Origin of the sequence: Thiofilum sp., from assembly GCF_016711335.1 — a bacterium.
GTDB lineage: Bacteria > Pseudomonadota > Gammaproteobacteria > Thiotrichales > Thiotrichaceae > Thiofilum.
In genome coordinates, this window is sequence record NZ_JADJTF010000001.1 from 1838495 (window position 1) to 1896165 (window position 57671).

Consider the following 57671-nt stretch of genomic DNA (forward strand, 5'->3'; position numbering starts at 1 on the left):
AAATGCTGCGTGATGGAGTTGCTGATATTGCAGTTTGTACTGAGGAATTAGCCACCGCGCCGGGGCTAGATAGTGAAAAGTGTTATGATTGGAATCATGGTTTAGTAGTAGCTGCTGGTCATCCGTTGGAGCAGGGCGCATTGACCCTAGAGCGCATTGCTAAGTATCCGATTCTGACTTATGTATTTGGCTTTACCGGACGCGGTAAGATCCAGCAAACTTTCCGCGATCAAGGCTATGAATTAGATGTGAGCTTTGCAGCCACCGATACCGATGTGATTTTAAGTTATGTGCGTTTAGGCTTTGGTGCGGGCATTATTGCTAAAATGGCGTATTCGTATATTCACGATGATGATTTAACCCTGCGCGATTTAGCGCATCTTTTGCCTGTATCGACTACACGAGTCGCATGGCTGAAAAATAAGTATTTAAAACGCTATGTGTCGGAATTAGTGGAGTTATTAATTGAATACGGCAAAAGCGAAGAAGATTATATTTGAGGATTATTGAGTAATGAAATGGAAATTAAGCCTAGTGCTTGCGGCTTTGGTCGTGGGTTTAGGTGTGTGGTGGGTAGTAAGCTCGAATAGCCCGAATACTTCGAGCATAAAAGTAGAAAACTTACCTTGGCAGGTACAAACACTGCCGGATGGAGGCACTCAAGTATTTGGTGTCACAGTCGGTAAAATCACTTTCCGGCAATTAGCTGAGTATTTACGTAGTATCCCTGAGTTAGCGGTGTTTGAAACCCCAACAGGTCAACGTACCTTAGAAGGCTATTACGGCAAAAAACGCCTAGGGGTGTTTGAAGCTAAAATCGTGGGTGAGCTACACGCGGATAAGGCTACGATTGAGCGTTTTGTCGAGGCTCACACCGAGCGCAAACCCCAACCGACTGGCACATGGCGCTATGAGTTGGCAGAGAAAAATGTCTTAGAGTCCAATGATTTTTTGATCAAGTATTTGATCTATATCCCTGTTGTGGATTATTCCAGTGAGCAAATTCAAACGCATTTTGGTACACCGATGAATACCCTTAAAGTCGATGAGCGTTTAACTTGGTGGCTGTATCCGGCGAAAGGTTTAATTATTATGCAGGATAATGACGGAGCGGAAGTATTTTATTACAGTGCAGCGCCGGATTATCCCGCGCTAGAGCAGCGCCTAACCACTACTAAAATGACTCCCCTCAATCATGAATGAACCTAATCTCCCTTGGTGGGAAGCGCTAGCGCTGACCGATATGAGCCGTGAACAATGGGAAAGCCTATGTGATCACTGCGCTAAGTGTTGCCTTATTAAACTTGAAGATGAGGACGACGGTACGGTTTATTATACCGATGTCGCCTGTGATCTATTAGAGTGTGAGACTTGTAGCTGTAGTGATTACGCTAATCGAGAAGTGCGTGTGCCGGATTGTTTAAGGCTCACACCGGATAATTTAGAGGCTTTATATTGGATGCCGCCAAGTTGTTCCTATCGGTTATTGCATGAGGGAAACCCTTTACCTCCTTGGCATCACTTGATCACGGGTGACCTGAATAGTATTCATGAGGCGGGTGAATCGGTTAAAGGACGTTTTGTCTACGCAGCACGCGTAAAAGAGGATGAATGGGAAGAGCACGTAGTGGAGTGGCCACTCCTTCTGAGCCAGTCAGTGAACAACGCTTAGATAAATGGCTCTGGGCAGCACGCTTTTTTAAAACCCGCGCGCTCGCCACCGAAGCGATTAATGGTGGCAAAGTTCATGTGAATGATGAGCGCGTTAAACCTTCACGCTCGATTCGAGTAGGGGATCAATTAAAAATTACCCGTGACATCGATACGTGGTTAGTGACTATTTTGGGTTTAAATGAGCAGCGCCGTCCTGCAAAGGAGGCAGTGTTACTCTATCAAGAGGACGAACACCAAAAAGCAGCGCGTGAAGAGCAACAAGAAATGCGTCGTTTGCACGGCGTGATTATGCCTAAACATAAACCGGATAAACATGAACGGCGTCAATTGGAAAAATTTAAAGAGCAGTGGGGCGAATAGCTTAGTAGCTTTAGCGCTACTATTAACTAGCTCGCTAAGTGTAGCCGATTATTTACCCGGTGATATTCCCGATGAAAATGTTGCTACCCTTGATTATCCTACTCAGCAGGGTATTAAAGGTGAAAGCTATTCCTTTGCTAAGTCTAAATATGCCTTAGCTAAAGAGGTTTATAGCGACTATTTCATTGATTTCTATGGCGGCTGTAAGTATCAGGTAAAAGAAAAGTTATTAGTGCCGATTTGGAATAGTTGTGGTTTTACTCCGCGCAAAAATCCAGAACGAGCTAAACGTATTGAATGGGAGCATGTGGTTCCCGCTTGGACTTTTGGACATCAATTAAAGTGCTGGCAAAATGGGGGACGTGCTAATTGCCGCAATACCAATGCTAAATTCCGCCAAATGGAAGCCGATATGCATAATCTCGTGCCTGCTATTGGTGAGATTAATGGTGATCGGAGTAATTTTGCCTATGGCATGATTGCAGGCGAGCCGCGCCCTTATGGTAAACCTAATGCGGAAATTGATTTTAATGCCAAATTATTTGAGCCAGACGATAAGCGTTTTGGTGATGTAGCGCGTAGCTATTTATATATGCGTGATCGTTACGGTTTTAAATTAAGCCGTGCCGAAGAAAATTTAATGCTCGCTTGGAATAATCTCGATCCAGTCGACGAATGGGAACAGAAGCGTAATGAGCGCATAGCAAAATTACAAGGCAATGATAATCCTTATATTAGCCATTATAAATCTTTACAGCGCGAAACTAATAGTCCAACTCAATCAGCTCCTAATAGTCAGCCGGATAATAATTTAGGGCAGGGTGATTGGTTTGATAAGCTTTATCAATGGGTTAATGAACACCAGAATACTTTGCCTTTTCCTATAGTGTTGTTAGTAGCGGTACTTTATTGGTGGTTTAGAGGGCGTAATACTACTATGAATAAAAAGGTTAGCAATACAGCTAAAAAGGGCACTAAAAAATAAGCTTAAAATTTACAATTTAGTATTTATGTGGGTTAGAGTAAAATAGCTCTTTAAAAATGGTGAGAGTTTATTATGAGTGGTTCATCTTTCTATAAAAATAGTGCTAGAAAAGAATACAAGCTGACCACTGCACAGCGTGAAGAGTATCGTCGTATTTCTAATCAATCACGTCAGGCTAAATTAGCGGCTGAGCAAGGTTTATTTGAGCCTATTCACGCCATACCTACTCCACGGTTTAATCCAGATTCTTTAATGCCTCTTTTAACTCCTAATCATCTCACTTACTTAAGCTTATTTTCAGGTGGTGGGGGTATGGATTTAGGTTTTGACAGGGCGGGTTTTAGCCATTATGCCAGTTATGAATTAATACCTATTTGTGGTCAAACCTATTTGAATAATCGTCCACATTGGCTTGCTTTTACAGGTCTTGAAGCAGGCGATGTGACTAAAGTGAATTGGGATAGATATGAAAATAAAGTAGATATTATTCAAGGGGGACCACCTTGTCAGCCTTTTTCAATAGCGGGTGAGCAACAAGGTGAGAATGACGAGCGTAATATGTGGGGGGAGTTTAGCCGAGCTATTAATGCTATTAAACCACAAGCTTTTGTTGCAGAAAATGTACTGGGTTTATTAAACCCTAAATTTGAGAGTTTTATTGAGCGTTTTATTTTAGAGCCACTCGCTGATTATTCTATTGTAAAGTTTGAAATAAACTCGGCTGATTTTGGTGTACCACAAATTAGACGACGTGTGTTTTTTGTAGGCTTTCGTAGTCTAGAGGCCTTAAGAAAATTTACTATACCTCAGGCAACTCATGTGTGGGAGCATTTAGGAACCATAGAAAGCTCTTTACAAACAGCATTAAGCTTTGAAGCACCAAAACCAAAAACTATGGGTGTGCGTGAGGCATTAGGTTTAAAGGACATTGGTTTTGATAATTTAGCGCCTACTATTAGGAGTGGTTTTACAGGTAAGCGTAATACGACCTCTATCTTAAATAGTGCTGCGGGACAAAAATCTTGGGCTGATTTATTAGTTTGGCCTAATGGTATTCAAGCTACTCGAGAAAAAGCAGCACAGTTCCCTGCTAAGTTAGATCATTTTAGATTATCAGTTCAGGATGTGGCTTTATTACAAGGTTTTCCAGAGAGTTGGAAGTTTGCAGGAGCGGTATATCAAGTCTTAGGGCAAATCGGTAATTCTGTTGCTCCACCTGTTGCGTATCAAGTAGCTAAAAATGTTGCTTTAGCACTCAAATCAAATATTTAAGTCAGTATTCATTATTTAGCTGTTGTTTGACTAATTTTCTTAGTGTCTCAGCGTGATTCTCTGTAATTTCAAACCAATTATCAAAGTACTTAAAAGGAATATGTGGATTATTTAAAGTACTTCCCCGTGCAATTAAATATTTTAAGCGTTCTTGTAGTAATGTGAGCATGCGTTGAGGCGTATAACCTTGGTCACAATCCTGTAATGCTAAATATTGCTCTTTATTATATTGATTTTTTTGTAAGTTTTTTGCATCGGTGAGAGTATAAAATTTTTTCTTACCTAGAATAGCGTATAGATCGGTTAACGTTAGCTTTTGGGGGGCTAAGTTCTTTAAAGCCATATCTTTGGCGATATAGTCAGATTTATCTCTTATCCACTCTGCCATCATAGCTGGAGACCCGTATTTATACGTTATGGTTGTATTGATAAAAAAGCCTATTAGCCAGTGCTTACCTTGCCATTTAATAATATGATCCAAACCAAAATCTCGAACCGTAGTAACTGAGCCATTAGAGGTGGTTTTAAGCTCAAAGGGAATCCATTGTCCCTCTAGCTCTAAAAAAGCATCAATACCTGAGCGACCTTCTTCTTCATCTTTATATAAACCGAAAAGCTGACGCATTGCTTCTTCGCGCAAATCGTCCTGAAAAATACCAGCCATTATTTAACCCACTAATTAGCCCAATAATATGTAAAATTTTAACTACCGCTGAGTAAAATATCCATTTTATTATAAATTGCAACTATTCCTCACCTTCATAATAATCTACTCCCCCATTCTGTTTGGCGATAATTCTAAAGCTATAATCCTGATGAGTTTGTCCGGGGGCTTTGCCAGCAAAGACCCCAAATTTATTAGAGTCTGGATAAAATCCTATTTCAGGCTGCTCCATCGTACTAACAGCTAGATATTTCAGAGGAATAGTACCGGCATTTACTATTTCATGAGGATGCTCTTGTCCAGTAGGACAACAGATAATATCACCTACTTTCACTGTCCATACTTGCCCTGAGTGTTTTAAAGTGCCTTCACCTTCTAAAATGAAAAACATTTCCTCATTCACAAAATGAGCATGATAGGGATAAGCTTTTTTACCCACAGGCACAATAGTAATATTATAGCCTAGCTTTTTAGCACCAATTAAATTAGCGATAGGTGCGATATGAGCTGCAAACTTTTCTCCATGTTGACGCGGCACATAGCTAAGCTCATTAATATTGAGAAAAGGTTTGTCAGTCATATAACACCTATAGCTGCGAAGTATTTTTTAAAGTACGTGTAATTAGATTAAATTCCTAGTCCTACCCTCGGATTAAATGCCAACTCCTTAGCCATTAATTCATAAATTTCTTTAGCTCTATCAGTATCAGCAGAGGGCAGAGCAATATCTAGCACAATATATAAATCCCCCGTCTCAGATTTCGCCGCTAACCCTTTGCCTTTTAATCTGAGTTTTTTACCAGATTTAGAATTAGCGGGAATTTTCATTTCCACACTGCCACCCTGAGGTAAAGGCACGGGCACTGTTGCACCCAAAGCCGCTTCCCAAGGGGTAATCGGTAATTTTAAAGTTAAATCACGCTCACTCACTTGAAAAAGTGGATGGGGATTAAATTCAATTTCTAAAAATAGATCGCCATTACCTGCACGTCCTGCTGCACCTTGACCAGAGAGACGAATCTTTTGTCCCGCTTTTACGCCCTGCGGGATATTAACGGTTAAAGTGCGTGGTGCTTCATTGCCCGTGCGCAGACTAATCGTTTTCTTAGCACCATTGAGGCTATCCTCAAGATCAATAGCGAGTTTAATCGATTGATCATCACCCTTAGTCGCTTGAGCATTCCCCCCACCAAAGCCACCAAAACCGCCACTATTTCTAAACCCACCGCCGCCAAATAAGGTTTCAAAGAAGTCGCTAAAATCGGCACTGCCCCCACTACTACTGTAATATCCCCCAGAACCTGCGCGTGAGCCAAAATCACCCCAATCGGGTGGTGGGCGGAAGTCTTGGCCATTTTTCCAATTTGCCCCTAGCTGATCATAAGCAGAACGTTTTTCGGAGTCTTTGAGTACCTCATACGCTTCCCCCACCTCTTTAAAGCGTGCCTCTGCATCCGCTTCTTTGCTCACATCGGGATGATATTTACGCGCTAATTTGCGATAGGCTTTTTTGATGTCTTCTTCGCTGGCGGTGCGCTCAACGCCTAGTATTTTATAATAATCTTTGTATTCCACCGAATAATCTCCTTTACCCAACCCCAGTTGAGCGAACTACTGATGTGTATGGGGATAGATACTCCTTTTTCAAGGGTAGTCTAGCAATAAAAAAATGTAAAAAATTTAAAAAAAAGCTCTTGAAGTGAATCAAACAGCCCCTATCTTAGTTTCAAGACAACATAACCGACACAAACGTTGGAGTTTAACTATGTACGGATCATTATTAAATTTTGCAGATGAATTATTTTCAAACTTGGATCAATGGCAACGTCAATTAGAAACTCGTGGAGTGGCTAATATACGTCAAATGGCGCAAGGTGCTTTTCCACGCATTAGTTTAGGTAGTACGCCTACTTCAGTTGAGGTATTAGCGTTTGTACCCGATATTAATACTCAATCCTTAGATATTGAGATTGATAAAAATGTATTAACGCTTCAAGGTGAGCGCGTAATTGCTGCTCCTAATACTGAAGACAAGGCTACAGTCTACGCACAAGAGCGTTTCTCTGGCAAGTTTAAGCGTGTGGTATCTTTGCCCGATGATGTCGATGTGAATAACGTTAATGCTACTTATAAAGATGGAGTATTGCGTATTTCTATTGCACGGCGTGAAGAAACGTTACCTAAACGTATTGCGATTCAATCAGGAGAATAATAATGAGTGCTCAAGTGGTAGCTAAAGAATCTAATAATGGAGTTAAAGCAGTGAGTAAAGTGAATCATCAAGAGCGAGTATTAACGCCATTAGTGAATATTATCGAAACCGAAACAGGATTTACCTTAACGGCTGAAATGGCAGGTGTACCTAAAGAAAATATTCAAGTGAATGTGGAAAACTCTTCACTGGTACTAGAAGGGGTAGTTGCGTTAGATTTGCCTGATAATTTACATCTGACTTATAGTGAAATGCCTAATGTAACTCGTTATCGTCGCGTCTTTACTCTAAGTCGCGATTTGGATGCGAGCAAAATCGAGGCAGTGCAAAAGAATGGTGTACTAACTGTCGCTATTCCTAAGGCAGAGCACGCTCAACCGCGCAAGATTCAAGTGCAAGTAGGCTAAACATAAAAATAGCAGAAGAAGGGGATAGAGGCTTGAACCTTCTTCTAGCATACAACGACACACTGGTTGTGGGCTATGCCCACTTTTTTGTGAAGGATGATCAGGACAGGGATGTCCACCTAGTTTGTCTCTTCATCAAGCCCTCAAATTCCGAATCACTTCACTTTTGCCCTAAATTTTTCCCTCAGTCCATATAACTTCATCCAAAGAGCTGATACAATCTGCCCCCTCTTATCAACCTATAATCTGGAGCTTTGGATAAATGTCTCTGAGTGCAGAAGAAAAAGCGGCAATCGTAGCAGATTACCGTCAGTCAGATACTGATACCGGGTCGCCGGAGGTGCAGGTTGCGCTATTAACAGCGAGCATTAAGCACCTTACCGAGCACTTTAAAATTCATACCCATGACCATCATTCACGTCGTGGTATGTTAAAAATGGTTAACCAACGTCGTAAATTGTTGGATTACCTCAAGCGTAAAGATAACGCTCGTTATCAAACGCTGATTGAGCGTCTCGGTCTGCGTCGCTAAACCGATACCCAAAACACCGCCTTGTGCGGTGTTTTGTTTTATAGTTAAATAATCCCTCGATGACACCCGTAACAGACTATCGTTCATGCAGGAAGGTTGTTGAAAAGCGCTGAGTATTAATAGATAAAAGGCTAGTCGACTAGTCAGAACGCAACCGTAAAACCTGTCACTTTCTTTGTTTTCCTTTGCCGCTCTTACTGCTCACTGGGTCTTCAGTGTTTCTCAACAGCCTGCCCGTGGCGATCTGTACTGGGGTCTTTTTCAACCTTAGGAAATTAAAATACAGATGGCAAAAATTACTAAAACATTTCAATACGGCGCTAACAAAGTCACCTTAGAAACCGGTGAAATTGCTCGCCAAGCCACTAGCACTATTATGGTTAATATGGATGACACCATTGTAATGGTCGCCGTCGTTGCCAAAAAAGACGCTGAACCCGGTCGCGACTTCTTCCCCTTAACCGTTAATTATCAAGAAAAATTCTACGCCACCGGTCGCATTCCGGGCGGATTTTTCAAGCGTGAAGCCCGTCCAACCGAAGAAGAAACCTTAGTCGCACGTTTAATCGACCGCCCACTGCGTCCTCTATTCCCAGAAGGGTTTGTGAATGAAGTGCAAGTGGTAGCAACGGTCATATCTTTAAACCCTGAGGCTAGTGCAGACATTGCAGCTATGATTGGTGCTTCTGCTGCCTTAAAAGTAGCGGGTGTTCCTTTCCAAGGCCCAATTGGTGCAGCACGCGTAGGCTATATCAATGGTCAATACGTACTGAATCCGACCCCCAAACAATTAGAAACCTCTGATTTAGATTTAGTAGTCGCAGGTACTCAAGACGCCGTATTAATGGTGGAGTCTGAGGCTAAATTGCTCTCTGAAGAAGTGATGTTGGGTGCGGTGATTTACGGTCACGACCAAATGCAAACCGTGATTCAAGCCATTAATGAAATGGCGGCAGAAGTGGGTAATCCTGCTTGGGATTGGGTCGCACCCACGCCTAACGAGGAACTGATTCGTCGCCTTGCTGAAACTTGTGAGATCGATTTAGTCGCAGCCTTTCAAGTAGCCGATAAACAAGAGCGCCATAATCGTGTTGAAGAGGCTTATGCTAAAGCAGTAGCCGCTCTCGTAACTCCAGAAGGTAGCACTATCTCTGAAGAAGCCTTACGTGTGGAGTTTAAAAATCTCGAAAAGAAAGTGGTGCGCGGTAGTATTCTTTCTGGTAATCCACGTATCGATGGACGTGATCTAGTCACAGTACGTCCTATTACAGTACGCATTGGGGTATTGCCTCGTGCGCATGGTTCAGCACTCTTTACTCGTGGTGAAACCCAAGCTTTAGTAGTCACTACTTTAGGTACTGAAAAAGATTCACAAATTATTGATGCGATTACCGGTGAATACCGTGATCCTTTCATGTTCCATTATAACTTCCCTCCGTATAGCGTCGGTGAAACCGGACAAATTGGCTCACCTAAGCGCCGTGAAATCGGTCATGGTCGTTTAGCTAAGCGCGGTGTAAAAGCCACTATTCCCGTGATGCAAGATTTCCCTTATGTGATTCGTTGCGTATCTGAAATCACTGAATCCAATGGTTCTAGCTCAATGGCGAGCGTGTGCGGTAGTTCTCTAGCCCTGATGGATGCAGGCGTGCCTGTGTCTCAACCCGTTGCCGGTATTGCAATGGGTTTGATTAAAGAGGGTGATGATTACGCGGTTCTGAGCGACATCTTAGGTGATGAAGATCATTTAGGTGATATGGACTTTAAAGTGGCGGGTTCACGTAATGGTATTACTGCGCTACAAATGGACATTAAAATCCAAGGTATTACCCGCGAAATCATGGCGAAAGCGCTTGAACAAGCTAAAGGTGGGCGTTTATTCATCCTCGGTGAAATGGAAAAAGTGATTTCCGCACCGCGTGATGAATTGTCTGAATACGCACCGCGCTATGTCACCATGAAAATCAATCCAGAAAAAATCCGTGAAGTCATTGGTAAAGGGGGCGAGACTATTCGTTCCATTACTGAAGAAACTGGAACCACGATTGATATTAGTGATGATGGCTTTATTAAGATTGCAGCAGTCGATGCTAAAGCCGCCTATGAAGCCCGTAGCCGTATTGAAGCGATTACGGCTGAGGTAGAGCTGAATAAAGTTTATAACGGTAAAGTAGCGCGGATTATGGATTTTGGTGCGTTTGTTACCATTCTTCCGGGCAAAGACGGTCTATTACATATTTCTCAAATCAGCCAAGAGCGTGTTAATAATGTGACTGACTTTGTGAATGTTGGTGATATTGTAAAAGTAAAAGTGATTGAGATCGACAAACAAGGTCGTATGCGCTTAAGCATGAAAGATACAGCTTAATTAGCTGTTTAGCTCAGCGGATGTGTTAGCAGAAAGGCCCATTAGGGTCTTTTTGTTTTTACCCGAACATAAAACTTCCTCACTGAAACTATGAAATCTAGTACCGCATGGATATTCAATAGCTCTTACCAATTATAACTAAAAGAAGAGCTGACGGTCTTATTCGTATTGCTGCCTTGGTACGTGTTAATGGTGGTATCAAATGACCAGTACGGATCGGCGTCATTACTGACCTTTTGTGTTATCGAGTAGCCAAAACTATAGTACTGGGTATCGTTACTAAATAGAGTGTTTGCATCGAGCTGGTTAGTTTGATTTTGTCTATTCGTGCTCACAGTGGCTCGCAAGCTTTGTCTAATGCTACGCTCCTTTTTAATATGAAAAGGAATGGTTTTTAAAAGTTGCCCTTGAGTATTAAATATTTTAATGTTGCCCGTGACCGGTTTAAGTACATTAAATCTTAAACCTACCTCCTCCCCCGGAGTGTCGAATCTAATCTCCTCATTTTTATTTCTACCAGCCAAAAAAACATCATTTTGATGATCCCAATCGATTCTTATTTTTGAACGCTTACGCGCACTTAAGGGAATGAAAAAGTTACCCGTGATACCATCATAGCGAATGTAATTAGTAATGCTATGAGGGGCTATAATCTCATTTAGTATTTCATAGGGTTGCCCTTCCTGTGATTTAATTTTAATATCTAAATTACTATCCAAAATTTTAATGTCTATAGCATACAAGGATGCTGAGTAGCCACTAACAAGTAATAATAGGATAGGTAATAGTTTTTTAATACGCATGATAAGCCCTATATGGAGTTTTTTACTATTATTTATTGCCACTACAAGACTAAACTGGCTGGTTATTTTTTATTAGGGTTATATTGTGACTAGCCACCTTATTAAAAAAATAGAGTGGCTAGCGTTGCTAACCCAGAAAAAATTTAAGCGGTTTTAGTAGCTTAAACTCCTTTTTTGGATCTTAGCTGTAAATCAAATGAGTGTACATACGAAAAAGCTTCGGCGAGCTTTTGAGGCTCAACGACTAAATACTCTAATCCCAGAGTAAGTGTACCGCTAGAACTATTACCTAGAGCAACAAAACCAGTGCTGCTTAAATCCTTTGTTAGCACCTGACCATTATAATTAGTGACCGATAAGGATTTAAATTTAATAGGACCAATACTGGTGTCAATACGATTGGCTAGGCCTATTTCCATCAAACCATACGCACAAGACGCATCAATTTGTGAGGAAAAATCATATTTAAAAGTGATTTTACGAGTAATAGCATCTCCTGCCACTAAATTGCCGTGATACTCGTTTACTACACCTTGATCCAGTGAGGCTGTAACTGTAATAGTTTGACCATCTTTTGCTAAGGCACAACCATTACCGCTAGCACCTGAGGCAGCGAAGGCTGAGTTCATACTAAAAAGGCTGGCTAATAGTAGAGTAGAGGCGAGAGCTTTAGTTTTCATATTATTATTTTCCAATTATTAATTAAGATGATTGGGTATAGGATTTATTATTAAGCTATTTTATGGTTATAATTGAAGGAGACCTCTCTTTTTTTAAAATGACACTAAGGGCTTGGGTAAAAATAACAGAGGGGAGCTGGCACTAATATTTTTAATAGATCCTTACAGGTTTTGAGGTTTTTTCTTAACTGTCAAGACAGCTCATAAATAACGCAATTATTCTTAGATGTACCTGCTGTGCTTTAAGATAGAATTTATGAATTATCAGTCTAATTTGTAGGGTTTTATTCATAATATCTATTATTAATATTAGTAATTTAAATGAGTCAATAGGTTCAAGCTGGTTGATAAACGGTTTGCATCAGGGCAATCGCTTGAACCTTTACCAGTAAAAGGTGCATAGAAACTTTAACTAAGCATTATCTTTTTTATATTATTTCTTAGTAGTTGAATCTTAACTTGTTGATAAGAGTCTGCGTGATATAAAAGGTTTAGTAAAATAGTATGATTTAGCTCACTTAAAGGTTGGGTTAACAAATAACCATAAAAACATAAAGCGAATAACTAAGGTGACTGGGTGAGCTGTTTTAGAGATTTATAGTACTACTACCTTTTCTATACGAGGTGGGTAGCGATATAAGTTATTGAGGTTCAAATAAAACGATAAACGGCTATGGTTTGTTTAAAAAATCATAGCCGTTTGTACGGAAGGGTTTGCTCAGTAAGCTATTTCAAGCTACAGTTCAGTTTCTTCTAGTTGATGTGAAGCATGATTTTGAACAGTAGCAGGTGGGTTATTAATCGGAGCAGGAGAGGCAGTAGTAGTAATTAAAATAGGCTTAATTGGTTCAATAGCTGATTTAACAGAAAGAATTCTTACGAAATCATCTTTCTTTCCAGTATCAGCCCCTTGACGTGAACCCCAAATACCTACTTTATGTTGAGTCATTAAAGCCCAAACTCGAATAAATTGAGCATAAGTGACTACTAATACAAAAGCAGGTAATACGCTCCAGTCACGTTTATATTTATGTAAATGGGGATACTGACGTATAGCCATAGTTAACATCATGCCTAATAATGCTACGGTTAAAGCTTGCATAATAGGCCTATGAGTTTCACCCCATAACATTTGATAAGGCCAGTAAAGAGCTACGATACCAACAGTAAATAGTGAAACTAGAATATCGGTCCAGTACACAAAAAAGGCAAAAGGATAATGATGTAACCAAGGCGAACGTAAAGTATAACCTTGGCTGGTTCTACCCCAGCGCACCCACATTTTAAAGGTTTGTTTAAAAGTAGCGGGAGCTAAAGTAGTAATAACAGCTTCTGGTACTAATACGGTTTTATAGCCTGCTTCTAGAATAAAGTTAGTAATGACGCGATCATCGCCTGCAATACAACTGCGGCGCATAAAACCAAAATAGCTAAACGAGTCATTGACTAATTCATCCATACGATGTTCGACTAATGAGGTTTTGACGGCATACATTCTGCCGGGTAAGCAGGCTACTTGACCAAATAAACTAGCGGCTGCCATAGAAGAATTAAGACGCGCGTCTTCAAGCCAAAAACTAATACGCTCGCTTAACGTTTTTGGATTGTGCACCAGTTGTGCAGTAGTTGCACCACCAATTCTGGGATCAGAAAAAGGAGCCAGTAAGTTTAATACTACCTGATCATCTTTAGGAATCGTATCAGAATCCAAAAAGATCGTAATATCGTAAAGTACTCCGCGTTTGCGTGCTTCTTTTAATAAAGCACGTAAGTTTTTACGCTTATTACGTGCATCAGTGCCTAGTACAACATCGGCATAACGTTGAGTAATTTTATATTGCTCTGAATCAAAGTCGTCATTTTGCCAGCCATCAATAATGGCAATAATGGCGAATTTTTTACAGCCGATTTCAAGAGCACGGCGTACTTTAGCAATACATTGTTCGAGTATAATGGGGTCTTCTTTATAGATGGTTAGTACAACGGTGGCATCTTTTTTAGTTAGAGGATAGTTTTGAATCAGTTTTCTATTTTTTAGCTGATAAAACACACCTGCTAAAATCATACGTGGCAACATAGCTATCCAGACGAAGATGACATAAAACTGGAATAAGAACCATTGATCAGTATGCCAAGTAATATTAGAGAGATAGATAAATTCAAGCATAGTGGTGATTTTTATAATTATTAACTAATGGGGTTATAAATTCCTATTTATTATAGTTTTGCTGCTCTTTAGCTCATCATGGAGAGTTCATGGGTTTTTTAGGCAAAAAGCTTACCTAGCTGCTGTTAGCAGCACTTTTCAAAGCGCCATGTTGCTAAAGAGTTGGCAATAAAGCAGTAAATAATGGAATTTACGTTTTTTAGGGTAGTAGCTAACCAACCTTGATTTCTAAGGGTTGACACTCATTAAAAATGATGGAGGTTAAGTTATAGATTTACTTTGTTATTATCATATCTACATGCCTTATAGCTTTTTTTATTTAATTGGTTTTTAATTTTTGCAGTTTATTCTGACCAGTTGCCACCGAAGCTGCTTTCAACGCCGATAAATACTTGGTTTTCAGCGCTACGGCCAACTAGCGTATTACGATCATAAATATCAGGTGTTTTACCTAAATATTCCACCCGACCTACTCCGGTAAATACACAGGTTTTACCCCATTGCTCAGCGCTTTCTTGGCAAAAACGCACATCGGCTTTAGCACTCACTTGATTATTCCACCATTGATTATTATTAGATGAAACAACTCCACCGACCGTAAACTGTGGGCCAAAGGTTCTACCATCCCCTAAATCCCAAATGACTCCCTGATTTGCATTGGCACGAATGCGCGAACCTACAAAACCAAAGGCTTCATTAGTGACGGTATTAAGGGCAGGATTTTCGGTTTCCACCATAAAATGTTCAGCACGCATATACACCGACCAAGGTAATGAGGGTTGTCCGCATACTGGCTCGCGCACCACTTTTTTAGCCTTTTTCATTTTTCTAGGGGGAGGGCAGGTACTGGCATTTGTGGTCTTGATGGTTTTAACTCGATTAATAGTTGCAGGGCTATCGCCCTCAACATCAACTACCATTAATTCATCAACGGTTTGATCACCCTCAACAAGTTCAATAGTTTTATTAGTATTGACATTACGTGTTTGCGTAATTTTTTTTGAGCTACTTTGCTCTTGATTAGCTACTACATCAGTATTAATAGTAGAATTTTGGTATTGTTCTGTATTAGTACGGCTTTCATGATTTTTAGCCAAACCATCAGCTCTAAAAGCTTCTATGAGTTGTCTAAATCCGGGTTTTTCTTTCTCATATAATTGCCAATTAATTTGTTTAGTATTAGAGGCTAATCCGGGGGCTATAGATTCAAAAAAGAAGGTCACATGCTCTACGCGTGTAAATTCATTACGAATAGAGTCCAACATGTCTTTATACCACTCGACTCGATCGACGCCGCATTTATCCGTAGTGGCTGTTTCAGCAACGCCAATAGGCTTAGTCGTAATGGTGGTGAGTTTCTCATAAGCAGGTCTAAACTCTTCTGCAAATGATTTAGCTTTAGTATGACTAGGTGAAGTACCACAACGGTTATAACTGGAGATGGTCACTTGATCTACATAATCATCACCTGCATAAAGCTCTGCAAAATCTTCTGTTTTACCATTGGCGCTCTTGCGATTATAGTTTTGGTCAAAACGTACTAAATCTCCGGCTTGTTCACGAATTAAACTAACAATGTGACGAAAAGCAGGTGCATAGTCTTCAGGTTTATTAGGTTTTTTATAGGCATGCCACGCATACCAATCACCATTACCCTCATAAAGCGGACGAATAATAATCGGTCGACCATCTTGTTTAATGAGCTGACCCAATTTAGTTAAGTCATCATCGTACTGTCCGTTTAAAATGGCTTCTAATAAACTACCCTCTACTTTAGGGATTTTGAGAATCAATAAAATATTATAGTCACCATTGAAGCGATTGTAGGGATGAGTGGCAAAAGAACCCAAAGTCCAATAGACAGCAGCATGATCCATGCCTCCTAATTCTGCGGACTGTTTTTCATAATGAGCAACACCTTGTGCAGCGGACAACCCCAGACTGACTTCTCTCGCGTCAACGGTGTAGGTAGCCAATAACAGAGTCAATACCCACGGGATTAAGTTTAATAGTTTCACCTCAGTTAGCTCCATTGGTACAGTATTAGCCTAGGCTAGTGATGATTTTTTATTATGTTCATTAGTTTTAGAGGTTTAGTGGCTATATTATAAGTGTTTTACCTTGATTACATAAGAAAATAAGATAAAAGGGTTTTGTTTTTTAAATAATCCACATGCTTTATATTTCAATCTTTATATCGATTATGAGTAATATTGTATTTTTTTATTTATAATCGATCTTTTTTAATAAATTAAAAAGCTTCTTGCTATATTTGATGATCGATATTAGTTGGTCTTAGATTGAGTTTTTATTTTTCATTTTTAATATTAAATTTTAATAAAATAAATCGGATTAGTGTTTTTTAGATTGACACTCTAATTTTAATCACGTAAGTTCCTACCCTCTTAGGTGCGTTCATATGAAGTTCAGTTCAAATGAGACGATAAACGGGAAGTCGGTGTGTATTTTAAGTCCGACGCTGCCCCCGCAACGGTAGGTGAGGCAACTATTGCACCAAGTCACTGTGAGTTTTCATGGGAAGACGCAATAGGGGAGCTAGTCAATGCTCCACTCACAAGCCCGGATACCGGCCTAAGTATTCATTGAGTCTTTATAGGCTTGCTTATTTTACCTTGTTACTGCGCGGTGGGCGCGGTAGTTGGATTATCTTATGAAAACCCCTTTAATAGCCGCAACCAGCGGTGTTGTTGTTTTATTATCAAGTGCCTTACCTAGTTTTGCCGCCGATCAACCCTTAGAAATCGTGATTACCGCAGGGCGCAAAGCACAAACTCTGAAAGAAACTCTAGCCCCTGTCACCGTGATTACCCGTGAAGATATTAAGCGTTGGCAAGCTACCGATGTGGCGGATGTATTGCGTCGTGTACCGAGCTTAAATGTTATTAATCAAGGGGGAACAGGTAAACTCACTAATATTAGTTTACGCGGGACTAATGCCAATCAAGTCTTAGTATTAGTGGATGGGGCTAAGGTAGGTTCAGCCACAGCGGGTTTGACGGCGTTTGAATTTTTGCCTTTAGATCAGATTGAGCGTATTGAGGTGGTACGTGGAGCGCGTTCTAGCCTGTATGGTTCAGAAGCGATTGGCGGTGTTATTCAGATTTTTACCCGTCGTGATACGGCTAGAGGTTTTAAACCGAGTGCCAGTGTGAGCTTAGGTACGGAAAAGACACAAGCAGCCCAGATTAATTTAGCGGGTGGTAATGGACGTAGTTGGTTTAATGCGAATGTCGGTTATGACAAAACTCAGGGCATTAATGTTCAGGATTCTTATTTAGACTGGAATACTTGGCCTGCGACTACGGTTTACGAATTAGATAAAGATGGTTTTGAGAGTCGTCATTTATCTGTACGCGGCGGGCAGCGGTTTAATAATGGGGCTAATGTTGAGTTGAGCGCTTTGCATGCTCAAGGTGACAATGAGTTTGATGGAGTCGATAGCAATCGCGAAGAGTTTGTACAGCGCATTATCAGTGCTAAAGGTTCCACACCCCTAAGTGGGAATACTCAATTAGCCCTGCAACTGAGTCAAACTCGTGATGAGCGTGATAGCTTTAAAGATGCGGTGTTTAATAATCGCTTTAATACTCAGCGCACGAATGCCACGCTGCAACTGAATACGAAATTATCTGATAAGGATCAACTGACTCTAGGGTTGGATGAGCAGCAGGATAAAGTCGCAAGCTCCACTGCTTTCACGGTGACTAAGCGCAATAATCGCGGCTATTTCGCTAACTATCAAAAAACTATTGGCACGACTCAGCTCGATACAGCGCTGCGCTATGATGATAATGAGCAGTTTGGTGCATCTAGAACAGGTAGTATTAGTTTAGGTAAAGCATTAACGCCTCAAACACGCATGACGGCATCTTATAGCACTGCCTTTAAAGCCCCGACTTTCAATGATCTGTATTTTCCTAGCAGCCCAGGGTATGTTGGGAATCCAGATTTAAATCCTGAAAAAGCACGTAATTGGGAGTTAGGGTTACAAGTTAATCTGGCGCAAGGCACTTGGTATACACAGCTATTCCAAAATAATATTAAGGATTTAATTAGCTATGAGTTTGATACAGGTCTTGGCTTAGGGACGATGAAGAATGTGGATAAAGCTAAGATTACGGGCTTAGAGCTAGGTTTTAATCAATCGGTGGGAGCTTGGCAAACTAATATCAATGCCACTTACCAACAACCTAAAAGCACCTCTGGTAGCACCGATGGTAAATGGTTAGCACGTCGCCCACAAGCACAAGCCAAACTCGATCTAGATCGTCAACTAGGGCGCGGTTCGGTTGGTGCTAGTGTGCAGGCCTTTGGGAAGCGTTATGAGGACGCAGCGAATACTCAACCGTTAGGCGGCTACACCACGGTAGATTTGCGAGCGCAATACCCGCTGGCTAAACATTTAACCTTAGGCGTGAAAGTCGGTAATGTATTGGATAAGCAATATCAAACCGCTAAAGGCTATAACCAATTAGGGCGTAATGGTTTAGTGACCTTAAGCTATTCCCCTGAATAATCATCGAGCTAGGAGAGTGATCATGACCGAAGAAGAACTCAAAAACCAACGCCATAAGGCGCGTATGGCAAAGAAAAAAGCCTTGATCGATGCCAGCATTGCCAGTGCCACTAAGCAAAAAGGCTTATTAATCGTGCTCACTGGCAATGGTAAAGGTAAGTCGAGTTCAGCATTCGGCATGGTCGCTCGTGCCCTAGGTCATGGGATGAAAGTAGGGGTCGCGCAATTTATTAAAGCGCGTACCGATACCGGAGAAGAAGCATTTTTCAGTAAACAACCCAAGGTTGAGTGGCATGTCCTAGGCGATGGTTTTACATGGGATACTCAAGATCGAGCCAAGGATATTGAAACGTCTAAACGCGGTTGGGAAGTCGCCACCCGTATGTTGAATGATCCTAGTTTTAATGTCGTAGTGCTTGATGAGTTGACCTATTTGCTCAGTTATCACTACCTCGATAGTGATCTAGTGCTCGATGCCTTAATAAATCGGCCGCCTATGCAGCATGTGATTGTGACCGGACGTGCGGCGACAGAAGCTTTATGTGCCTTAGCGGATACAGTGTCTGAAATTCAAGATATTAAACATGCCTATCGGGATGGAGTGCAGGCACAATTAGGCATTGATTTATAAGGCATAATTTAAATCAGCAGAGCACTGGCTCTTTTATATAAACAACATTTATTGAAATTTAATAATTCCTATGAGATGATCACTCACGGGCTATTATTGAGTTATATTACAGTATGACTTTAATAATTTCATAAACGTTGATAGGGCGAATTACTCTACTTAATTCACTAGGTTGCCGATAGAACCTGTTTTTTTATTCACATAAAACATCACTATAGCGACTTAGTGGAAAACAGATGCTTGCTCACTGATTGAAAATAAATCTAAAAATTTAGATAAAAGCTAATTATAACAAATACTTACTAGAGAGCTTTTTATGCCTAGAATAAGCTATCTTCTCTATGTGCTTAGAGAAAAAATACATTATCTTTTTCTTCCACTATTTCTCTTCCTATTCCTATTCCTATTAGTCAATCCAGCCTTTGCAGCCACAGTTATCATTAACAATGATGGTGGTGCTTGTCCTTTTTCAGGCACTAACGGCGGAAGCAAGATTTTCCTCGGTGACACTTCGCAGGTGCAATTACAACGCTGTAATGCAGCGGGCACTACGGGCAATGTAGGGCAATATTTTAATTCTAATGCTACTCCTACACACTCAGATGTTTATAATTCAGTCTTCTTAAGGATAGGCTCGACAGTTTATGGGGCTTATAACTTTCCTAATTGGGCTAATGCTATTCCCTTTACCAGTGTGAGTAATACGGGGGGGTCTAGTTTAGGTGATGGTACGGTAACGACGGTTTATCAAGCTGTAGAGGGTGGTTTGACTTATACCATTACTCAAACCGTAACCTATTACTATCCCAATGATTTTTATACCGTTAAATTAGATGTCAATGTACCAGCGGGCAATACTCAATTTGTACGCTTGTACAGTTGGACGGACATTATGCTAGACGGGGATGATCGGGGCACTTGTGCGCGTTACACCACTTTCCCTGAGTATATTATTGCTGATAATACCGCTCAAACTGTATATGCAGGTTATCGTCAGCGTTCTATTGCTAATCATTGGGATCGCTATTTCTGCGGGCCTTTTGCCTATCCGGTTCATGGCAGCAGTACTATGATCACCACTACCGGTACTGGAAATTTAGATAATACTATTGAGCCTACCAATGTGGATGTCGGTGCAGCGGTACAGTGGGATATTGGTACGGTTGCTAATACCACCTTTACAGCAGACTATGATTTTGTCTTTTCCCTAAAAGAACCTACTTTAACCAAGCGCTATGGCCCTAATGATGAGCACCCTGATCATAATATGAGCGTGGGTGATACCGTGCCGATGATCTTTACTATTACTAATCGTCCGGGTACTCCCGCTCAGGGTTCCATGAATTTCACCGAGACATTGCCCCTAGGTGTTACTGTGGTAGGTACACCCAACGCAGCACAATGCGGGGGTACTGTCACCAAAGGTAGTAGCGGTGGTCGAGATACGATTACCCTAACAGGGGGAATGATGGTAGGAGGAGCTACTAGCTGTGATATTACCTTTAATGTCACGGCTAGTGCAGTAGGCGCTTATGATGATCCTGCTATTAATGTGACGGCTATTAATAATCTGAAAAACTTAGCAGACGCTACTTTAACAGTAACGGGCGCTGCCTTAAGTTTAGAAGGTACAGTATTTGAAGATATAAACTACGGCGGGGGAGCTGGACGTAGTTTAGCCGCTGCGAGTGGTGCAGGTATCAACGGTGCAAGCGTTGAACTATACAATAGCATTGGTGCATTAGTCTCCTCTACGACTACCACAAACACGGGGTCTTATAGTTTTAATTCCGTAGCCGCTGGTGACTACTACGTGCGGGTGGTTAATCCTAGCGTGCAATCAACCCGTAGTGGCGGAGGTAGTACAGAGCTTGGGGTGCAAACCTTCCGTACTGATGGGGCAACCGCTATCACTAATGAAGTAGGCGGGCGTAATCCAGCAGTAGCCGATAGTGCCGTCAATAGTGGCTCAGAAACACTCAATACCAGCACGTTTATCCTATCAGGGGGCGGGCAAGCTCAATCGGTACAACCTGTGACTGTCGGTGCAAGTGCAGTTAGTGGTGTGGATTTTGGCTTTAATTTCAGCACGGTTGTGAATACCAATAATGCCGGACAAGGTTCACTACGACAGTTCATTCTCAATAGTAATCTATTAGCCAATACCGGATTAGATCAAGTTGATAATCCTAGTGATGGTGCTCCAGACCCCGCAGCGGGTGTAGAAACCTCTATCTTTATGATTCCTAATGTGGGACCTCATACGATTAATCTGACTAGCGCCTTGCCTACTATAACAGGAGCGGCTACGGCTATCGATGCGAGTACTCAAGCAGGCAGTAGTTGTAGTGCTAGTAATCGTACTTTAATGGTAACACTTAATGGTGGGGGCGCTGGTGTGGCAGTCAATGGTTTAGCTATTGATGCTGCTAATGTCAAAGTACGAGGTATTGCTATTGGGCAATTTAGTGAGTCCGGTATTAATGGCTCAGCGAATGCCGATGGTTTACAGGTGACTTGTAGCCATTTAGGTTTAGCGGCAGATGGTACAACTTTATTAGGCAATACCTTACACGGCTTACATGCTAGAAGTGGTCTAAGCAATTTAATGGTAGGGGGTAATTCAGCCGATCAGCGCAATATTCTTTCGGGCAATAGCCGCAATGGTATTTTCTTAGAGGGCGCATCCTTAGCCACGATTGAGCATAACTATATTGGTACGAGTGCCGATGGTTTGTTACCTCGCTCTAATAATCGTGAAGGTGCAAGCTATGCAGGGATTGCCACTTCAACTGCCGCCACCTCGGATATTACGATTCGTAACAACCTTATTTCGGGGGGAGACATTATTACCGGAGCAGGACCAGTCTTTAATGTCACCAGCGGGATTCGCTTAGAAAACTTAAGTAAAAATATCACTATCACCGGCAATTTAATTGGTACAAACCACCAGTGGTACAGGTGCTTTGGCTAATACGGGTTATGGTATTTATATTCATAATTCTACCGATATTACCATTGGGGGGACGACAGTAGCTGAGCGTAATATTATTTCGGGTAATGGTAAGGACGGCATTAATACCCGCTTCGGTACTAAACGCCTCAATATTTATGGTAACTATATTGGGGTGGATAGTACGGGTGCGGTTGAATTGGGGAATACTGATAATGGTATTTTCCTCGCCGATACGCAAACAACGAATATCGGTAATGATGACCCTAGTGGACGTAATATTATTACGGGCAATAAAATCAGCGGTATTCGCAACAGTACCTCCACTAGCACGGTTATAGCAGGTAACTATGTAGGTCTAGATGCAGCGGGCACAGCCGCTTTGGGTAATACCTTGCACGGTATTTATGTGCAGAACTCCGCTACAGTGACTATTGGTGGGGCTACGGCGGGGGCACGCAATATTGTGTCAGGCAATAAAGTAATGGGTGTTTATGTTGTAGGGGCAACTTCTAATACTCGTATTGAGGGTAATACGATTGGTCTGCTAGCCGATGGTGATACCGCAGCCGGTAATACTCAAGCGGGAATTGAAACCTCACTGACTAATGGTGTGGTGATTCATAATAATATTATTTCTGCCAATAAAACGCGCGGTATTCATCCCATCAATAGCCCCAGTACTACTATTACTAATAATATTATAGGCTTAAATGCTGCGGGTACGGCTAAGCGAGCTAACTTAGAGCACGGTATTGATGTTGATACTGCTGCAAGTGATTTATTAGTCGAGAGCAATGTGCTATCGGGTAATAATAAAGCGGGTATTCGCATTTTCTCCGGTACAGCCACTAATAACCGCATTATTAATAATAAGATTGGGGTGGGTTCAGACGGCATTACCGCCTTGGGCAATTTAATCTCTGGGGTGTGGATTGATAGCACTACGGGGGTGCTAGTGGGCGGTACGGGTGCAAACGATGCCAATATAATCGCGCATAATACGGGTGATGCAGTGACCCTGAATGGTACGAATAATAAGGCTAATATCATTAGTCGCAATATTATGTTTGCCAATAGTAGCTTAGGCATTGATCTTGATGAAGATAATGTCACGCTCAATAATGGTAGCGCTCTTAGTACTGGCGCTAATGAAGGTCTAAACTTCCCGCAATTTAAGCAAGTGATTTTAGAGGGCGGTAATTTAACAGTGAATGGTTGTGCGCCCGCAGGAGCGACCATTGAGCTATTTGAGGCAGATGTATCGCCTACGTCTAGTGCTGGTGTGGCAACGGGTGCGAATCAAGCCGGACGTACTCAAGACTATGGTGAGGGTGAGCGTTACTTAGCGACCTTTGTCGAGGGGGTAGGGGAAGAAACACCGACGACAACTATTGACTGCAATACTTTAACCGATAGTGATGCGAATAATGCAACGGGTATGAGTGTGTTCCAATGGACGATACCTGCTCCTAGTAATGTGGTATTAGGCGATAAGTTAACCGCAACGGCGACGTTAGCGGCTTCTGGTACATCCGAGTTTTCCAGTATAGCTACTGTGAGCTTAGGCAATGCCGCACCTGAAATTACTAGCAATGGGGGCGGTGCTAGCGCAGCGCTTTCGGTGGCTGAGAATCAAACCGCTGCCACTACGGTAACAGCTACGGATGCTAATCCTAGTGATACTTTGACTTATTCGATTAGTGGTGGAGCTGATGCAGCACGCTTTAGTATTAATGCGAGTACGGGGGTATTAACGTTCAATACTGCGCCCGATTTTGAATTACCCACCGATGCAGATACTAATAATGTCTATGAGGTACAGGTAACGGTTGCCGATGGTAATGGGGGGACGGATGTACAAACTATCTCAATCACGGTGACTGATGTAGTAGAAACTGTTAACCCCGCTTTCCCTGATGGTGTTGGTCTGGCTGATAGTGTTTGTGGTGTACCAACCGCGACTAGCACTACGACAGATGCAGGGATTTATTGGTCGCATAATGCTAGTGGTGGCACATCCTTAGCGGCACAAATTGCGCGTACTGATCTCGTAGTAAGTGCTGATGATGAGGCTGCTATCGGTTTAGTCGCTCAAGCGCAATCAGGTTCTACGCAGGTTAATATGGCAACGATTCCTGCCCAATATGATCCCACAAAATACCTTCAATACACTTTCACAACCGCAGATCTGGCGGGCAAGGTGGCTGAGCTAACGGGTTTAAGTATGTCGGTTTATCACAAGGGTGATGCTGCCGATACGTTTGCCACAGGCGCTTATCATTTTGCGATTCAAGTGGATGATGATCCCGCCTTTGGCTCTCCTGCAACGTTGATCAGTGATGTTAGCCTTAATAATGGTGATACCTCTGAAGCCACTGTAGCAGCAGCTCCGGTAGATTTAGGTCAAGGGGTACAAACCATGCTGCGCTTTGATGCCAATGGTGCGACCGTGCCTTTAGTATCGAATACCGCTTACACGATTCGTGTGTTTATTTATGGCGTATCTGCGGCAGGTTCGGCGAGTACTCAACCCTATCCTACGGTTGCCTTGTGGGATGACATTATGTTTAAGCTGGTGAGCTGTGGTTATGATCGGGGGGATGCGCCCGCCGCTTATGGTGATCCTACTCATAAAATCTTAGGCGCTATAAAAATGGGTGCAGGTGATCCCGATCCAGAATTGGCGGCTCAGGCTGGTGCTAATGCTGATGGCGATGATACCAATGCCACGGATGATGAAAATGGAGTCACTTTACCCACTTTCATTCAAGGGACTAGCACTTCAATTCAGGTCACTGTTAGCGGTGCAGGCTATCTACAGGCGTGGATAGATTGGAATGGTAACAATACCTTTGATGCCAGTGAGCAAATAGCTACTGATCTGCAAGATAATGGAGTTGGTGACACCAACAGTAATGCTGGGACAATAACTTTCAATGTTACTGTACCTAGTGACGCAGTTTTGACCCCTACTTATGCGCGTTTCCGTTGGTCTAGCACCTCAGGTCTAAACAGCACCGCCGCAGCGAATGATGGTGAGGTGGAGGATTATGCACTGACCGTTGATACGGCCTTTGTTCCGACTTTACCAACAGCGGTCTGTACTATGAATGCTTATGGTTGGGTGGATACGCATATTCCAGTCTCAACTGGAGGTGGCGAACCTTCTCCACCCTACTATTTAACGACGGGTTCGTATGATTGGAATCAAGCGGGTAATCCAGTATGGCCGAACTCTAAAACACCGATTCAAACTTTAAGTGGTGCAGTAGCACTCGCTTTACCGGATTTATCTGCGACAGATAGCTTGAGTGCGAATAATGAAGGCTGGATGACGGTGACACGTTTAGAGGGAGCACCTAGTTCAGCAGGTACTATTAGGATGTACGATGCAGGAGCCGCCGAGCATAAGGTGTATTTGGTTAAAGATGCATTGGGTAATGTACTCACTCGCTACCCTGTTGCACCTAGCACCTCGGAGCGTAATTTAGGTGCAGTTACTTTGAGCTTCACTTATCCCACCGACGGTATTGCCTATGTCCATGTCTATGTAGCGGATTACTCAGGGTTTAGAGATGTACCTTATGTAACTGACTGTAACCAAGATCGTTCTGATGCTCCGCTGGTAGGGACGAGCTATGGTGAAGCGCTCCATAATATATTGAGCACTTTCTACTTAGGGACTCAGATTGATATTGATGCAAGTACTATTGCTAATACAGCAGCGGATGGAGAGGGTGCAGATGATGATGGTATTACCTTATCTAACTTTGCTCGTGGTCAAACGGTTTCGATTAGTGCCTCAGTAACAGGCATAAATGGCTATCTACAAGCATGGATGGACTGGAATGGTGATGGTGATTTTGCCGATGCGGGTGAACAAATCGTTACGGACATGCAGGATAATGGTGCTAGTGATACTAATGCCGCTACAGGACAAATGACCTTTACTGTTAGCGTGCCTAATGATGCTGTTGCTGCACCTACCTATGCACGCTTCCGTTGGTCCAATGTAGCGGGCTTAGATAGAATTACTTCCGCACTCAATGGCGAGGTGGAGGATTATCAGTTAGTGATTAATGCGACACCGGAGATTACCAGCAATGGGGGCGGGGCTACTGCGAGTGTGAGTGTTGCAGAGGGTTCAACTGCGGTTACGACGGTTACCGCTACCGATGCGAATATTACGGATACCTTGATCTACTCCATTAGTGGCGGGGCTGATGCGGCTAAATTGGCAATCGATGCGAATACGGGTGCATTGAGCTTTGTTACTGCGCCTAACTTTGCGACGCCTAGCGATGCGGATACCAATAATGTTTATGAGGTACAAGTAACGGTTTCGGATGGTCAAGCCACCGATGTACAAGACCTCAGTGTCACGGTGACTGATGTGGATGCTCAAGTATTAGAGTACACCGTGCGCCGTACACCGGATGGTCGTTATCATGTCTATATGCGCCCGACGCTTAATACGGTATTGGGGCCTAATCTAAGCCTAACGGGGCAAATTACTTTAACCGTACCAACAGGGATAGGTGCAAATCAGTTTGTAGTCAGTGACTTACAAAACTTAGTGCCTAGTGTAACGTGGTCGCAAACTTCACGTACTAATGCACCAGTAGAAAATACCGGCACGGATTATTTGTCCTTTACCTTTACACCCAATGGTAGTGATCAGTTTAACTGGCAGGCTGGGGTAGAGTTAGAAGTATTTAACTTTGCTAATCCTAATGCGTGTATGGGTATGGTTGATGTGATGGATGATACGGATGCCTTCAATGCCTTGCCTAACTCGGTGAATTCAGTGCCTAGCAATCAGTTCACCAATACGGGTTGGGGTACACCTACCGATAATAATTATCTTGGTAATTATGGTAGCCCCGTGGATTGTGTGAATAATGTTGCACCGCTTATCACCAGCAATGGTGGCGATGCAACGGCGAGTATTTCGGTTCCAGAAAATCAAACTGCCGTGACGACGGTCACTGCAACTGATGCGAATGCTACCGATATTCTCACTTACAGTATCACGGGTGGAGCCGATGCAGCACTCTTTAGTATTGATCCTAATACAGGCGTATTAAGCTTTGATACCGCTCCAAACTACGAAGCGCCCAGCGATAGCGGTACTAATAATAGTTACGATGTTCAAGTGAGTGTCAGCGATGGTAATAGTCATAGCGATGTGCAAGATATTGCTGTGACCGTAACCGATGTGCCTGAAGGAGTGACAATCCAAGTACGTGGTTTATTACAAGGTCCCTTTAATGCCAGTACTGGTTTAATGGAGGATACTCTACGTACTCTCAGTCTGATTCCGAGTAATCAGCCCTATACGATAGCTCCTTTTAACTACAGTGGAGCCGAAGTGTTGAATAATACCTTACTCGCTGTGAGCGGTAATGATGCGATTATCGATTGGGTATTAGTGGAGTTACGGGCTGCGGCAGATCCTCTCACTGTGGTAGCGCAAAAAGCGGCTTTATTGCAGCGTGATGGTGATGTGGTTATGGCGGACACGGGAGCATTAAATATTGATTTCTTAGGTGTCAATGATGGTTCTTACTATGTTGCATTGCGCCATCGTAATCACTTAGGCGTCATGAGTGCTAGCGCCCTAGCTTTAAGCCCTGTTCCGACGGTGGTCGATTTCACTCTACCGGCGACGGCGGTTTATGGTACTCATGCTCGAATTAGTGCCGGAAGTCTAGCCTTAATGTGGACGGCTGATGCTAATAAGTCTAATCAAGTGATTGCTAATGGGCCTAATAACGATACGAGCGATATTTTAGGATCAGTGTTGATGGAGGGGGGCAACACCTTACTCAACAGTAACTACAAACTCCTAGGTTATCGTGTGACTGACTTAGACCTCAATGGTATTACCGTGTTTGCAGGACCAAATAATGACACTAACCTGTTATTAGGTAATGTGTTATTACATCCTGCGAATAGTACCTTCTCAGCCAACTTTGTGATTCATGGAGGTATCCCTAGCGCACAATAACTCTATGAATTAGCCACTTAAAGTGTGCAAGCCACCTGTTAATCGCAGGTGGCTTTTTTTATGGTGTGTTTGCCGCTCGCAAACCGAGATAGCATCCAAATATCAGATGGGTATGGGAGCTATGGAGAGCTTACACGACTATTTTTATTCAAGTGCCAAGCTGCTCTAAGCCAACCAGTACCAATTGAAGCTCTGCTACGATCTTAAGTATTAAGGGGTTTAAGGTCTCTATATCCTCTTCTTGACACTTAGAGTGCTCTAATTCTAAACACAAACTTGCTAGCTGTTTAGCGCCAATATTGGCAGCTGAGCCACATAATTTATGGGTGAGATAATGGATTTTAGTGAGATCCTGAGCGGCTAACGCATCGTTGAACTGAGCAACATCATTTAAATGCGTCTTTCTAAAACCCGCTAGGATGCGTTTATAACTAGGTATTAACTGATGGATGCGTGCTAAACCATCTTGCACATCGATACCGGGTAAAAGTGGAATGCCTTCTATAGAGGGTTCCGGTTTAGGTTCTGGAGGGGCTGAGATTGGTATCAAGGCTGCTTGAGCAAATTGGCGCTGTAAGGCTTGATATAAGAGCTGCGGGTCAATAGGTTTAGTGAGGTAATCATTCATACCCACTTCTAAACAGGCTTGACGATCACGCTCCATCGCATGTGCGGTTAGTCCAATAATAGGTAATTTTTTAGCATCCCACTGCTGCCGTAAGCGTTTGGTGGCTTCAAAGCCATCCATTATCGGCATTTGTACATCCATGAGAACTAAATCAAAAGGCTCTTTCTTTACCCACTCCAGTGTTTCTACCCCATTGCTAGCCAGTACCACCTTAATCCCCACATGCTCTAATAAAATTTGGGTAATTTCTTGATTAATTTCATTATCTTCAGCTACTAATATCGATTTATTAGTGAATAATTGATGCCAATTAGGTGAGATAGCGGGTAAAAGTTGTAGATTTTGTGGTGTGGTATGTCCTAGTACATTCATTAAGGTATCGTAAAGATCCGATAAAGTGACAGGTTTTTTTAAAGTTTTATTAATAACTAAAGCGTCATCTGATTGAAGGTAATAGTGGTTAGGGATAAATAGAATGGTTTTAGGTTTGGGGTTCTCAAGCTGCAACCAGTGATTGATGGGTATTAAGTTCTGATGAGTAGAATGGCTGGGGAGATAATCAATAATTAATACATTACAATGCCCACCGGTAGCAAAAAAGGCTTTTAAAGTCTCGATATTATTATGTATAGAATAACTTATTCCTAGTGTATGCAACATGGCTGCAATAATTTCACTATTGTTTTTTTCATCTGCCAGTATAGCGATAAATTGATTGCGTAAAATAGCTAGATTATTAAAATAGGGCTTGGGGGCGATAGTATAATTAAAAGGCAATTTACAGATAAAGTGACTGCCTTTGCCTAATGCGCTCTCTAATTGAATCGTTCCACCCATGAGTTGTACTAAATGTTTGACTATCGATAGACCTAAACCTGTGCCACCAAAGCGTCTAGAAACCGAGTTATCAACTTGAGAAAAAACCTCAAAAATACGTACTTGATCTTGTAGAGCAATACCAATACCGGTATCGGCTACTATAAACGTGAACCAAAGCCGTTTTTCATCTTGTTGAGTTAGCTTAATAGTTAATTGTACACTGCCTTGTTCGGTGAATTTTATCGCATTCTCACATAGGTTAAGTAAAACTTGTTTTAGCCGCAGAGTATCGCCCATAAGAGTGTAACGAATGTGCCAGTCGATATCTAAAATGAAATTTATTTTTTTATCTTCGGCTTTGCTGCTAATAGTATTACGAATATCATCAACTATCTCACTAAGATAAAACTCATGCTCTTCTAATTCTAGGCGACCAGCATTGATCTTGCTAAAGTCTAATAAGTCATTAATAAGTCTTAATAAAGACTGGGAGGATTGGTAAATATTTTTAATATAACGACTATGCTCTTTCTCTACAATAGAAAATGATAGAATGCGAGACAAATTTATAATGGAATTAATAGGTGTGCGAATTTCGTGACTTATATTAGCTAAGAAACTACTTTTAGCCTCATTAGCAGCTTGAACCTCCGCTAAAGCAGTAGTGAGTAATTGATTGGTATTGGATAAATCGTGCTCTACTTGCTGACGAGAACTAATTTCGTTTTTAAGTTTATGCACAATCGTGTCAAAAGCATCAGCAATCACTTCAAACTCTTTAATAGGAGTAGTAGGTACTAGGCTGGCTTTATTTTGTAGGGTAGTAATAGCATAGTTAGTAAGTTTTTTGACTGCATTAGCAATAATTTTATAAGCTAAGGTTAATAGGATGATACTAATTAAAGTGGTATATAATAAAACTTGGTAGATAGTCTGGCGCAGAGAGCTTTCAAGCCTAGCAATATCATTTAATGGAATAACTAAACCTAAGCTAATATTGGAAAAATTAGTTTGATTAGACAAAGGATGTTTTATAGCACCCCAATTATTGGATACTTCTCGCAGAATATAATCCGCATGAGTAAATTTATTGAAATAGGGTTGGCAAAAATTGCCCTCTCCCTCTAATAGTAAAGTTTTTGCTCCTTGATGAAAGCTCACACATTGGCTGGCTGTTTGTTGTAGGATAGAAACTACTAGCGAGTTATAACCATTTACTTTTAAGCCAGCATATAGTGTACCTCGATCACTGGCTACTCTAGCACTCATAATGACTAAAGCAGTACCGTGGTAATCTATCATTTGTGCGTTCGGAACCTCTTTACTGAGTGGAGCTTGCTTAATTATATTAGTAATAAAATCCTCATTGGAAACCAAGGGTGAATAACTCTGATCGATAATAAGACCATTATCATTACGATAGAAGAAAATATTATAGATGCTCTCTATAGGTTGTTGATCATAAATACTTAACAAAGCTTCAGCTATTTTTTCTTCGTCATTATTGCGAGTGGCTTCTAATAAACTAGGATGTGAGGCTAAAGAAAGCATGGCTATATAAGAAGAAGTTATTTTTTTATCAAAAACGTTTTGGGCTGTTTTTGCGGATTGTAACAGGATATTATCAATATTATTTTTTATGGCTGTTTCAGACAAGCTAGTAATAGCGATATAACTTGATATTAAAAAAATCAAAGTGAGTAAAATACTAATTATTATTAAATAAAGTAGTATAGGTAGGCGCATAAAAATTATTCTCGTTATTCACGATAAAGTGTTTCATAGTAATTACTAAAGAAAGCGCTAAAATTTAGATAAGGCGAAGCTCCTTTTTTAATTTTTATATCAGGTGCTTTAAGAATATAAACTTGATTATGATATAAAGGAATCCAAGCTGCATCATCATGTATTTGCTCAAACACCGTTTGCCATTGTTTGGAGCGCTGCGTTTGTAATTTAGGATCTACTACAGCATCTGCATTATAAGCTAGCAGGTCTGTATTAGGATTATTATAAAAAGACCAATTCCAGCCTCCTTTAGTCGATTTGACGCTAAATAAGGGTAAATAAAAATTAGAAGGATCGGGGTAGTCTGCAATCCATGCTACTCCTTCTGAAAATACTAAAGGAGCTTGTTGAGGGTCAGCGGCTAACTTTAAAAAATTTTCTAGGTTTACAGGTTTAAGTGTTAATTGAATCCCCACCTCGGCTAGGCTAGCTTGTATCGTTCGAGCCACCGCAATAATCCATGCTTCATCTAACACCAATAGCTCAGTGCTGAAGCCATTAGGATAGCCTGCTTCTCTTAATAAAGTACGGGCTTGGTCAATGTCATAAGGATAACCGGTTTGTTGCGGATTATGACCTAGCATATTTGGGGGTAAAACTTGAGTGGCAACTACTGCGTTGCCGACAAAAATATTTTGAATAGCCTTTTTATTAACAGCCATGTTAAGCGCTTTACGTACTTTTAGGTTATCAAAAGGCTTAATATTTCGGTTAATAGCCACGAAAATAGTATTCAACATTAAACCATCTGATTGTATGAGTCTTTTAGCTAGTTCTTCATCATTATAGGGGTTCACCGCCCGTGAGGTGGTAAAATAAGAAAGAATAATGTCAAGATCACCTTTTAAAAGTTTAATAATAGCCCGATTATGATTTTCTTTTAAAAAGAAGATGATTTTATCCCATGATTGCTCAGTGGCTTTAGGGTGATAAGGTGATGCCTTTAAGATTAGTTTATTGTTTTCAAAAGAATCCACCATAAATGGACCACAACTAACAGGATAGCGGTCAAAGTTACCTTTAGTTACTTCTTCTTGGGGTACAATAATGCCAAAATTGGTAGTTAGACCAAATAAAAAAGACACTTGTGGGCGTTTGAGAGTAAATTTAATTTGATGTGGGCCGAGTACTTCTATACCTACTATATGAGACATCTTACCTGTGTAAAAATCTTCATAACCCAAAATACCCTCAAAAAAGGCAGCACCCGGACTATTGGTGTTTTTTGCTAATATACGCTCAATAGAGTATTTAACATCTTGTGCCTCAATAAGTCGTCCATTATTAAAACGCCAAGAATCATTTAAGTTAAAAATATAAGACTTATTATCTTCTGAAATGGTGTAGCTTGTCGCTAGCTCAGGGGTTAGCATCGTTTCAGGGGTATTTGAGTCATTGCCAATATTTAATAAACGACATCCCAGTGCAATGATGGTATGATAGTTAGCCCAGTCATAACCTATAGCAGGATCAAGAGTCAGAATTTCGGTATTAAAGCTAGTGCGCAAGATGCGTTTATTATTTTCAGCTTGAACAGAGTTTGAGAGCAAAACAATCGTAAAAAATAGTACTAAGAAACTAATAATATATTGCATGTTGTTTTACCCACCATAAATGAAGCCTAAAAATAGCATTGCTCTAATTGATCAGCACTCAACGACTGACTAAAATAAAAGCCCTGAGCCGTACTACAACCGTTAGCTAATAAAAAGTCAACTTGTAACTTGTCCTCAACCCCTTCTGCAATGACTCCCATATCTAAAGCATCCGCTAGATGAATAAGCGCTTGAATAATTTTGGCACTTTTGGAGTCATTAGCAATATTCGCTACAAATTCACAATCTATTTTGATCTTATCGCTATGTAAACGCTTTAGTAGCTGTAAAGAAGAATAGCCGGTCCCAAAATCATCAATAGCAAAAGTGATGCCCCAATTAGCGAGATTTTGAATAGCATTTTGGGTTCTAGGGGAGGTATTAATTAAGACATTCTCGGTTAGCTCTAGTACCACATCACTAGGTTCAATATTATAAGCTAAAATTAAGGAGCGTACTTGTTCCTCAAAATGCTCATCTGCTAATTGTTTGGCACAGATATTAATAGAAATTTGACCAAAGCTGTGTTGCTTATCACGCCATTCTCGGATTTGCTCTATGACTTTAACTAATACCCAATCCGATATTTCTTTAATATAACCGCGTTTTTCTGCAATCGGTAGAAAATCACAAGGCATTAACAGTCCACGCTTAGGGTGATTCCAACGTACTAAGGCTTCTGCACCTATATAGCGGGAGCTGAGGAGATCAAACTGAGCTTGATATTCGACGTATAATTCATTGCGATCAATTATACCTATAAAATCTTGTGTAATTTCTAGTTCATAGGCTAAGCTATCTAGCATCTCATTTCTAAAAAGACAATAACCACCTCTATTATTATCTTTAGCGTGATAAAGAGCTAGATCGGCATTTATGAGTACATCCTCAGCAGTGTGTTGAGGATCATGATAGATAAAAACCCCAATGCTAGATCTAATGATAATTTGGGAGGACTCTACTAAATAAGATCGATTAATATTCTCTAGCATTTTTTGACAGAAATGCTTGACCTCTTCTGGTTCATAGAAGCCACTGATAATAACTACAAACTCATCTCCCCCTAAACGAGCTACCTTATTAGTATCGGGTGCTATCTGCACTAGCTGCTCGGCAAATAGACGTAGAATTTTATCTCCTACCGTATGTCCCATACTGTCATTAATTTCTTTAAAATGGTCTAGATCTAATAATAAAACGGCTAAATTAGTTTGATTTTTTTTGAAGCGCTCAATGTCCATATTTAATAGTTCAAAAAAAGCAGAGCGATTACATAAACCGGTTAAATCATCCTGATAAGCTAGTCTATACAATTTATTTTCTACCGCTTTACGAGCAGATATATCAATAAAGCTTATAGTCACTTGAGGAAAGTTATTAGGAGTTTGTACCGGTTGAGTGCGATACTCAACTGGAATCAAGTCGCCATTTTGTTTTATCCAATAAGCATTGTTTTCATAGGTGGGCTTTAAAAATACGTCGGGTTGGGGAACTATCGAGGTTTTTGAACGTTTAATCCCATGCTGACTGCACTGTATATACTTTCCTATTAAGTGTTCTGGGCTGATATAGCCTAATATGCGAGCCGCAGCTTCATTAGCCGATAAACATATGCCACTTTGGTTTAGTTTTATGACCCCTTCTTCTAATAGGCTAAGTATTTGCTTATTAGGTGCTTCGTACTCTACTAAAAAAGCATTGCTTTGATCTAGGGAGGATTGAATTTCTTGTAGATCATGCGAGCGTAACTCGATCATTTTTTCTAAAGAATTACGCAAGCGATAGATTTCCAAATGATTTCTAATACGTGCAATTAGCTCGTCACTATCAAAAGGACGCGTTATATAATCCACTCCACCCGATAAAAATCCAGCTACTTTATCTTTAATATCAGAGCGCACCGTAATAAATATAATAGGTATCTTAGATACTCTAGGTAGTTGTTTTAGGCGATGGCAAACCTCTAAACCATCCATATGCGGCATCATAATATCGAGCAAAATAAGATCAGGTAGTTCTTGTTGAGCTAATTTAAGTGCACTCACTCCATCATTGGCACAAATGACTTGATAACCACAAGCATAGGTGAGTAATTCGGACAAAAAAATTAAATTACTTTCCGCATCATCAACAATGAGTATTTTCTTTTTTGGATTTTGCATATTTTGACTGCTTGCCCCTTAAGCCCACTTAGTCAAAGTAAATAGCATAAAGCAGTATTTTCCTCAAAATAGCAGCTATTGTCGATTATAAATAGTACTTACTTAAAGATGATTCGATTAGAGCTGGCACTTAAACATCAGATCAACCTAACTAAGTAGGTAAACTTACGGTTAGATAACGCTTCCTGCTAAATTCCCTATTCTTTACACTTTGTGGCGCTACACTAGCGCCCTATGCGCTGTTCATTTTTATAAGGCTATCCCTGTATGTTGAAATTCCTGACGATACTACTAAAAATACTACTACCTTTCGTCGTGTTAGGCTTAGGGCTATGGTTTGCCAAATATTTAATGGATACCGCTCCCGAACCCCCTAAGCGCCCCCCTGTTGATCGCACCCCCGTGGTCGAGGTACAGACCTTTGCGCCGCGTGATTACACCGTGATGATTCGTGCCTCTGGTACAGTAAAAGCCCGCACTCAATCCAATCTAGTGACCGAAGTGGCGGGCAAGGTGATGGAGTTAGCACCGAGCTTTAAAGAGGGGGGCTATTTTGAAAAAGGTGATGTATTGCTCACCTTAGATGATACTAATTACCGCGATAGCATCAGGATTGTGGATAGCACTATTGCTGCCAATCAAGCGTCCTTACGCCAACTGGATGTAGAAGAACAAAATATTCGTAATTCCATTGAGCTATCTGAGCGTAATTTGAACAATATTCAAAAAAATCTACAACTAGCCCAACAAAATCGACGCAATGTCGAACGCCAAGCACCTAGTATTCAAAACACCCGTACTTTAACGCAGCAGAACATCAATTTAGTGCAGCAAAATCTGCAATTAGCGCAACGCAATTTAGGTCTAGCCCAAAAGAACTTAAATATCAGTAAGCAAGAATTGGCGCGTGCGCAAAAGTTATGGGATCAGCGCTTAATACCGCGTATGGAAGTAGATGCAGCCCAGCAAAAAGTGGTACAGCAAGAGCAATCCATAGTACAACTTCAGCAATCGATTGTGCAGCAACAACAAGCCATCGTACAGCAGCGCCAGCAATTAGAAAATAATCAGCAACAAGAAGTGCAATATGACCAAAGTACCGTGCAACAAGATCAACAAGTCTTACAGCAACAACAAGCGGTTACGCAACAATTGCAGTCGATTGAAAACCTTAAGGGGCAATTAGCGACTTTTGAAACTAGACGCGAAAGCCTATTAGCCAATATTGAAGCCAATAAAACCCAGCGTTTGCAGCAAGAGCGTAATTTAGAACGCACTAAAATTATTGCCCCTTATACTGGGCGTATTTTGCAAAAAAATGTCGATATAGGTCAGTACGTATCAGCCAATAATACCGTCGCGGTGATTTATGCAGCGGACTATGTTGAGGTCGATATACCGTTGACGCTAGCTCAGTATGCTTTATTAGATTTACCAGCGGGGCGTAATGTGAGTGCTGCGAATTATCCTAAGGTAGAGTTGAGTTTACCCTTTGGAGCTAATGCACAGCGTTGGACGGGGCAGGTGACGGGCACGCGTGCGTCCTTAGATGCGCAGAGCCGTCAAATTACCGTGGTAGCGCGTATTGATCAACCCTTTGCAGGGAGCGGTTTAGAAGCTTTAAAAATCGGGCAATTTCTAAATGCAGTGCTACCCGCACGGACTTTAGCCGAGGTCTATGTCGTACCACCCGCGACGGTACGCCAAAACCGCGATATTTTAGTGATGCGTGATAATAAAGTGCATGTCATACCTATTGAAACGCTATGGACGAATGAAGAGGAAGTCGTTATTCGCCCCTCGGAGTCTTTAGCCACTGAGCAGGTGATCATTACTCCCTTAGCTCAAGCCAGTGAGGGTATGCCCGTTGCTTTAGCGGGACAGAAAAAACGTCGGGGTGGTCAGGGTAAACCGGAAGCAGGGCAAGGTAATGCTTCAGGAGCAGATAACAACGCTAATCCTGCCAATAATGAAACCACGGAGGCAGCACCTAATCCGAATGGTGAAAGGCGGCGTCCTAATGCGGACGGTGCACCTGCATCAGAAGGTAATGGCGAAAGACGCCGCCCTCGCCCTGAAGATGCTCCTCAACAAGGAGGTCAATAATGCAAGGCGGCGTTATTGCATGGTTTGCGCGTAATCCGGTGGCAGCCAATATTTTAATGTTAGCGATTATTGCTTTCGGGGTGTATGCGGTTTGGAAAAAAATTCCTCTAGAAGCCTTTCCCTCCTTTGAAACCAATGTGGTGAATATTTCAGTCTCCTACCCGGGGGCAACCCCAGCCGAAGTCGAGGAGGGGGTAGTACTGAGAATTGAGGATGCTATTGCTGATCTGACGGGCATTAAACGTATCTTTAGTAATGCCAATGAGGGTTCTGCACAAATTAGGGTAGAGATTCTGGATAACTATGACCTTGATAAAGCGCTCAATGAAATCAAAACCCGTGTAGATGGCGTAGTCGGGCGTTTACCCTCTGATGCGGAGCGTCCGGTGGTTGAGCAACTGACTCGATTGCGTGATTTGATTACCGTAGTCGTAGCGATGGATGGTAATGATGAGATTCAGCTACGCCGCACTACCGAGCAAATTCGTGATGAACTACGTAATCTGCCCGGCATTACTCAGCTTACGATGAGCGGAGTACGCCCGTGGGAAATCACCATTAGCATTCCCAAAGCAGCATTGGAGCAATATGGTTTAACGCTCGATTCGGTAGCCGCAGCTATTAAAGCCTCCTCGCGGGATATTCCGGGAGGAACGATTAAAACCAGTGCTGGGGATGTATTAGTGCGTGCTTTGGGGCAGGCGTATCGCAAAGACGAGTTTGCCAATATTAGTATTTTAAGCCGTGAAAATGGCACGCGCATTCGTTTAGGGGATATTGCCACCATTGTCGATGGTTTTAATGATGATCCTTTATATAGCGTGTTCGATGGACGCGCCGCAGCCTTTATTGATGTGTATCGGGTAGGCGATCAAAACGCGATTACCCTTGCGAATACTGTGAAGGATTATATTGAGCGCCGTATGGAAACGCTGCCCGAAGGGATTGAGCTAAGCTATTGGCGTGATGATTCTAAGGTGGTCAAAGCACGCTTAAGTTTATTACTCACTAATGCTGTGCAGGGTATGATTTTAGTGGTGTTAATGCTGGCGCTGTTTTTGCGCTTATCTTTGGCGTTTTGGGTGAGTGCGGGGATTCCGATTAGCTTTCTAGGCGCATTAGCCTCTATGCCTGAAGTCGGTGTAACACTGAATCTGATCAGTATGTTTGCTTTTATTATTGTGTTGGGGATAGTGGTTGATGATGCGATTGTCACGGGTGAGAATGTCTATACCCATTTATTAAATCATGAAGACCCTTTAAAAGCGGCGATTGAGGGTACGCAGGAAGTATCGGTTCCAGTGACTTTTGGGGTATTAACCACAGTAGCTGCCTTTCTACCCTTGCTCTTATTAGAGGGTGATCGAGCGCCTATCTTTGCTCAGATTCCGCTGATTGTCATACCTGTACTACTATTTTCTCTGATTGAATCTAAATTAATTTTGCCAGCGCATTTAAGTACCTTAAAGATTAAAAAAGCGAGTCGTTGGAATTTATTTGGTTATTTACAGCGCGGAGTGGCGGCTGGTTTAGATTGGTATGTGAATCGCTTGCATCGCCCGTTTTTAGAAGTGGTATTACATTGGCGCTACCTGGTGTTGGCACTCTTTATTGCTTTATTGATCGTGACCATGACGCTCTTAGTCAGTGGGCGTTATAAATATGTATTCTTTCCGCGCATTGAGAGCGAAGTGATTTCAGTCACGTTACGGATGCCTGAAGGAACCCCAGTAGAGGTGACCTCGCGCCATATTGAGCGTATGCGGACATTAGCGGAAGACCTACAAGCCAAATATTTAGAACCCGATGGTAGCAGTGTTATCCAGCATATTTTAATGACGGTGGGAACGTCGAGTGGTGGGGGATCGCGTGCTTCTAGTTCGGGTCAATCGCATGTGGCAGGTATTTCATTTGAGGTCAATGCGCCAGAAACACGTATGAATCCGGTAAAAACCCGTGATATTGCTAATGAATGGCAACGTTTAATTGGCGAAATACCAGGCGCACAAGAGTTAAGTTTCCGCTCTGAAATTGGGCGGGCAGGCGAGCCGATTAATATTCAACTTACAGGCAGTAGTTTCGAGGAGCTCAATGAGGTCGGTGAGTTAATCAAGGAAAAGCTCGCCGATTATGATGGTCTATTTGATATTAAAAATAGCTTTGAAAGCGGCAAAACCGAGGTGCAATTACGTATTCGTCCTGAAGCTGAGCAGTTAGGCTTAACCTTGACCAGTTTAGGCACTCAGGTGCGTCAAGCCGTGTTTGGAGCAGAAGCACAAAGTATCCCGCGCAACCAATCCGATGTAAAAGTGATGGTACGTTATCCCAAGGAGGAGCGTTATTCCCTCTCTGATTTACAAAACTTAAAAATCCGTACCCCCAGCGGTGCTGAGCTACCTTTAACCGAAGTGGCTGACGTAAAAATTGGGCAAGGGCGCTCTAAAATTTCGCGTGTGGATCGTAAGCGCATTATTAATATCACCTCCGATCTGGATAAGGACAAAGTGGATGCGGGAGCAGTGAGTGCGGATATTAAGGCGTATGTGACGGAGTTATTGCAGGATTATCCGGGCATTGGGTTTGATGCCGAAGGTGAACAGCGTGAACAACAGGAGTTTGGGCGCTCGCTGGCAATGGGTTTTACTATTGCTCTTTTAGCCATTTATGTATTACTAGCGATTCCTTTGCAGTCCTATACCCAGCCGATTATGGTGATGCTGGTGATTCCGTTTAGCTTCATTGGAGTCATTTTGGGGCATGCCTTGATGCAAATGGATTTAAGTATTAGCAGTATCATGGGCGCTTTGGCTTTAACAGGTGTGGTGATTAATGACTCTTTAGTATTTGTTGATTTTGTGAATCGTCAGGTACGTGAAGGTACTCCTTTAAAGCTAGCAATTCGTCAGGCAGGGGGGGCGCGATTTAGACCGATTTTACTCACCTCTATTACTACATTTGGTGGTTTAGCCCCGCTCTTATTAGAGAAAAGTACCCAAGCACAATTTTTGATACCAATGGCAGTGTCGTTAGGCTATGGGGTGATGTTTGGTACGATCTTGTCCTTGTTCTTAATTCCAGCGTTATATTTAATCTTAGAGGATATTCAGCAGTTACCTCGACGCTTAGTGCAACTCGTTATGGGTAAGCCAACAGTAGTTGAGCCAATTAGCCCAACCACCACACCAGACCTAGTAGCAGAGCAATCACCCCTAATAACCACCAAGGCGTTGCCGGTAGATCTTCCTCAAGCACCGTCGTAGCGGAGGTATTAAGAGGCTGAGCAGCTTGCTCATTCACTAAGGGCGGTGGCGCAATAGTTGCCGCCTTGAGTTTTGTAGCAGGCGGGTTATTGTCGCTAGCAACAGAATGACTCATAGCTAAATCAGCCGTTGCCACATTTGCGTTACTAGACACCGATATATCGGCAGCTTCAGGCTTTAAATCTGCGACAGGTATTTCCTCAATGACTTGGTATTCTGTTTCTAACGGCACACCTTGGGGGGGCGCTACGTGAGGGGCTGTAGGTTCAGGGGTTGAGTGACCGAATAAGCCCGCAGTGCCTAGATTAATCGATTGACGGCGCACATGGCTGTCTAACTCATAAGCAAGCATACGGGTTTCCGCACTATCGAGCGAGGGTAACATCCGATTGAGACGAGCATTAAAGCTAGGACTAGCCCCTGCATCATACAGTACCTCGCGCATTTCATCCGGCATGAGGGTAATTAATTCATCAAGTGCTTGGCTAGGGTTATCATTTTGTTGATAGCGCTGGAGAGCTGCGAAGGCTTGTTGATCACGCTCAATCACGAATTGCAACGTTTGTTGGTCTTTGTGCAGCAGTGGTTCTAGTTGCGTAATGGGTTGCCAGCCTAATTCATCATGATGCACATAGCTGTCGTAGGTGACACCTGAATCAAACAGACCACGCATTTCGGTTTGCATTTTGGCTTGCCAGAGTTTGAGCTTATTCAGGTCACGCTCTTTAAATTCCCAAATACCCAAAATATCGCCTTTAGTGACCCCATCTTTGACTTCATTGATGCTGAGTTTACCTAGGTTTTTAATCGCCAAGTACGATTTGTAGCCTTGCTTGACCTCAAGCGCTTTGATTCCGTAGCGAAACATGGTGTCTCCAATCACTCATTAAGGGATGTTAGTTAGTGGGGGATTTTAGCATACTAGCAAAGTAGTACCTCAATTGATTCGGAAGGTGATAAGAGGTTTAAGTCATTAACCCCTGCACCCCATCCCAAAGCAATTTCAATCCAGTCATAAAAAGCAAGATATAAGCCACCCGATAAAATAAAGCATCAGATACCCGATGGTGTAAGGCAAAGCCCAATTTCATTCCTATAAAGGCTAAAGGTAATAGCACAATAGAGGTCAGAAGATTGGTGGTGCTAAACTGCCCCATCCATGTGTAAGGAATTAGCTTGATATAATTAACGAGAGTAAAAAATAAAATCGTGGTGGCTTGATACTCCGTGCGTGGTAATTTTAAAGGTAATAAGTACACACTCACCGGAGGGCCGCCCGCATGCGCAATAAAGCTAGTAAACCCCGCCAGCGTGCCCCAAAAGCGCCCTTGCACCACGCTGGTCTTAGCGGCTTCAATATGCGGGAGTAAATAAGGCTTAAGCCAGTGATATAAAGCAAATCCTACCGCAATCATACCGACCAATAGTTTTACATCACTAGAACGTAAATATTGCGCGGTTAATGCACCTATAATAATCCCCACTATAGCAGCCGGAACTAAGATTTTTAGTTGCTCTACATTCCATTTTTGCCAATAAGCTTTTAAGCCCATTAAATCCATGGAGCACAAAATGGGTAACATAATGGCAGCAGCGACGACGGGATCGATGGCTAGTGCCATGAGTGGAACAGAAACCACACCTAACCCGCCCCCAAAGCCTCCTTTAGATATACCCGCAATTAAAATGGCAGGAATAGCTAAAAGATAAAATAAAGGTTCGTTAATTAACATCCTAAGAAAACTCAGCAATCCAACGCGCAATCCGACCAATCGTTTGTTGTAAACGTTCGGGATTAACTGGTTTAGTTAAATAAGTGGTCGCTCCGGCTAAAATGCCTTTGACTTCATCTAAGGGCGTGTCTTTACCGCTTAACATGACAATGGGTGTTTTACGGGTTGCTGGGCGCTGGCGGATTTGTTTACAGACTTCATAGCCATCCATGCCGGGCATAATAATATCAAGGAAAATCATGTGATAGTTTTTTTGCTCCAAGAGCGCTAAACCCTGTTCACCGGTTTCTGCCTGTTCACAAGCAATATTCATATTGCGTAGCTCAATAGCGAGCTGAGTGCGAATCGCCAAACTATCATCAATAATTAAGGCAAGAGGGGCATTAGTTTTACTAGGCGCTGTTGGTGCTACAGGTGGTGGTAATGCAGGTGGGCTGTCAGATGCTTTGTCAGACGGGATGGTCGGATTAGGGCTAACAATTTCTGCTGAGCTAGGGGGGCGAATAGGTTCAATGCTGGGTGCAGGAGCTATCGTCTCAGGCTTCGGTAATACAGTGTCGGGCTTTTTATCGGGGGCATTAAGAGTAGCAGACGCAGGTGAGGTGGGTGGTGGATTAGTGGTGACAGGTGCTGGGGAGGCAATAGGTGCTTTAAGACGCAAAGCAGCCTCATCAATAATACGCATCACTCTAGTGACCAATAATGGCGGAGCTAGCAATAACTCATGGGGTGCTAGCACTTGATGGTGAATGCGAATAATCGGAATCGGATTTTGAGTACGTACCGGAGTATCACCCGTAACGACTAAAATATGAGATTCGGCAGGGTTAGCGTGTAGTACATAGGGTTTACCTTGTGCACTACTAAAATTAATCACACGGGTAATAACAGCGGCATCCTTCTCCGCTAATTCATGCAAATAAATGCGCAAAACATTGTCCGGTTGCTCGCTCATCGTAATAGCTCCGTGGCAAGTTGAGAGTACTAATGCAACTTACTAAATCAGTACTCAGGCTAAAAGTGCATCCAGTTGAGACCGTAAAGTAGTAGGATCAACAGGTTTAGTTAAATAGGCATTCACACCTGCTTCAATGGCCATTTGGCGATGTTTCTGTGTACTGCGTGAGGTTAGCATAATCACAGGCAAGGCTTGTTTTTCTGGCCAAACGCGTAAAGCATGGGTTAGCTCTAAGCCATTCATATTCGGCATTTCTAAATCTGTTAAGACTAAATCTACAGGCTCCTGACGCAATATTTCTAAACCATTGTAACCATCGCGTGCGGTTAGAACGTGATAGCCTAAAGGTTCCAAGATTTGCGTCATAGCTTTGCGGTTACTCAGCGAATCGTCGACCACTAAAAGCGTGGTGTGTTGACGCGCTGTCGTAGGGGTTAGGGTAGAGCGAGTTCGTTGATAACGCCGTTGGGGTAAAAAATCCACCGTCAATAAGCGTTGTAAATCCAATACGGGTACTAAGTGACCGTTAGATAAAATACTCGCTCCATACACAAAGCGGCTTAAGTTATACCAAGGTGATAAACTTTTCACCACTATATCTTGCACAGTTGCCATCTCATCCGCACAAATTAATAGTTTTTCATCTCCTGTATCGATGAGTAAAAAGGATTGGTTGGTTCCCACTTGATAAAAGTTATGGCTAGTCCACTCCAGTAAAGTAGCTAAGGTATAGATAGGTAATAAAGCCCCTTCATAGTCTGCCATCCACTGCCCATTTTGCTCAGATTGAGCACGGCTCTCAATTTGCACCACTTGAGTAATAGTGTCAGCAGGGATAGCAACCCAATGTTCACCAGCACGCGCTACTAAGGCTTGCGTGGTGACGAGGGTAAGCGGGATTTCAATCCGAATACTCATACCTTGGTTAGGTTGGGAATCAAGGCGAAGTTGTCCACGTAATTGAGTGACGGTGTGATGTACCACATCCATTCCCACCCCGCGCCCTGAGGTTTCGCTTACCGTAGTACGAGTGCTAAAGCCGGGTAACAAAATGAGTTGCATCGTAGCCTGTTCGCTAAGGATTTGTTCGGGACTAATCAAACCTTGTTCTTCAGCGCGAGCGCGAATAGCCTCCAAATGGAGTCCAGCACCATCATCTGTTAAGGTAATCCGAATATGACCTTGATGGCGGGTAAAGCGTAATTCTAATAATCCCTCAGCGGCTTTGCCTTGTGCACTACGCTGTTCAGGCGTTTCAATCCCATGATCAATCGCATTACGTACCATGTGCAATAAGGGGGCTTGTAACGCTTGTAGCACATCGGTATCAAGCTGCAATTCAGTGCCTACTACAGCAATCCGTGCTTTTTTTCCGGTACTACGGCAGGTTTCACGTACCGCGCGTTCTAAGCGATTAACTAAGCTTTTCACAGAAACCAGTCGTGTACCCAACAATTTACTACTGAGTTCATGTTGCCAATGTTTTTGGCGTTGAATTTGTTCGTGCATCTCGCGTGTAGTTTGGCGCAATTGCCGATTCAATTCGCGGGTATCTAATAGGGATTCAGCGAGTAAGCTATAGGTACTATATAGGGCGTGATAGTGCTCTAATACGAGTTCATCCGTTTCGGCGGGATTAGTAGCGAGTTGATTGGTATGCGCTTGATTCTCAATAGAGTCCTCTAACTCATCAAACAAGCGTTGAATACGTTGATCGTGTTGGGTGGTTTGTTTGAGCTGTCCTTCAGCCGCCTGTATTTGCGCTTGTAGGCGGGTATTACAGGTAATGGTTTCACCTGCTAAATTTAATAAGGATTGCAGTACCTCTACCGGAACATTGATATGGGTTGAGGAATTAGCAGGAGTGGTGTCGGCACTCGCCCCACTATAATCGCCCACGGTAATAAAATCGGGTAATAAGGGTAGCGGTTGAGTATCGGCATCCTCAATCACAGGCGTGGGAGTAGAGCCTTGCACTGGAAGCGGTGTAGTGGGTGCTGAAGTGGTTTTAATACGTTCAATCCACTCGCCCAATAAGGTCACCAAATGCTCATGCTGTTCAGGCATAGCACCTTGGGAGGTCAGGTTATCAAATAGATTAGCTAAATGATCCGCCGCCGCACTTAGGATTTCTTCCAGCCCATGCGGTAGCCACGGATTAATAGCAAGGTCTAATAAGTCTTCTAAGCGATGCGTAAACTGCACCAAGGGTTGAATCCCTAATACAGCACTAGAACCTTTGATAGTGTGGGCTAAACGTGCGGCATGACGCTTTTGTTCAGGATCTGCTTGTTGTTTAGCAATACGTTGAATGAGGTCACAAGCTTGCTCAACTTGATGCGGAGTCTCTTGCAGATAAGCTTGTAATAATTCAGGGTGAGTATCGCTCGACCAGCGCAGTGGATTATTAGGATCAGCAAGCGAGGCGCGAGGTGGTGCTAGAGTACTGACGACAGTAGGCGCAGCAATTGAAGGTTGCGGTAGTTCTGGAAAAGTAGGAAGCGCTAGCGCTGGGCTTACAGGTTGCCCTAGTTGACGCAATGCAATTAAAAACTCTTCAATCAAGCTATTCGGTAAGGGTTCAGGCCAAGCCTCATGGGTGAGCGCTTGGTGGAGCGCAGGCAAGTACTCATCAGCCGCTGCTTCACGCAAACTGATTGAGCCGAGTTCTAACCATTCGGTGAGTAGACCTGCTTGCAATAACTCTACTCCGGCTTCTGGGAGTGCTTCGCGGTATTGATCCAGCAAAGTATCAATATAAGTCGCTAAAGAACCTAAGGCAGGTAGGTTGTATAAACTCGCTGCCATGATCAGGTGCTGATATTCAGCTTGAATATCAGCCACTAATAAACTCGCTGCCGCACTATTAGTGAAAGCCTCAGGTACACGCTCTTGATACAGAGAAAGTTGCATGGCTACTTCCTCTAATTCTCCTGCAAACGCTTGTAAATCATCCATCACATTACGCTTCCAATTTGAATACATTGACCGAAGACACTAGACGGCGACTGTAATCCGTCATGGTTTTAGTGAGGTTCGTTAATGAACTCAATTCACGACCTGTGGTTTGAGTGGCTTCCAAAATACGTTGGGCACGCACTTGAATAGCGCGGCTTAACGCGACTTGATCCGCCGATGAGGTGGCGATTTGCTCGACTGAGTTAATCAGCTCATTAGTCGCATCCAAGGCAAGTCGCATTTGTGTTGCAGTTTCTTCGGCAAGATCAGAGCCTGTAATCACCTGCTCAATGGCTTTTTCCATGGTAGAAATCGTAGTGTTAGCCTCTTGTTGAATATTGTGCACCAGTGTTGAAATTTGCTCAGTGGAGTCGCGTGAGTTTTCCGCAAGGCGTTGAATCTCCTCCGCGATCAGTGAGAAGCCGCGTCCTGCTTCGCCTGCTGCGGTAGCTTGCATACTAGCATTCAAAGCCAGCACAGTGGTACGTTCTGCGATATTATCGATAATGTTGATAATATTAGAGATTTCTTGCGAGCGCTCCCCTAAGCGCTTGAGGCGTTTGCTAGTCTCTTTTACACCCTCACGGATGGTTTGCATATTGTCTAAGGTGCGCGTTACCGTTTCCTGCGTTTTGGTAGTGGCGTCGCTAGTAGTAGCTGCTACTTGGTTAGCACGTTGGGCAGAGTCTGCAATAGTATTGAAACGTTGTAATACCTCATTGAGCTGTTGTTGCGTCTCTTGCGCTTCGGTTTGTTCGAGCTGAGCGAGTTGGTTAACGGATTGGGCGTGTTGGTTAACATTTAAGGAGGTGTTTTCTACCGCGAGAGCAATTTGGCGCACTTGTTTTAATACGTCAGTGGTATCTTCCGCGAGCTGATTAATCGCATCAGCTAGAGGGCCGGTGGCATCCTCAGTGACCTTGGCACGTACCGTTAAATTACGATCACTGAGGTCTGATACGGCTTGCAATAAACCAAAGACAGATTCATTAAGGTGTTTATGATCACGGTCAATTCTTGCCTGAGTGGTAAGACGTTCATCCATCATACGGTCAAAATTACTGCCAAGCTCGGCTAATTCATCTCGACCCGGTAATTCTACCCGTGCGGATAAATTACCCGATTCGACTTCACGAATCGTATTAATTAAACGTTTAATCGATAACGAAATCGAGCGGTAAATCCAATAGCCTAATAAAATAGTTAGAATTAAAGCACCTAAAATAGCAAAGCCTGCTTGTTTAACTAACTGAGAGGATTGTTGCAAACCTTGAGCCAGATCTAGACGAGTATTGTTTAAGTTAGAATCTACAGCGGTGATTAAATCACGAATAATCGGGGAGGATTTTTTCGTTATATCATCCCGTACAAAGCGCTCTAGTTCGGTACGGTCATTTTTATCTATCAGGGTAAGGGTGGAGTTAAATAATTCTTGTAAACTTTTCATTGCCTCAAGCGTGGATTTATCTTGTAGGGTAAGGCGGCGTTGGGTGTTTTGATTATTTTGATTGATTTGAAAGAGGGGTAAGAGTTCTAAACTTAAGCGCTTTTCAGCCGTTTTTAAACGCTCTTTGGCGGTATAGTTTGAAATAGTATCCGCATTTAACTCATACATAGTAAGACGATAATCACGATTAAATAACAGCAAAGCATCTTGGCTGGCATACAGCGTATTAATACGTGTGCCGATACTGGTAAAAGCTAAGTAGTTAGTGTTTAAGGCTAATAATCCTGCTGCCCCCAATAGAGTTAAAACTAATAATGAGATACTGAGTAAGAGGTAAATACGTCGTGCTACGGTGAGGTTTGCGAGAATACTGTATTTAGTTGTTTTATCCCTTGCCATAATAAAATCCTGCTTAAGTACTAGCGTGGTTACTATCAATAGGTTATAGGTGTGTGGCCTGCATAAGTCGTTGAATTAGCGTCTGATGATCAGCTAATAATAATGTTTTATCGTTGTAATGGATGACCCCATGAATCCAACTAGGCAGTGGTGCATCATGGGTGCTGGGAGTGGGACTATTGTCAAATTTTAGTGCCTTGGGGTAGCTATCGCAGGTGATTACAATAGCTGAACTGTGTGCCGGTTTAAGCCACAGTAGCTTGGGGTTTTGGAGAGTGCTGGTTTGACCATAGAGAATATAGTGCATATCGACGAGGGGATAAAAATCCCCTCGTACTGCCACTAAACCTTTACACCAATTAGGAGGAAAGGGTAAAGGTGAGTGGCTAACTTGCATCAATACTTCAGCCAATGTGTCAGGTTCTAGTAATAAAGCATGTGTACCCACTTGATAGTAAAATTGGGTCAGCGGTGTTGTTGAGCTAACTACGTTAGCTGAGGCGGTTTCAACACTCATAATCCTCCTCCTAGAGAGGCTATTAGCTTGATGGGGTAGCGGGTTGAAGTATGTATCAAGACTGCGCCAAGTTTGCAATGCCGTTTAATATATCGCTTTCTTCATAGGGTTTAGTGATATAACCACTAGCTCCTTGTTTTTGCGCCCATAATTTATCTACGGGGTTGTTTTTACCAGACACCATCAATACGGGTATGTGCTGGGTGTCAGCATTACGCTTAATAGCGCGACAGGCTTGGTAGCCATCCCCGTTATCCATAATAATGTCGAGCATGATTAAATCGGGATGATGCTCGATGGCGGCAAGTTTTGCTTCCTCGCCCGACTGGACTTCGAGTACTGTATAGCCAGCACGCTCTAAAATCTGCCGTAATTTAACACGTTCGGTTTGTGAGTCATCGGCGATTAATATGGTGCTAATGGTACTCACTTTGGTGGTTTCACTCATCACTTCGACTCCCTGATTTGCAGCTTTTTGCGGTTAGCTTATAAGTGCTAATCCTCGCACCTGATTAGCCGTATAGCGGCATATTCCTTACCTAAGTTGCTAATAGTACAACTACGATACACATTCCTTATGTCAGGGCATGTTGTTGTTTATTAATACTGGGCTAGAATGCACTAATTTGCCAAAAAATTTTAGCTCTAAGGGCAATAATTTAACTTCTAAGGCGCTTGACAGTAGTAAATTGAACGAATGTTGGAATAAACCTTGAGGCTACTTATAAATTTAGTCATAATCACGCCCTCATCGATGGAGACTCATATCGGTTCTCTCGCAATGGTAGGTTGTGAACCCCGTCAGGTCCGGAAGGAAGCAGCGGTAGCAGCTGATTCATGTGCCGAGATGCGGCTGGTATGAGTCGCCACCCCTCTACCTTCCAGCTACCTAAGTCATGAGTTATCAAGTACTTGCCCGCAAATGGCGACCACAAAATTTTGAGCAAATGGTAGGGCAGCAACATGTACTCCGCGCTCTCAAAACTGCTTTAAATGAACATCGGCTTCATCATGCTTATTTATTTACCGGAACTCGTGGTGTCGGTAAAACAACCATAGCCCGTGTCTTTGCCAAAAGCCTTAATTGTGAAGTCGGCATTTCAGCCTCACCTTGTGGGGTGTGTCGTAGTTGTGTGGAAATTGCCGAAGGACGCCATGTTGACTTAATCGAGGTCGATGCAGCCTCACGCACTAAAGTCGAAGATACCCGCGAATTATTAGAAAATGTACAATATGCGCCTACGCGTGGACGTTTTAAGATTTACCTTATTGACGAAGTGCATATGCTCTCAGGACATAGCTTTAATGCCTTACTTAAAACCCTAGAAGAGCCTCCTGAGCATATTAAGTTTCTCTTTGCCACCACTGACCCGCAAAAGTTACCCGTTACCATTTTATCTCGTTGCTTACAATTTAATCTCAAGCGTATGTCGCCAGAGATGATTGGTGGCTATTTAAAGCAAGTATTAGAAGCCGAGCAGATCACGTTTGAGGAGGGTGCTCTGACGCTATTAGGGCGTGCTGCGGATGGTAGTATGCGCGATGCGTTGAGTTTAACCGATCAAGCGATTGTGACGGGAGAAGGTCAGCTCCTTGAAGCTTCAGTACGTGATATGTTGGGCTTACTGCCGCAGGGTTTACTGGCTGAACTCATTGGCAAAATTGCTCAAGATGATGCGCCTGCTGCGTTTGCAGTGATTGAGCAACTCTCACAGATGAATACTGATTTTATGCAGGCGGCGGAGAATGTGATTTCGTCCTTACATCAAATTGCGATTCGCCAAGCCGTTCCCAGTCGTATTCAGGATGAACTAACACCTCTAGTCGAGCAGCTAAGTGCAGCGGATGTGCAACTTTATTATCAGATTGCGCTCTATGGGCGACGCGATTTGCCGCTAGCACCGGATGCACGGGCGGGATTTGAAATGATGATCTTACGGATGCTAGCGTTTCGTTTAGATCAGCAGGGTAGTTCGCATGAGGACGGCAAAAAAAAAACTTTAGTGCCACCTCTAGTCCCTAGTAATAATAATCCTCAAAAAATTCAGGCTAGCAGTACCACCGCACCTACTCCCAAGCGAGATGTATTGCCTTGGGAGGATCAGCCCGCTTCTATTGCACAATCTAAGCCTAGCAGCCAGTCACCCGTTTCCGCACCTGTGGTTCAGCAGCCAGTTACTCCTAAAGTAATTAACCCTGTCACCACTGAATTACCAGTCTCTACGGCTAAGCCTACGCCGCTCAGTTCAGAAGCATTGGCTACTGCTAGCTCTAATGACGTTAGTACTACCAGAGAAGTTAAGGACGAAAACCCTTGGCATGCTATCTTGCCACAACTGGGTTTAACGGGAATGGCGGCGGAAGTAGGGCGCAATTGTATTTTAGAGCGCTATGATGAATTAGCAGGACGAGTACAGTTAATGTTAGACCCTCATAGTGATTCATTACGCTCGGAGACTACTGAGTCGGTGTTTATTGAGGCACTCAGTCGTTATTACCAGCAGCCTGTGCATGTGGTCTTTCAAGTGAAACCTTTGACGGCTGAGTCACCTGCCCAAAAACTAATACGCTTGAAAAATGCCCGCCAACTAGAGGCTGAGGCGAGTATTCTTAATGATCCTTTTATTCAAGCCCTACAACAAGAGTACGGTGGGGTGATTATTCCGGGGTCGATTCGACCGATTGAGCAGTGAAATAAAATCTATAGTAAACTAAACGCACATAAAATTTAGGAGTTAGAGCCATGATGAAAGGCGGTTTAGGTAATCTGATGAAGCAAGCGCAGAAAATGCAGGAAAACATGCAACGTGCGCAACAAGAGGTAGCCGAGTTAGAAATTACAGGACAATCAGGTGGTGGGCTAGTGAGTGTCGTAGTGACAGGTCGCCATGAGTGTAAACGCGTCACGATTGATCCTTCTTTATTTGAAGATGATAAAGATATGATTGAGGACTTAGTAGCGGCAGCATTTAATGATGCAGCACAACGTTTAGATGAGCGCACCAAGGAATTAATGGCGGGTGCAACAGCAGGTATGCAATTGCCAGCAGGCATGAAGTTACCGTTTTAACTATGAGTGACTCTTCCTTACTCAAAGGATTAATTGATGCCTTACGCGTGTTACCCGGAGTGGGGGCGCGTACTGCACAACGCATGGCTTTCCATTTGCTAGAGCATGACCGTGCGGGTGGACTGCATTTAGCGCGTACTATGGCGCATGCCTTAGAGCATATACATCATTGTCGTTTATGCCGCACTTTGACCGAAAATGAGCTATGCAAAATCTGCTCAGATAGTGGGCGCGATGGTAAATTAATCTGCGTGGTCGAGCATCCGTCCGACGTGATTGCTTTAGAACAAGCTACCGATTATCACGGCTATTATTTTGTCCTAGGTGGGAGGCTTTCACCTTTAGATGGGATTAGCCCCGAAGATATTGGTTTAGATCAGCTCGAAAAGCGTCTAGGTGCTGGTTCAATTAAAGAAGTCATTTTAGCCACTAATCCTACGGTAGAGGGTGAAATGACCGCTTATTATATTAATGAATTAGCTAAGAAATATCAGATTGCCACTAGCCGCATCGCACACGGTGTTCCAGTGGGTAGTGAGTTGGAGTATGTGGACAGTAGTACGCTGTCGCATGCGTTTGAAGGGCGGCGTAAGTATTAATAAGGGTTAGAGATGGATCAAAATTGCATTTTTTGTCGTATTGTGGCAGGCACTATTCCAGCTAAAGAACTGTATCGTGATGATGAGGTAGTGGCTTTTCAGGATATTAATCCACAGGCTCCCTTACACGCTTTAGTGATTCCGACTAAGCATCTATCCACCTTGAATGATGCCGATTCTGTAGACCAAGCGGTGCTCGGTAAACTCATGCTGGTAGCTAAGCAGGTGGCTAATGCGGCGGGCTATAATGATTACAAAGTACAGATGAATTGCGGCAAAGGGGCGGGACAGGTGGTGTTTCATATTCACCTGCATGTATTGGCAGGTGGCTCTTTTAGTAAAGAGGTGGGTTGAGTGTGGCTAGTGATTTTGTTGCATTACTCACAAGGTAACAGCTATGAGTAAAGTCAATTTTAATACTAATTACTTAATACTATGTAATCGCTTATAACTACAATTGCTATAATATCATTAAAAACAATATGTTATAGGCATATGTTAGACGCGATTACTTTCTATTAGGCACTTACCAAAATAAATGGTTTCAACAACGCAAACGCTGAATTAACATACCCAAATCATCGGGCAACAACAGCCTCTCAAATAACATCTTTTTACTTTTGGTTTCAGGCATTTGCCCGAATACGTTGTTCATGTACGGATGCACAACGTGTTTCCAGAAGGTTTTACCGTGTACCCACTGAGCCAGTTGCTCAGATTGGGAAAGTGATTGGACTTCGCTTAAACGCTGCTGAAACTCGGTAAAGATGCGTCGCGGCTCTAGTAATTGATCCCAATCCTCCAAAACACGGCGGATTTCGCTATCATCTTGTGCCGTCGCAACGCTGCTTTCGGCGGCGAGTGCCTCCTTGAAACCGCGTGCGCGTAAACCAGACCAGAGCGGTGTAATCACTTGCCACAATACGCCATGCCGCACGTACTCCGGCAATTTTCCAAGAATATTCTGCGTGAAATCGGCTTCACCATCGGCAATGACAGATTGCTGACGGGGCGGTAAGGCTTGCCAAAGCTCGGCGGGATTGATCAGATAGTTTTCCATGCACCAACGGTTCAATACCAGTAAATTGGGTAGGGCTTGAGCCTGCTGGTCAATGGTTGCTTGATCCCACGTATCGCGATCGACCAAGCCAAGCCATGTGGGTTCAGCATCCAGTATTTCCAATACTTGTCGTTTATTGCCCGCAAAGGCGATGACCCAGCGTTGTTCCCATGTCGGGCAGTGGTGCTTGAGCAGAATGGTCAATGCCGTTTTATCGTCCGCACCCTCGACAATCAGGGCTTGCTTATCCTGAGCACCGATTTCACGCTCACGAACTTTCTGGGCAACGCTTTTTCCGCTCATGTTTGGCTTTCCATTCCCAGCAAGACCCGCTGACCGATGGCTTCATAGCGGCTCCACACATCGGGAACGTGGGAGGTAATGATGAGCTGCCCATCGCGTTCAGCCACCATGTTTTCCAGTTGCGCAAGAAAGCCGGAAATGAGGGAGGGGTGCAAGTAGAGGTCGGGTTCGTCGATCATTACAATGCCACCGCGTTCCATCCAGCGATCCACCATGTAAAGCTGGATTAAGACTTGGTGTTCGCCGGATGAAAGTTCGTCAATACCGTGGGTGCTGCCATTGGCGAGTTGGATACGCAAGCGGTTTTCGCCGAGGATCACTTCTTTGAGGATTTCCTTGCCTGACAGGAAACTGTTCATGTTATCGACCAGTTTGCTGAAACGTTCTTCTGAGGCGATTTTCATCCCTAATAGGGCGGACTCGACTTGTCCATCCCAGTTCTCGGTAGCACGGTAACTACTCAGCCAGCGTTGTTCCATGTTTTCCGCTTTGATTTCACCCAACCCATACTTTGGTGTTACCCAACGGCGTTCCTCGGCATCCAGAAACAGAATGTTTGGAGATTCACTGGGCTGGGGCGAAACCAGCATCTTTTGCCGCGCCCGCGTCCAGTTATTTAGGAATGGATCATAATCAGAAGGGTGGAAATATATTCGCCCAAACCCAGAACCCTCTCCCAAGGCAATATAATCAGGTTTGACCAGTGCTGGATTTGTACTCCAATGCCCTTCACCAAATGCAAGTAATAGTGATTTTGTCTCAGCAAATGGCAAATTTTCCACGACGATGGCAAATCCACCTCCCATAGATAAAAATCTACGTTCAACACTTTTCTCTGGTAAATGCTTACGGTTATGTAGCCAGTAGCCGAAGGCACTCCACAACATGGCAATGCCACGTAATAGCGTAGATTTTCCGCAGCCATTTGCGCCACTCAATAAGATACGGGTTGCCGTTTCATCACTCCAACTGTCACGAAAATCGAAGCTTTGCGTCCCCAATGCCCCAAACTCGTAGGTGTGGATAGCGCGGATTCTCATGCTAACCTCCATAAAATCATGACAAGTGATTGATTCAGAAACGCCATTGCTGGATATTCCTAGTTCTGATGGTTTCGTCACAGTATAGCATTATCACAACCGCTGCCACTCACTGACAATTTCCTCGTATTTCGCATCGACCAAACCCTGCTCATCAGCACATGCAAACAGTGCCACTTGCAGCGCGGAAGACAGCTGGGAGTAGGTTCGCAATTGCTCCATGATACGAATAACTTCCTCATCGCTCAAAAGCCGCTGCTGGATCAATGCCATACTTGCGGGTTCAACAATGTCTTGCATAGGGTGCGAAAACGCCGATTTCCAGTATACATGCAATACCAGAAACGGTGCATCGCCACCGATTTCTAGCAATTGCACAATAAGTTGCTGACATGAGGCGGCGTCGTGACAGGGGAAATTGTAATCGATGTGGGCGTAGAGTTTTTGGTAGGTCATGTCGTTTACATGCCGCGTTCTGCATACAACTTATCCCGATCATGCATCATATCGCCGCCCAAGCTAAAGGTTTCTGCCTTGAACGGTTTGTAAACGTGCGTAGCTCGTAATTGAGTAACTCGATAAACTCTTTGAAGTCGCGTTGGAACATCGGGTAGGAAACTCAGGTAGGATTGACGAAGCATTTCAACAGCATCCAGGCGCTCTGAAATCGGGCGGGTGATCCAATACTGATAGTCGGAGGGTTGATCTTGGTTGCTGGTGATACGTACCACTTTCCTGATCATGCGGGGTTCGCTGGTTGCTGGAATATCTGCCATTGGTGAATGCTGTGGGTAGTAAATTTATGCCTGATTATAGCATTCATTACCCCTTCACACACCCCTCATGCTTCAGCGTATGCAGCACTTCCACCCAATCTCTCTGTACCCCATCACTCGGTCGATCAGCGGGCGGTTTGATATTGGTTTTTCTGGTAAAATGATATTCAATTGATTTTAAATATTAAGTTTTTCTTTTAGGTATTCTTTTAATTCTTGTCCAAGAAAGCTTGTAAAGGTCATATCTAGATAGCTAGATTGATCGGTTTCACACGTATATCTTATTTTTTCAAAATGTTGACTATGAATCTTAAGAAGATTGTGAAAGCTGGGGCTGTTTGGGCTGTTGTGGCAACTGTCGTTGAATTTGGATTCAAGAATAGCTCGAATGTCTGCGCACATCTCATGATTTATCAGTTTGGTAAGATCATGACCTGAGCTATGAGTGTCGGTTTTTAGTTCCATGATACCTTTCATTAACAGCTCGGCTGCAAATGCGTGATGTGTGCCAACAATAACGTATTCAAAGTTGTTATAAGCCCGTGGATTTTTTTGAGAGTTTGCCTTGCATTCTTTCGTAACAAGTGCTGCTGCTTCAAGAAAATACATTGCTTGCTCATAAAAATTTGATGCTTTTTTATGGTGTTGATTATTAGCCATTAGAAAATTCCATTTTGATTTATAAAAAGTTACTCTGTACACGACAATTCGCTTAACTCATTGAATCTTTTTCAAAAGAAAATCGCCTGAGTTTCATCCGTCCATCCTCGATCGCCATGAATTGTGGTGGACAAAGGAACAGAAGCAGCAGCCTAAGCCTATCCACTTTTTCCCGTACCCTTCCATTCAATAAATCGGTCAAGTAGTCCAAGCCGTAACGGAAGACACTTTGCTCTTTGCGTCCATGTTTTTTCGTCTTCAAAGGCTTGACGGCTTTTTCCTTCCATTCGCCGACTTTGTGCGCCCAACAGAAGCCAATGGCAAGCAACGCCATCATCTTTTTGATGCGAGGGGGTTTGGTGAAGTGAGTGGCTTCCATGTGAAAACCACGCCCTTTCAAGCATTGGAACAGGTTTTCAATTTCCCAACGTAGCCGATAAGTGCCAATGGGATCAGCCGTGTAGTGGTTGCTGGCGATAATCAACAACTCACCACTGGGCAGCTTTGAGCCACTGAGCCAAACCCATTCCCCGCTAACGTCGCGACGGTGACGGAGAACGCGCCGTTTACCCGGCTTGAGGTTGGCAAACAGCGAGCGGACATGCGCCTCTTTTTTGTGTTTGTCGGTCATCAACTGATTACCCTTGATACGAATCAAGTAGGGAATCTCTTTGGAAGACAACCACTTCCACCATTGACCACCAATAAACTCACGGTCAGCCAACACACCCAAGATGTTGTTGCGCCCGAATTGGCTGATAAATCGTTGCAGCAGGGCAATACGTTCACGTTGGTTAGAATTACCGCGTTTGTTCAACACCATCCAGTAAACGGGGATAGCCGCACCTTGGTAAACAACCGCCAAAGTCAGGAGATTGAGGTTGGATTTGCCCCATTTCCAGTTGGTTCTGTCGAGTGTGAGGTAGTATTGTTGACCACTAAAGGCGAACATTCCCATAAGAAAATGGGCAATGTCATTGTAATTAAAGAACACTTGGCTAAAAAAGCGTTGCATCCGTCGATAGCGGGAACCAATGTCGGTGTCAGAATCTATGTGTACCGCCAACAACGCCAAATTCATTTGTCGCGCACTCAGCAAGGCCTGCAGCATTCCCACAAAACAATCCAAACGGGGCTTGCCCCAACTCAAGTGGGCTTTTAAACTGTCACGTAGTCCATCGCTCAGATCCATTTTGCTCTCCTGTGTGGTAACTAGAGAGTAAAACATAGGAGCGGTGGACTTTCACCATCTCCATGACAAACATGCTAAATCAATAAGTTAGTGGTTTTGTCGTGTACAGAGAAAAAGTTAGGTGAGCGAATAGCTCACCCCTTCACACACACCACTTGCTTCAACGTATACAACACTTCCACCAAATCGCTCTGCGCCGCCATCACCTTATCAATTGGTTTATAAGCCGATGGGGTTTCATCAATCACCGCTTCATCCACACGGCATTCCACCCCTGCAACAGCAAGCTTATGCTCATCCAGCGACACGCGGCGTTTTGCCTCAGTACGTGACATCACCCGCC

At 43.0% G+C, this 57671-nt stretch carries 44 protein-coding genes, 1 other RNA gene and 1 riboswitch (2 of these 46 running past the window's edge); of the genes, 21 read left to right on the top strand and 24 right to left on the bottom strand.

What is annotated here, in order from left to right; genetic code table 11:
- The 6 genes from IPL34_RS08795 to dcm form a co-directional block, all read left to right on the top strand.
- Nucleotides 1-500: the 3' portion of a LysR substrate-binding domain-containing protein gene (locus IPL34_RS08795; protein WP_296840759.1), read on the top strand. Its footprint begins 406 nt before the window's first position; only the last 500 of its 906 coding nucleotides appear in the window; its start codon lies beyond the left edge, outside the window; its stop codon occupies nt 498-500.
- Between the two features lie 13 nt (nt 501-513).
- Nucleotides 514-1203 (top strand): hypothetical protein, encoded by a 690-nt coding sequence (locus IPL34_RS08800; protein WP_296840762.1) that lies wholly within the window; start codon nt 514-516, stop codon nt 1201-1203.
- Nucleotides 1196-1672, top strand: a complete 477-nt coding sequence (locus IPL34_RS08805; RefSeq protein ID WP_296840767.1) for a YcgN family cysteine cluster protein — start codon at nt 1196-1198, stop codon at nt 1670-1672. The genes IPL34_RS08800 and IPL34_RS08805 overlap by 8 nt, the downstream gene beginning before the upstream one ends.
- The gene (locus IPL34_RS08810; protein WP_366931029.1) at nt 1612-2034 is read left to right on the top strand and encodes a S4 domain-containing protein; all 423 of its coding nucleotides are present in this window, start codon (nt 1612-1614) and stop codon (nt 2032-2034) included. Before IPL34_RS08805 ends, IPL34_RS08810 begins: the two co-directional genes overlap by 61 nt.
- Nucleotides 1988-3019 carry an endonuclease gene (locus IPL34_RS08815; RefSeq protein ID WP_296840774.1) on the top strand — a complete coding sequence of 344 codons (1032 nt, stop codon included), beginning with the start codon at nt 1988-1990 and terminating at the stop codon, nt 3017-3019. The genes IPL34_RS08810 and IPL34_RS08815 overlap by 47 nt, the downstream gene beginning before the upstream one ends.
- Nucleotides 3020-3091: 72 nt before the next feature.
- Nucleotides 3092-4291, top strand: a complete 1200-nt coding sequence (dcm, locus tag IPL34_RS08820; protein ID WP_296840779.1) for a DNA cytosine methyltransferase — start codon at nt 3092-3094, stop codon at nt 4289-4291.
- 1 nt (nt 4292) lies between these two features.
- Here the strand turns inward: dcm and IPL34_RS08825 are convergent, their stop codons facing one another.
- The 3 genes from IPL34_RS08825 to IPL34_RS08835 form a co-directional block, all read right to left on the bottom strand.
- Nucleotides 4293-4955 (bottom strand): hypothetical protein, encoded by a 663-nt coding sequence (locus tag IPL34_RS08825; protein WP_296840782.1) that lies wholly within the window; start codon nt 4953-4955, stop codon nt 4293-4295.
- Nucleotides 4956-5037: 82 nt separating this feature from the next.
- Complete coding sequence (locus IPL34_RS08830; RefSeq protein ID WP_296840787.1) at nt 5038-5535, bottom strand: cupin domain-containing protein; 498 nt, start codon at nt 5533-5535, stop codon at nt 5038-5040.
- Nucleotides 5536-5582: 47 nt separating this feature from the next.
- Nucleotides 5583-6530: a DnaJ C-terminal domain-containing protein gene (locus IPL34_RS08835; RefSeq protein WP_296840791.1), complete on the bottom strand. Its 948-nt coding sequence runs from the start codon at nt 6528-6530 to the stop codon at nt 5583-5585.
- 190 nt (nt 6531-6720) lie between these two features.
- Between IPL34_RS08835 and IPL34_RS08840 the strand changes: the two genes are divergently transcribed.
- From IPL34_RS08840 to pnp, 4 genes are all read left to right on the top strand, one after another.
- Nucleotides 6721-7167 (top strand): Hsp20/alpha crystallin family protein, encoded by a 447-nt coding sequence (locus IPL34_RS08840; RefSeq protein ID WP_296840794.1) that lies wholly within the window; start codon nt 6721-6723, stop codon nt 7165-7167.
- Nucleotides 7168-7169: 2 nt separating this feature from the next.
- Nucleotides 7170-7574 (top strand): Hsp20/alpha crystallin family protein, encoded by a 405-nt coding sequence (locus tag IPL34_RS08845; protein WP_296840798.1) that lies wholly within the window; start codon nt 7170-7172, stop codon nt 7572-7574.
- Between the two features lie 262 nt (nt 7575-7836).
- The gene (gene rpsO, locus IPL34_RS08850; RefSeq protein ID WP_296840801.1) at nt 7837-8106 is read left to right on the top strand and encodes a 30S ribosomal protein S15; all 270 of its coding nucleotides are present in this window, start codon (nt 7837-7839) and stop codon (nt 8104-8106) included.
- 286 nt (nt 8107-8392) lie between these two features.
- The gene (gene pnp / locus IPL34_RS08855; protein WP_296840804.1) at nt 8393-10474 is read left to right on the top strand and encodes a polyribonucleotide nucleotidyltransferase; all 2082 of its coding nucleotides are present in this window, start codon (nt 8393-8395) and stop codon (nt 10472-10474) included.
- Between the two features lie 125 nt (nt 10475-10599).
- Here the strand turns inward: pnp and IPL34_RS08860 are convergent, their stop codons facing one another.
- From IPL34_RS08860 to IPL34_RS08875, 4 genes are all read right to left on the bottom strand, one after another.
- Nucleotides 10600-11277, bottom strand: coding sequence for a hypothetical protein (locus tag IPL34_RS08860; protein ID WP_296840808.1), 678 nt, complete (start codon nt 11275-11277; stop codon nt 10600-10602).
- A gap of 161 nt (nt 11278-11438) precedes the next feature.
- Complete coding sequence (locus IPL34_RS08865; RefSeq protein WP_296840811.1) at nt 11439-11957, bottom strand: hypothetical protein; 519 nt, start codon at nt 11955-11957, stop codon at nt 11439-11441.
- A 736-nt stretch (nt 11958-12693) separates the two neighbouring features.
- Nucleotides 12694-14124 carry a glycosyltransferase gene (locus IPL34_RS08870; protein ID WP_296840813.1) on the bottom strand — a complete coding sequence of 477 codons (1431 nt, stop codon included), beginning with the start codon at nt 14122-14124 and terminating at the stop codon, nt 12694-12696.
- Between the two features lie 344 nt (nt 14125-14468).
- Nucleotides 14469-16142 (bottom strand): glycoside hydrolase family 26 protein, encoded by a 1674-nt coding sequence (locus IPL34_RS08875; RefSeq protein ID WP_296840817.1) that lies wholly within the window; start codon nt 16140-16142, stop codon nt 14469-14471.
- A 372-nt stretch (nt 16143-16514) separates the two neighbouring features.
- Nucleotides 16515-16735, top strand: a riboswitch (cobalamin riboswitch).
- Between the two features lie 60 nt (nt 16736-16795).
- On the opposite strand from IPL34_RS08875, the gene IPL34_RS08880 reads away from it, so the two are divergent.
- The 4 genes from IPL34_RS08880 to IPL34_RS08895 all read left to right on the top strand — a co-directional run bounded on the left by IPL34_RS08880 (nt 16796) and on the right by IPL34_RS08895 (nt 28258).
- Nucleotides 16796-18661 carry a TonB-dependent receptor gene (locus IPL34_RS08880; RefSeq protein ID WP_296840820.1) on the top strand — a complete coding sequence of 622 codons (1866 nt, stop codon included), beginning with the start codon at nt 16796-16798 and terminating at the stop codon, nt 18659-18661.
- 22 nt (nt 18662-18683) lie between these two features.
- A complete protein-coding gene (gene cobO / locus IPL34_RS08885; protein WP_296840823.1) occupies nt 18684-19292 on the top strand; it encodes a cob(I)yrinic acid a,c-diamide adenosyltransferase in 609 nt (202 codons plus the stop codon).
- A 316-nt stretch (nt 19293-19608) separates the two neighbouring features.
- Nucleotides 19609-22266 (top strand): right-handed parallel beta-helix repeat-containing protein, encoded by a 2658-nt coding sequence (locus IPL34_RS08890; protein WP_296840826.1) that lies wholly within the window; start codon nt 19609-19611, stop codon nt 22264-22266.
- Nucleotides 22229-28258: a GEVED domain-containing protein gene (locus tag IPL34_RS08895; protein ID WP_296840828.1), complete on the top strand. Its 6030-nt coding sequence runs from the start codon at nt 22229-22231 to the stop codon at nt 28256-28258. Before IPL34_RS08890 ends, IPL34_RS08895 begins: the two co-directional genes overlap by 38 nt.
- 148 nt (nt 28259-28406) lie before the next feature.
- On the opposite strand, the gene IPL34_RS08900 is transcribed toward IPL34_RS08895, so the two are convergent.
- From IPL34_RS08900 to IPL34_RS08910, 3 genes are all read right to left on the bottom strand, one after another.
- Entirely contained in the window at nt 28407-31256 is a 2850-nt protein-coding gene (locus tag IPL34_RS08900; protein ID WP_296840831.1) for a response regulator, read from the bottom strand.
- Nucleotides 31257-31465: 209 nt separating this feature from the next.
- Entirely contained in the window at nt 31466-33088 is a 1623-nt protein-coding gene (locus IPL34_RS08905; RefSeq protein WP_296840835.1) for an ABC transporter substrate-binding protein, read from the bottom strand.
- 26 nt (nt 33089-33114) lie between these two features.
- Entirely contained in the window at nt 33115-35250 is a 2136-nt protein-coding gene (locus tag IPL34_RS08910; RefSeq protein ID WP_296840839.1) for an EAL domain-containing response regulator, read from the bottom strand.
- Nucleotides 35251-35517: 267 nt separating this feature from the next.
- On the opposite strand from IPL34_RS08910, the gene IPL34_RS08915 reads away from it, so the two are divergent.
- Both IPL34_RS08915 and IPL34_RS08920 read left to right on the top strand, forming a co-directional pair.
- Complete coding sequence (locus IPL34_RS08915; protein WP_296840842.1) at nt 35518-37356, top strand: HlyD family efflux transporter periplasmic adaptor subunit; 1839 nt, start codon at nt 35518-35520, stop codon at nt 37354-37356.
- Nucleotides 37356-40616, top strand: coding sequence for an efflux RND transporter permease subunit (locus tag IPL34_RS08920; protein WP_296840845.1), 3261 nt, complete (start codon nt 37356-37358; stop codon nt 40614-40616). Before IPL34_RS08915 ends, IPL34_RS08920 begins: the two co-directional genes overlap by 1 nt.
- On the opposite strand, the gene IPL34_RS08925 is transcribed toward IPL34_RS08920, so the two are convergent.
- The 7 genes from IPL34_RS08925 to IPL34_RS08955 all read right to left on the bottom strand — a co-directional run bounded on the left by IPL34_RS08925 (nt 40522) and on the right by IPL34_RS08955 (nt 49076).
- The gene (locus IPL34_RS08925) at nt 40522-41484 is read right to left on the bottom strand and encodes a hypothetical protein (RefSeq protein WP_296840847.1); all 963 of its coding nucleotides are present in this window, start codon (nt 41482-41484) and stop codon (nt 40522-40524) included. The genes IPL34_RS08920 and IPL34_RS08925 overlap by 95 nt on opposite strands.
- 97 nt (nt 41485-41581) lie before the next feature.
- Nucleotides 41582-42349: a sulfite exporter TauE/SafE family protein gene (locus IPL34_RS08930; RefSeq protein WP_296840848.1), complete on the bottom strand. Its 768-nt coding sequence runs from the start codon at nt 42347-42349 to the stop codon at nt 41582-41584.
- Nucleotide 42350: 1 nt separating this feature from the next.
- Entirely contained in the window at nt 42351-43304 is a 954-nt protein-coding gene (locus IPL34_RS08935; RefSeq protein ID WP_296840850.1) for a response regulator, read from the bottom strand.
- Nucleotides 43305-43358: 54 nt separating this feature from the next.
- On the bottom strand, nt 43359-46292 hold the full coding sequence (locus tag IPL34_RS08940; protein ID WP_296840852.1) for a response regulator: 2934 nt from the start codon (nt 46290-46292) through the stop codon (nt 43359-43361).
- Nucleotides 46270-48111: a methyl-accepting chemotaxis protein gene (locus tag IPL34_RS08945; protein WP_296840855.1), complete on the bottom strand. Its 1842-nt coding sequence runs from the start codon at nt 48109-48111 to the stop codon at nt 46270-46272. Before IPL34_RS08945 ends, IPL34_RS08940 begins: the two co-directional genes overlap by 23 nt.
- 43 nt (nt 48112-48154) lie before the next feature.
- A complete protein-coding gene (locus tag IPL34_RS08950; protein WP_296840857.1) occupies nt 48155-48628 on the bottom strand; it encodes a chemotaxis protein CheW in 474 nt (157 codons plus the stop codon).
- A gap of 55 nt (nt 48629-48683) precedes the next feature.
- Nucleotides 48684-49076 (bottom strand): response regulator, encoded by a 393-nt coding sequence (locus IPL34_RS08955; RefSeq protein ID WP_296840859.1) that lies wholly within the window; start codon nt 49074-49076, stop codon nt 48684-48686.
- A 317-nt stretch (nt 49077-49393) separates the two neighbouring features.
- On the opposite strand from IPL34_RS08955, the gene ffs reads away from it, so the two are divergent.
- From ffs to IPL34_RS08980, 5 genes are all read left to right on the top strand, one after another.
- Nucleotides 49394-49490: signal recognition particle sRNA small type (gene ffs, locus IPL34_RS08960), an RNA gene on the top strand.
- 34 nt (nt 49491-49524) lie between these two features.
- Nucleotides 49525-51321: a DNA polymerase III subunit gamma/tau gene (dnaX, locus tag IPL34_RS08965; protein ID WP_296840861.1), complete on the top strand. Its 1797-nt coding sequence runs from the start codon at nt 49525-49527 to the stop codon at nt 51319-51321.
- A gap of 50 nt (nt 51322-51371) precedes the next feature.
- Nucleotides 51372-51698 (top strand): YbaB/EbfC family nucleoid-associated protein, encoded by a 327-nt coding sequence (locus IPL34_RS08970; protein WP_296840863.1) that lies wholly within the window; start codon nt 51372-51374, stop codon nt 51696-51698.
- Between the two features lie 2 nt (nt 51699-51700).
- The gene (gene recR, locus IPL34_RS08975) at nt 51701-52297 is read left to right on the top strand and encodes a recombination mediator RecR (RefSeq protein WP_296840866.1); all 597 of its coding nucleotides are present in this window, start codon (nt 51701-51703) and stop codon (nt 52295-52297) included.
- A 12-nt stretch (nt 52298-52309) separates the two neighbouring features.
- Nucleotides 52310-52651, top strand: coding sequence for a histidine triad nucleotide-binding protein (locus IPL34_RS08980; protein ID WP_296840869.1), 342 nt, complete (start codon nt 52310-52312; stop codon nt 52649-52651).
- A 190-nt stretch (nt 52652-52841) separates the two neighbouring features.
- Here IPL34_RS08980 and IPL34_RS08985 read toward each other — a convergent pair whose 3' ends face one another.
- The 7 genes from IPL34_RS08985 to IPL34_RS09015 form a co-directional block, all read right to left on the bottom strand.
- Nucleotides 52842-53660 carry a hypothetical protein gene (locus IPL34_RS08985; protein WP_296840872.1) on the bottom strand — a complete coding sequence of 273 codons (819 nt, stop codon included), beginning with the start codon at nt 53658-53660 and terminating at the stop codon, nt 52842-52844.
- Nucleotides 53657-54700: an AAA family ATPase gene (locus IPL34_RS08990; RefSeq protein ID WP_296840875.1), complete on the bottom strand. Its 1044-nt coding sequence runs from the start codon at nt 54698-54700 to the stop codon at nt 53657-53659. The genes IPL34_RS08985 and IPL34_RS08990 overlap by 4 nt, the downstream gene beginning before the upstream one ends.
- 93 nt (nt 54701-54793) lie before the next feature.
- Nucleotides 54794-55156, bottom strand: a complete 363-nt coding sequence (locus IPL34_RS08995) for a hypothetical protein (RefSeq protein WP_296840878.1) — start codon at nt 55154-55156, stop codon at nt 54794-54796.
- Between the two features lie 5 nt (nt 55157-55161).
- Complete coding sequence (locus tag IPL34_RS09000; protein ID WP_296840881.1) at nt 55162-55443, bottom strand: hypothetical protein; 282 nt, start codon at nt 55441-55443, stop codon at nt 55162-55164.
- Between the two features lie 210 nt (nt 55444-55653).
- Nucleotides 55654-56136, bottom strand: a complete 483-nt coding sequence (locus tag IPL34_RS09005; protein ID WP_296840883.1) for a hypothetical protein — start codon at nt 56134-56136, stop codon at nt 55654-55656.
- Between the two features lie 52 nt (nt 56137-56188).
- Nucleotides 56189-57328, bottom strand: coding sequence for an IS4 family transposase (locus tag IPL34_RS09010; protein ID WP_296840886.1), 1140 nt, complete (start codon nt 57326-57328; stop codon nt 56189-56191).
- A gap of 134 nt (nt 57329-57462) precedes the next feature.
- On the bottom strand, nt 57463-57671 hold the 3' end of the coding sequence (locus IPL34_RS09015; RefSeq protein ID WP_296840889.1) for an RtcB family protein. 1021 nt of this gene lie beyond the right edge of the window; the window shows 209 of its 1230 coding nt (coding positions 1022-1230); its start codon lies off the right edge, out of view — the gene reads right to left on this strand; it ends in the stop codon at nt 57463-57465.

What these genes read in the sequence shown, in the direction of transcription:
- IPL34_RS08800 (WP_296840762.1), top strand. Translation starts at nt 514, where the DNA reads ATGAAATGGAAATTAAGCCTAGTGCTTGCGGCTTTGGTCGTGGGTTTA.
- IPL34_RS08805 (WP_296840767.1), top strand. Translation starts at nt 1,196, where the DNA reads ATGAATGAACCTAATCTCCCTTGGTGGGAAGCGCTAGCGCTGACCGAT.
- IPL34_RS08810 (WP_366931029.1), top strand. Translation starts at nt 1,612, where the DNA reads ATGGGAAGAGCACGTAGTGGAGTGGCCACTCCTTCTGAGCCAGTCAGT.
- IPL34_RS08815 (WP_296840774.1), top strand. Translation starts at nt 1,988, where the DNA reads ATGAACGGCGTCAATTGGAAAAATTTAAAGAGCAGTGGGGCGAATAGC.
- dcm (WP_296840779.1), top strand. Translation starts at nt 3,092, where the DNA reads ATGAGTGGTTCATCTTTCTATAAAAATAGTGCTAGAAAAGAATACAAG.
- IPL34_RS08825 (WP_296840782.1), bottom strand. Translation starts at nt 4,955, where the DNA reads ATGGCTGGTATTTTTCAGGACGATTTGCGCGAAGAAGCAATGCGTCAG.
- IPL34_RS08830 (WP_296840787.1), bottom strand. Translation starts at nt 5,535, where the DNA reads ATGACTGACAAACCTTTTCTCAATATTAATGAGCTTAGCTATGTGCCG.
- IPL34_RS08840 (WP_296840794.1), top strand. Translation starts at nt 6,721, where the DNA reads ATGTACGGATCATTATTAAATTTTGCAGATGAATTATTTTCAAACTTG.
- IPL34_RS08845 (WP_296840798.1), top strand. Translation starts at nt 7,170, where the DNA reads ATGAGTGCTCAAGTGGTAGCTAAAGAATCTAATAATGGAGTTAAAGCA.
- rpsO (WP_296840801.1), top strand. Translation starts at nt 7,837, where the DNA reads ATGTCTCTGAGTGCAGAAGAAAAAGCGGCAATCGTAGCAGATTACCGT.
- pnp (WP_296840804.1), top strand. Translation starts at nt 8,393, where the DNA reads ATGGCAAAAATTACTAAAACATTTCAATACGGCGCTAACAAAGTCACC.
- IPL34_RS08860 (WP_296840808.1), bottom strand. Translation starts at nt 11,277, where the DNA reads ATGCGTATTAAAAAACTATTACCTATCCTATTATTACTTGTTAGTGGC.
- IPL34_RS08865 (WP_296840811.1), bottom strand. Translation starts at nt 11,957, where the DNA reads ATGAAAACTAAAGCTCTCGCCTCTACTCTACTATTAGCCAGCCTTTTT.
- IPL34_RS08870 (WP_296840813.1), bottom strand. Translation starts at nt 14,124, where the DNA reads ATGCTTGAATTTATCTATCTCTCTAATATTACTTGGCATACTGATCAA.
- IPL34_RS08880 (WP_296840820.1), top strand. Translation starts at nt 16,796, where the DNA reads ATGAAAACCCCTTTAATAGCCGCAACCAGCGGTGTTGTTGTTTTATTA.
- cobO (WP_296840823.1), top strand. Translation starts at nt 18,684, where the DNA reads ATGACCGAAGAAGAACTCAAAAACCAACGCCATAAGGCGCGTATGGCA.
- IPL34_RS08890 (WP_296840826.1), top strand. Translation starts at nt 19,609, where the DNA reads ATGCCTAGAATAAGCTATCTTCTCTATGTGCTTAGAGAAAAAATACAT.
- IPL34_RS08900 (WP_296840831.1), bottom strand. Translation starts at nt 31,256, where the DNA reads ATGCTTTCTTTAGCCTCACATCCTAGTTTATTAGAAGCCACTCGCAAT.
- IPL34_RS08905 (WP_296840835.1), bottom strand. Translation starts at nt 33,088, where the DNA reads ATGCAATATATTATTAGTTTCTTAGTACTATTTTTTACGATTGTTTTG.
- IPL34_RS08910 (WP_296840839.1), bottom strand. Translation starts at nt 35,250, where the DNA reads ATGCAAAATCCAAAAAAGAAAATACTCATTGTTGATGATGCGGAAAGT.
- IPL34_RS08915 (WP_296840842.1), top strand. Translation starts at nt 35,518, where the DNA reads ATGTTGAAATTCCTGACGATACTACTAAAAATACTACTACCTTTCGTC.
- IPL34_RS08920 (WP_296840845.1), top strand. Translation starts at nt 37,356, where the DNA reads ATGCAAGGCGGCGTTATTGCATGGTTTGCGCGTAATCCGGTGGCAGCC.
- IPL34_RS08925 (WP_296840847.1), bottom strand. Translation starts at nt 41,484, where the DNA reads ATGTTTCGCTACGGAATCAAAGCGCTTGAGGTCAAGCAAGGCTACAAA.
- IPL34_RS08930 (WP_296840848.1), bottom strand. Translation starts at nt 42,349, where the DNA reads ATGTTAATTAACGAACCTTTATTTTATCTTTTAGCTATTCCTGCCATT.
- IPL34_RS08935 (WP_296840850.1), bottom strand. Translation starts at nt 43,304, where the DNA reads ATGAGCGAGCAACCGGACAATGTTTTGCGCATTTATTTGCATGAATTA.
- IPL34_RS08940 (WP_296840852.1), bottom strand. Translation starts at nt 46,292, where the DNA reads ATGTATTCAAATTGGAAGCGTAATGTGATGGATGATTTACAAGCGTTT.
- IPL34_RS08945 (WP_296840855.1), bottom strand. Translation starts at nt 48,111, where the DNA reads ATGGCAAGGGATAAAACAACTAAATACAGTATTCTCGCAAACCTCACC.
- IPL34_RS08950 (WP_296840857.1), bottom strand. Translation starts at nt 48,628, where the DNA reads ATGAGTGTTGAAACCGCCTCAGCTAACGTAGTTAGCTCAACAACACCG.
- IPL34_RS08955 (WP_296840859.1), bottom strand. Translation starts at nt 49,076, where the DNA reads ATGAGTGAAACCACCAAAGTGAGTACCATTAGCACCATATTAATCGCC.
- dnaX (WP_296840861.1), top strand. Translation starts at nt 49,525, where the DNA reads ATGAGTTATCAAGTACTTGCCCGCAAATGGCGACCACAAAATTTTGAG.
- IPL34_RS08970 (WP_296840863.1), top strand. Translation starts at nt 51,372, where the DNA reads ATGATGAAAGGCGGTTTAGGTAATCTGATGAAGCAAGCGCAGAAAATG.
- recR (WP_296840866.1), top strand. Translation starts at nt 51,701, where the DNA reads ATGAGTGACTCTTCCTTACTCAAAGGATTAATTGATGCCTTACGCGTG.
- IPL34_RS08980 (WP_296840869.1), top strand. Translation starts at nt 52,310, where the DNA reads ATGGATCAAAATTGCATTTTTTGTCGTATTGTGGCAGGCACTATTCCA.
- IPL34_RS08985 (WP_296840872.1), bottom strand. Translation starts at nt 53,660, where the DNA reads ATGAGCGGAAAAAGCGTTGCCCAGAAAGTTCGTGAGCGTGAAATCGGT.
- IPL34_RS08990 (WP_296840875.1), bottom strand. Translation starts at nt 54,700, where the DNA reads ATGAGAATCCGCGCTATCCACACCTACGAGTTTGGGGCATTGGGGACG.
- IPL34_RS08995 (WP_296840878.1), bottom strand. Translation starts at nt 55,156, where the DNA reads ATGACCTACCAAAAACTCTACGCCCACATCGATTACAATTTCCCCTGT.
- IPL34_RS09000 (WP_296840881.1), bottom strand. Translation starts at nt 55,443, where the DNA reads ATGATCAGGAAAGTGGTACGTATCACCAGCAACCAAGATCAACCCTCC.
- IPL34_RS09005 (WP_296840883.1), bottom strand. Translation starts at nt 56,136, where the DNA reads ATGGCTAATAATCAACACCATAAAAAAGCATCAAATTTTTATGAGCAA.
- IPL34_RS09010 (WP_296840886.1), bottom strand. Translation starts at nt 57,328, where the DNA reads ATGGATCTGAGCGATGGACTACGTGACAGTTTAAAAGCCCACTTGAGT.